The 57,671-nt window shown below is 34.1% G+C and carries 48 protein-coding genes (2 of these 48 running past the window's edge); 8 read left to right on the top strand and 40 right to left on the bottom strand.

Annotated features, from left to right (window positions below):
* Positions 1-2,681: part of a choice-of-anchor L domain-containing protein coding region (locus ACFWV9_RS05945; RefSeq protein ID WP_411894316.1), annotated on the bottom strand (this coding region is incomplete at its 3' end). The annotated region extends 183 nt beyond the left edge of the window; the window shows 2,681 of its 2,864 annotated nt.
* A gap of 223 nt (positions 2,682-2,904) precedes the next feature.
* Between ACFWV9_RS05945 and ACFWV9_RS05940 the strand changes: the two genes are divergently transcribed.
* The 3 genes from ACFWV9_RS05940 (at position 2,905) to ACFWV9_RS05930 (ending at position 4,945) form a co-directional block, all read left to right on the top strand.
* On the top strand, positions 2,905-3,807 hold the full coding sequence (locus tag ACFWV9_RS05940; RefSeq protein WP_411894315.1) for a NifU family protein: 903 nt from the start codon (positions 2,905-2,907) through the stop codon (positions 3,805-3,807).
* A 68-nt stretch (positions 3,808-3,875) separates the two neighbouring features.
* A complete protein-coding gene (locus ACFWV9_RS05935; RefSeq protein WP_138432236.1) occupies positions 3,876-4,076 on the top strand; it encodes a dodecin family protein in 201 nt (66 codons plus the stop codon).
* Between the two features lie 56 nt (positions 4,077-4,132).
* Complete coding sequence (locus ACFWV9_RS05930; protein WP_411894314.1) at positions 4,133-4,945, top strand: mechanosensitive ion channel family protein; 813 nt, start codon at positions 4,133-4,135, stop codon at positions 4,943-4,945.
* Here the strand turns inward: ACFWV9_RS05930 and tsaB are convergent.
* The 15 genes from tsaB to cyoE all read right to left on the bottom strand — a co-directional run bounded on the left by tsaB (position 4,942) and on the right by cyoE (position 18,236).
* Positions 4,942-5,610, bottom strand: a complete 669-nt coding sequence (tsaB, locus tag ACFWV9_RS05925; protein ID WP_411894313.1) for a tRNA (adenosine(37)-N6)-threonylcarbamoyltransferase complex dimerization subunit type 1 TsaB — start codon at positions 5,608-5,610, stop codon at positions 4,942-4,944. The two genes, ACFWV9_RS05930 and tsaB, sit on opposite strands and share 4 nt — an antisense overlap.
* 16 nt (positions 5,611-5,626) lie before the next feature.
* On the bottom strand, positions 5,627-6,928 hold the full coding sequence (locus ACFWV9_RS05920) for an efflux RND transporter periplasmic adaptor subunit (protein WP_411894312.1): 1,302 nt from the start codon (positions 6,926-6,928) through the stop codon (positions 5,627-5,629).
* A 2-nt stretch (positions 6,929-6,930) separates the two neighbouring features.
* Positions 6,931-8,373, bottom strand: coding sequence for a TolC family protein (locus tag ACFWV9_RS05915; RefSeq protein WP_411894311.1), 1,443 nt, complete (start codon positions 8,371-8,373; stop codon positions 6,931-6,933).
* 48 nt (positions 8,374-8,421) lie between these two features.
* Entirely contained in the window at positions 8,422-9,585 is a 1,164-nt protein-coding gene (locus ACFWV9_RS05910) for an efflux RND transporter periplasmic adaptor subunit (protein ID WP_411894310.1), read from the bottom strand.
* Between the two features lie 36 nt (positions 9,586-9,621).
* Positions 9,622-10,881, bottom strand: a complete 1,260-nt coding sequence (locus tag ACFWV9_RS05905) for an ABC transporter permease (RefSeq protein ID WP_411894309.1) — start codon at positions 10,879-10,881, stop codon at positions 9,622-9,624.
* Position 10,882: 1 nt separating this feature from the next.
* Positions 10,883-12,127: an ABC transporter permease gene (locus ACFWV9_RS05900; protein ID WP_411894308.1), complete on the bottom strand. Its 1,245-nt coding sequence runs from the start codon at positions 12,125-12,127 to the stop codon at positions 10,883-10,885.
* Entirely contained in the window at positions 12,120-12,821 is a 702-nt protein-coding gene (locus ACFWV9_RS05895; RefSeq protein ID WP_411894307.1) for an ABC transporter ATP-binding protein, read from the bottom strand. Before ACFWV9_RS05895 ends, ACFWV9_RS05900 begins: the two co-directional genes overlap by 8 nt.
* Before the next feature lie 115 nt (positions 12,822-12,936).
* Positions 12,937-13,179 carry a hypothetical protein gene (locus ACFWV9_RS05890; protein ID WP_411894306.1) on the bottom strand — a complete coding sequence of 81 codons (243 nt, stop codon included), beginning with the start codon at positions 13,177-13,179 and terminating at the stop codon, positions 12,937-12,939.
* Positions 13,180-13,182: 3 nt separating this feature from the next.
* A complete protein-coding gene (locus ACFWV9_RS05885; protein WP_411894330.1) occupies positions 13,183-13,728 on the bottom strand; it encodes a DUF420 domain-containing protein in 546 nt (181 codons plus the stop codon).
* 2 nt (positions 13,729-13,730) lie between these two features.
* Positions 13,731-14,477, bottom strand: a complete 747-nt coding sequence (locus ACFWV9_RS05880; protein WP_411894305.1) for an SCO family protein — start codon at positions 14,475-14,477, stop codon at positions 13,731-13,733.
* Positions 14,470-15,174: a hypothetical protein gene (locus ACFWV9_RS05875; protein ID WP_411894304.1), complete on the bottom strand. Its 705-nt coding sequence runs from the start codon at positions 15,172-15,174 to the stop codon at positions 14,470-14,472. The genes ACFWV9_RS05880 and ACFWV9_RS05875 overlap by 8 nt, the downstream gene beginning before the upstream one ends.
* Positions 15,175-15,242: 68 nt before the next feature.
* The gene (locus ACFWV9_RS05870) at positions 15,243-15,689 is read right to left on the bottom strand and encodes a cytochrome C oxidase subunit IV family protein (RefSeq protein ID WP_411894303.1); all 447 of its coding nucleotides are present in this window, start codon (positions 15,687-15,689) and stop codon (positions 15,243-15,245) included.
* Positions 15,690-15,713: 24 nt separating this feature from the next.
* Positions 15,714-16,715 (bottom strand): cytochrome c oxidase subunit 3, encoded by a 1,002-nt coding sequence (locus tag ACFWV9_RS05865; protein WP_411894302.1) that lies wholly within the window; start codon positions 16,713-16,715, stop codon positions 15,714-15,716.
* Between the two features lie 36 nt (positions 16,716-16,751).
* Positions 16,752-17,342, bottom strand: a complete 591-nt coding sequence (locus ACFWV9_RS05860) for a heme-copper oxidase subunit III (RefSeq protein WP_411894301.1) — start codon at positions 17,340-17,342, stop codon at positions 16,752-16,754.
* A complete protein-coding gene (gene cyoE / locus ACFWV9_RS05855; RefSeq protein ID WP_411894300.1) occupies positions 17,343-18,236 on the bottom strand; it encodes a heme o synthase in 894 nt (297 codons plus the stop codon).
* 147 nt (positions 18,237-18,383) lie between these two features.
* On the opposite strand from cyoE, the gene ACFWV9_RS05850 reads away from it, so the two are divergent.
* Positions 18,384-19,268, top strand: coding sequence for an MBL fold metallo-hydrolase (locus ACFWV9_RS05850; RefSeq protein ID WP_411894299.1), 885 nt, complete (start codon positions 18,384-18,386; stop codon positions 19,266-19,268).
* 2 nt (positions 19,269-19,270) lie between these two features.
* On the opposite strand, the gene ACFWV9_RS05845 is transcribed toward ACFWV9_RS05850, so the two are convergent.
* The 18 genes from ACFWV9_RS05845 to ACFWV9_RS05760 form a co-directional block, all read right to left on the bottom strand.
* Positions 19,271-21,376 carry a gliding motility protein RemB gene (locus tag ACFWV9_RS05845; protein ID WP_411894298.1) on the bottom strand — a complete coding sequence of 702 codons (2,106 nt, stop codon included), beginning with the start codon at positions 21,374-21,376 and terminating at the stop codon, positions 19,271-19,273.
* Positions 21,377-21,482: 106 nt separating this feature from the next.
* Complete coding sequence (locus ACFWV9_RS05840) at positions 21,483-22,280, bottom strand: energy transducer TonB (RefSeq protein WP_411894297.1); 798 nt, start codon at positions 22,278-22,280, stop codon at positions 21,483-21,485.
* Positions 22,281-22,397: 117 nt separating this feature from the next.
* Entirely contained in the window at positions 22,398-23,126 is a 729-nt protein-coding gene (locus ACFWV9_RS05835) for an energy transducer TonB (protein ID WP_411894296.1), read from the bottom strand.
* 63 nt (positions 23,127-23,189) lie between these two features.
* Positions 23,190-23,528 carry a VanZ family protein gene (locus ACFWV9_RS05830; protein ID WP_411894295.1) on the bottom strand — a complete coding sequence of 113 codons (339 nt, stop codon included), beginning with the start codon at positions 23,526-23,528 and terminating at the stop codon, positions 23,190-23,192.
* A 16-nt stretch (positions 23,529-23,544) separates the two neighbouring features.
* A complete protein-coding gene (gcvH, locus tag ACFWV9_RS05825) occupies positions 23,545-23,925 on the bottom strand; it encodes a glycine cleavage system protein GcvH (protein ID WP_411894294.1) in 381 nt (126 codons plus the stop codon).
* Positions 23,926-23,987: 62 nt separating this feature from the next.
* Positions 23,988-31,241 carry a cell surface protein SprA gene (gene sprA / locus ACFWV9_RS05820; RefSeq protein ID WP_411894293.1) on the bottom strand — a complete coding sequence of 2,418 codons (7,254 nt, stop codon included), beginning with the start codon at positions 31,239-31,241 and terminating at the stop codon, positions 23,988-23,990.
* A 5-nt stretch (positions 31,242-31,246) separates the two neighbouring features.
* The gene (gene ruvA, locus ACFWV9_RS05815; protein ID WP_411894292.1) at positions 31,247-31,828 is read right to left on the bottom strand and encodes a Holliday junction branch migration protein RuvA; all 582 of its coding nucleotides are present in this window, start codon (positions 31,826-31,828) and stop codon (positions 31,247-31,249) included.
* A 174-nt stretch (positions 31,829-32,002) separates the two neighbouring features.
* Positions 32,003-34,279 (bottom strand): NADP-dependent malic enzyme, encoded by a 2,277-nt coding sequence (locus ACFWV9_RS05810; protein WP_411894291.1) that lies wholly within the window; start codon positions 34,277-34,279, stop codon positions 32,003-32,005.
* Between the two features lie 49 nt (positions 34,280-34,328).
* Positions 34,329-35,255 carry a tRNA epoxyqueuosine(34) reductase QueG gene (gene queG, locus ACFWV9_RS05805; RefSeq protein WP_411894290.1) on the bottom strand — a complete coding sequence of 309 codons (927 nt, stop codon included), beginning with the start codon at positions 35,253-35,255 and terminating at the stop codon, positions 34,329-34,331.
* Between the two features lie 38 nt (positions 35,256-35,293).
* On the bottom strand, positions 35,294-36,316 hold the full coding sequence (ruvB, locus tag ACFWV9_RS05800; protein WP_411894289.1) for a Holliday junction branch migration DNA helicase RuvB: 1,023 nt from the start codon (positions 36,314-36,316) through the stop codon (positions 35,294-35,296).
* Between the two features lie 69 nt (positions 36,317-36,385).
* Entirely contained in the window at positions 36,386-38,182 is a 1,797-nt protein-coding gene (locus tag ACFWV9_RS05795; RefSeq protein ID WP_411894288.1) for a cbb3-type cytochrome c oxidase subunit I, read from the bottom strand.
* Between the two features lie 34 nt (positions 38,183-38,216).
* Positions 38,217-39,278, bottom strand: a complete 1,062-nt coding sequence (locus tag ACFWV9_RS05790; RefSeq protein ID WP_411894287.1) for a cytochrome c oxidase subunit II — start codon at positions 39,276-39,278, stop codon at positions 38,217-38,219.
* A 25-nt stretch (positions 39,279-39,303) separates the two neighbouring features.
* Positions 39,304-40,680: a quinol:cytochrome C oxidoreductase gene (locus tag ACFWV9_RS05785; RefSeq protein ID WP_411894286.1), complete on the bottom strand. Its 1,377-nt coding sequence runs from the start codon at positions 40,678-40,680 to the stop codon at positions 39,304-39,306.
* Positions 40,681-40,732: 52 nt separating this feature from the next.
* Complete coding sequence (locus ACFWV9_RS05780; RefSeq protein ID WP_411894329.1) at positions 40,733-41,203, bottom strand: c-type cytochrome; 471 nt, start codon at positions 41,201-41,203, stop codon at positions 40,733-40,735.
* Between the two features lie 91 nt (positions 41,204-41,294).
* A complete protein-coding gene (locus ACFWV9_RS05775) occupies positions 41,295-41,834 on the bottom strand; it encodes a DUF3341 domain-containing protein (protein WP_411894285.1) in 540 nt (179 codons plus the stop codon).
* 8 nt (positions 41,835-41,842) lie between these two features.
* On the bottom strand, positions 41,843-43,588 hold the full coding sequence (nrfD, locus tag ACFWV9_RS05770; protein WP_411894284.1) for an NrfD/PsrC family molybdoenzyme membrane anchor subunit: 1,746 nt from the start codon (positions 43,586-43,588) through the stop codon (positions 41,843-41,845).
* Positions 43,589-43,616: 28 nt separating this feature from the next.
* On the bottom strand, positions 43,617-46,715 hold the full coding sequence (locus tag ACFWV9_RS05765; RefSeq protein ID WP_411894283.1) for a TAT-variant-translocated molybdopterin oxidoreductase: 3,099 nt from the start codon (positions 46,713-46,715) through the stop codon (positions 43,617-43,619).
* Between the two features lie 32 nt (positions 46,716-46,747).
* Positions 46,748-48,034, bottom strand: coding sequence for a c-type cytochrome (locus tag ACFWV9_RS05760; protein WP_411894282.1), 1,287 nt, complete (start codon positions 48,032-48,034; stop codon positions 46,748-46,750).
* Positions 48,035-48,244: 210 nt separating this feature from the next.
* Here ACFWV9_RS05760 and ACFWV9_RS05755 point away from each other — a divergent pair, with 210 nt between their 5' ends.
* The gene (locus ACFWV9_RS05755; RefSeq protein WP_411894281.1) at positions 48,245-48,625 is read left to right on the top strand and encodes an SPOR domain-containing protein; all 381 of its coding nucleotides are present in this window, start codon (positions 48,245-48,247) and stop codon (positions 48,623-48,625) included.
* Between the two features lie 53 nt (positions 48,626-48,678).
* On the opposite strand, the gene infB is transcribed toward ACFWV9_RS05755, so the two are convergent.
* The 3 genes from infB to rimP form a co-directional block, all read right to left on the bottom strand.
* On the bottom strand, positions 48,679-51,360 hold the full coding sequence (gene infB, locus ACFWV9_RS05750; RefSeq protein ID WP_411894280.1) for a translation initiation factor IF-2: 2,682 nt from the start codon (positions 51,358-51,360) through the stop codon (positions 48,679-48,681).
* Between the two features lie 71 nt (positions 51,361-51,431).
* A complete protein-coding gene (gene nusA / locus ACFWV9_RS05745; RefSeq protein ID WP_411894279.1) occupies positions 51,432-52,664 on the bottom strand; it encodes a transcription termination factor NusA in 1,233 nt (410 codons plus the stop codon).
* An 11-nt stretch (positions 52,665-52,675) separates the two neighbouring features.
* Positions 52,676-53,140, bottom strand: coding sequence for a ribosome assembly cofactor RimP (gene rimP / locus ACFWV9_RS05740; protein WP_411894278.1), 465 nt, complete (start codon positions 53,138-53,140; stop codon positions 52,676-52,678).
* Positions 53,141-53,289: 149 nt separating this feature from the next.
* Between rimP and ACFWV9_RS05735 the strand changes: the two genes are divergently transcribed.
* The gene (locus tag ACFWV9_RS05735) at positions 53,290-54,114 is read left to right on the top strand and encodes a universal stress protein (RefSeq protein WP_411894277.1); all 825 of its coding nucleotides are present in this window, start codon (positions 53,290-53,292) and stop codon (positions 54,112-54,114) included.
* A 223-nt stretch (positions 54,115-54,337) separates the two neighbouring features.
* Entirely contained in the window at positions 54,338-55,732 is a 1,395-nt protein-coding gene (locus tag ACFWV9_RS05730; RefSeq protein ID WP_411894276.1) for a hypothetical protein, read from the top strand.
* A gap of 32 nt (positions 55,733-55,764) precedes the next feature.
* Here ACFWV9_RS05730 and ACFWV9_RS05725 read toward each other — a convergent pair whose 3' ends face one another.
* Positions 55,765-56,007 carry a hypothetical protein gene (locus ACFWV9_RS05725; RefSeq protein ID WP_411894275.1) on the bottom strand — a complete coding sequence of 81 codons (243 nt, stop codon included), beginning with the start codon at positions 56,005-56,007 and terminating at the stop codon, positions 55,765-55,767.
* A gap of 19 nt (positions 56,008-56,026) precedes the next feature.
* Positions 56,027-56,653, bottom strand: a complete 627-nt coding sequence (locus ACFWV9_RS05720) for a recombinase family protein (protein ID WP_411894274.1) — start codon at positions 56,651-56,653, stop codon at positions 56,027-56,029.
* A 97-nt stretch (positions 56,654-56,750) separates the two neighbouring features.
* Between ACFWV9_RS05720 and ACFWV9_RS05715 the strand changes: the two genes are divergently transcribed.
* Positions 56,751-57,386, top strand: a complete 636-nt coding sequence (locus ACFWV9_RS05715; protein WP_411894273.1) for an SHOCT domain-containing protein — start codon at positions 56,751-56,753, stop codon at positions 57,384-57,386.
* A gap of 159 nt (positions 57,387-57,545) precedes the next feature.
* On the opposite strand, the gene ACFWV9_RS05710 is transcribed toward ACFWV9_RS05715, so the two are convergent.
* On the bottom strand, positions 57,546-57,671 hold the 3' end of the coding sequence (locus ACFWV9_RS05710) for a hypothetical protein (protein ID WP_411894272.1). Its footprint extends 1,371 nt past the window's final position; only the last 126 of its 1,497 coding nucleotides appear in the window; its start codon lies off the right edge, out of view — the gene reads right to left on this strand; its stop codon occupies positions 57,546-57,548.

Below are 57,671 nucleotides of genomic sequence, written 5' to 3'. Positions count from 1 at the left end.
CCCGAAACGGCGTCCGCCAGGTCGAAGTGGTAGCTCACCGCATAGCCCGCGTTGTTGCCCGTGATCTCATCGTTTTTTATCTCCAGGTCGATCTCCGTAAGGCCGTCGGGCGTGCCGTCGTCGCAGACCTCAAGTGCCGTAGGCGCCACAACCACCGGCAAGGGGTTGGCCGTAAACTCAACCGTACTGATGTCAGGGCATATGCCGTTTGTCGTATACGCTATACTATAGGTCTCTCCCGGTGTTCCTCCGGTTACCGCTCCCGTGACCGGTTCGATTACCGCGCCGTCCGTCGGCAAGATATCAAATGCAAAGGTTCCTCCCATATCGCCGGTAATGCTCGCGATACCTCCATCGCAGGTCGGTGTTACCGAAAAACTAGGGTCGTCCCTCGGGTTTACGATAAGATTGAAAACCGGATTTGCAGATGCGCTGTAGCACGTTGCATCACTTATGGTCTCTACTCTGACCCATATCCCCTGAGGGCTAGAGGTGTTGGGATAAGGACTTGACAATGCATTGACACCGCCGTCTGCATCCACAAAGCTCAAATGGTAAGTCACATCGTAGTCCAAAGGGTCCTGGGCGCCCAAGATGTCAAAGGTCTGGGACTCCAGGTTGAAAAGCTCAGTCCCATCGTTCAATCCGTCGTCACAGACCTCCATGTCTGCTACCGGATTGATACTTGGTAAATCTGAAGTCGACAAAACAAAATTCAAATCTACAGCATCAAAACAAGTCTGGGTAAGATCTGCTAAACGAACATAAATAGTTTGTGGATTCGAAGTATTCGTATAATTGGTTGGTAATGGATTGACATTATCTATTGCATCTTGCTCTGATAAATGATATGATACAATAAATTCTGTTGGATCGAGCGTTCCTAAAACATTAGCATCATTTTGAGATAAATCAAACTCTGCTGTACCAGATGCACTACATTCAAATAAATCTACCGGAGAACTTGCGTTTGTTGGGTTTGGAATAAATTCTACAAAAACAGAGTCAAAAGATTGACATGTGCCTGAAAAAATGACATCCACAGAATATGTTCCGGTTTCTGATACAGAAATGATAGAACCGCTTTCTCCAGGAATCTCATTGCCTTCAAAATACCAAGTATGTGTGGCCGTTGGCACACCTGTATCTAACTCTACTGATGAGCCATCACAACGTGCTGTACCAGCAGCAATCGTAATATCTTCTCCAAGGTCTCCTCCTAGATCAAAACTTCCGGCTTTTAAAAAAACACCAGAATCCAATTGGGTATCTGATGCGTCCGCAATAACAAGTTTAATTGTATATGTTTCTCCTGGATTCACCGCAGATTGTGCTGTAAATACAGTAGTTCTACCATCAAAAGATATTGGTGGTCCATTTTGAGGTGTATACCCTCCAAAATATTGCTCATTAATTGCTGGACAAGATGAATTTGCAAGATGAATATTAGTAACTAAAATTGGCGTATTGGTACCTGGTAACACCGCAAGATTTGTAGTATTACCCATAGAGTCTGTTAATAAGAAGGCAAAAGCATCTGAAAAGTTACATTCAAAACTGCCCATATTATATTCCTCCGATGCCATTAAAAATTCAAAACTGATATTATCGGCCAATGGCACAAAATCGAATTGAATAAACGTGGCATTATTTGAAGTAATACCTACGGCATTATTTAAATCCATATCACCTTCCCATGAGGGAGTTCCCTCACTTAATGCATTATTATTTGGGCCACGAGCACGAGAAGCATCTCCAGAAGTTAACAAAACACCATCCTCAAAAGGAAAATTAATACCATCGCTAAAAAAATACCCTATCCCATTTGGTTCAATTGGACCAAAATTAATTCCTGTTGACCACGATATATTTGAAACCGAAGCACAAGGGCTATTTACAAGAACATCTTCAATTAATTCTTCTGGAGTAAATAAATCTTGATCTACAACAACATTTGGACCAAGAACAAAAACAGTAATCGTTTCTGTACCTGTACAGCCTTGTGGATTTTCATCTGTAGCGGTAAATGTTACTGTATAAGTACCTGCTATTGGAAATAGATGAGAAACATCTGTACCAGTTGCTGTTGTGCCATCGCCAAAGTCCCAGTTGTAAGTAGCATTTGAACCGTCTACCGAAAAAGTTGCACTACCCGAAAAATCAACAGTTTCTCCTGGTAAAATACTAATAACTCCTGTTGCATTTGGCTCTGGCGTAGTAGTGTCGATAGAAGCAACAATATCTTGACATGCAGTTGCACATAAAATATCAGCTTCCCAGCCATCTAATGTACCATCATTTAGAGCTGAAACAAACTCCAATGTTAAACAACCTGAGGTGTTAGTGTTTGAAGCGCTTACTGTGAATGCCCCAATAGGGCCTTGAAATGTCCCTAACAAGTTGGCTGCTGTATCATCACCATCATAAACATTCAAATAATCAGGATTAAGACCTAATTGAGTAGAAAAAGATAGAAAATCCAGTATAATAAATTCCCCTGTGTTCTGAGGACAAATTGTTGTCACTAAATTTTCATTATTGCTATAATTGGCAAACTCTCCACCAGAATCAAAAAACTTATCTGGGGCACATCTATTGAAGGTACCATTTTGCATAACTACATCTTGGGTATAACCAAAAAATGCAGACACAAGGGTAAGAACAATAATTAACTTCCTCATTGATTATCTTTTAGTCCTTTTTCAATTATGTAGTTATTAATTGACAAGGGGAGCAACAAAAAGACCTTTCAAATTTCAACAAATCTCTCTTTTTCATTAGATTTTTTCATTGGACACGAAATTTAATCAAATTAAATGAATTGACTTAAGAAAATAGTCACAAAACATAATGTTTGGGATTAACTTATAACCCGTTTATTTCATACTTTTGCAAATAAAAAAGATGCCAAAAACAAATATATCAATACATAACACTTCAAATGATACTATTTTGAAGTTTGAGGCTGATAGGTTTTTAACAAATCACAACAGCTTTGAGTTTAATAATATTGATGAAGCCAAGAATTCACCACTTGCTCAACAGTTGTTTTATTTACCCTTTGTTAAGAAGGTATATATTGCATCAAACTTTGTAGCAATTGAACGCTATAATATTGTTGAGTGGAAGGACGTACAGGATGAAGTAGCACAACAACTTGAAGATTATTTATCTAACGACGGAATTATAGTTACTGAAGATGCAATTAAACCTAAGGCAGCAGTTACAGTATATGCTGAGAGTACTCCAAACCCGAGTGTTTTAAAGTTTGTTTGCAATAAAGTATTGGTCCCAAACCTTTATGAGTTTTCTTCAATAGAAGATGCTAAACCTTCTCCTTTTGCTACGGCTCTATTTCAATTTCCATTTGTAAAAAATGTGTTTTTTGATAAAAACTATGTATCAATAACAAAATTTGACATAGTTGAATGGGAAGAAATCACAGTGCAAATAAGAGAATTTATTAAGACCTATGTTGAAGATGGCAAAACTATTTTAAATGATGATGCTCCTCAACAACTTAATAAAACTGAAGAAGCGATTGAACAGAAGTTTGAAGCATTAGATGACACCTCAAAGAATATCGTAAATATTTTAGAAGAGTATGTTAAGCCTGCCGTAGCAAGTGATGGTGGCAATATTGAATTTAAATCTTATGATGAAAACACAAAGAAAGTTCAAGTCTTGTTACAAGGTGCTTGCAGTGGTTGCCCTTCTTCAACTTTCACATTAAAAAATGGTATAGAAAATATGCTAAAAGAAATGTTGAATGATAGTGAAATTACTGTTGATGCGATTAATAATTAAAATGGTGACTTATTAGAGCAAATGGTGTCTTAAGTTAAGTAAGAATTAATAACTAAAATCATATCATTATGGCAGTTTTAAAAGTAATTGAAGTATTATCTAACTCAGATAAAAGTTGGGAAGATGCAACAAAAAAAGCAGTTAAGGAAGCATCTAAAACAGTAAAGAACATTCGTTCAGTTTACGTACAAGATCAAAGTGCAATTGTTAAAGGAGATGATGTCACTGAATTTAGAGTGAACCTAAAATTGACCTTTGAAGTAAAATAATTGAATTCGAGGCTCGGTGAAAACCGAGTCTTTTTTAATAAAAACATTTTATAAACATGGACACACAAAAATGGATTGATAAAGGCTACGAATTAATTATGGACTTTGGCCCAAAGGTTATTGGAGCTATAATTATATGGATCATTGGTAGTTGGATCATTAAATTAATTCTAAAAGCCCTAAAAAAGGCTATGAACAAAGCCAATTATGATGAGAGTTTAAAAAAGTTCTTACTCAATTTAACTAATTGGATTCTTAAAATAATATTAATCATTGTTGTTTTAGGAACAATGGGTGTCGAGACCACCTCGTTTGCAGCTATACTTGCTGCTGCTGGTTTAGCAATCGGACTTGCACTACAAGGCTCACTTGGTAATTTTGCTGGTGGTGTCTTAATAATGATTTTTAAACCATTTAAAATCGGAGATTTAATTGAAGCCCAAGGTGAAATAGGCGTTGTTAAAGAAATAGAAATTTTTACAACTAAATTAACAGGCTTATCTAATAGAGAAATTATCATTCCTAATGGTGCCTTATCTAATGGTAACATTATTAATTACACTTCAGAAGGAACTCGTCGAGTAGATCTAGTTTTTGGAGTTGGTTATGACTCAGATATTAAGAAAACAAAAGATGTTTTTAATGAAGTTTTATTATCTAACTCAAAAATATTAAAAGATCCAGCACCTACTGTTGCTGTTTCTGAACTAGCAGATAGTTCAATTAACTTTGTTGTTAGACCCTGGTGTAAGGTAGACGACTACTGGGATGTCTATTTTGGAGTAACTGAAGATGTTAAGAATGCATTGGATAAAGCGGGTATTGAAATACCTTATCCACACCAAGTTGAAATCCGTAAACAAGCTTAGGCTTTTTTTATAGCAACGAAATCCTTTAAGTAATAAGGTTCAAAATAAGCGACATCTTCGGTGTCGCTTTTTTTATGCTTTAACTCCGCCAAAGATGACATCTCATTAGCTGAAGGTAATTTATTTTCAACAAATACAGCATTAGGATGCTTAATTATGGATTTGGTTTTTTCAACACCACTTCCAATAAAATATACAAGTCCCTGTTTTAAATAATTGTCAAAACTAGTTTCTTCTAATATTTCAGCTTTTATATCTCTTACTTGCTTTAAGTTATTATCATAAACCGAAGAATAAACCTCTAAACGACGTGCATCTAGCATGGGTACAATATAACCTTTATCAATCTTTACCTGGTTAGCTAAACTCTCTAGAGTATCTATTGCAATTAATGGCTTATTTAAGGCGTAACACAGACCTTTTGCAGAAGACACTCCAATGCGCAATCCAGTGTAAGAGCCAGGACCTTTACTTACGGCAACAGCATTAATTTTTGATGGCTTTATTTCTGCTCTTTTAAATACTTCATCAATAAATAAGTGTAACGTCTCCGCATGAGAATAGCCTAGACTATTGTCCTCTTTTAAAACTAAAGTCTCTCCATCTTTAGATAGAGAGACTGAACAATTAGTGGTTGCTGTTTCTATATTAAGCAATAATGCCATTAAAAATATATCTCAATTATTCTGAATTGCCCTCAGATGATTCTACTGTCTTATTTTTTTCTTGAATTAGGTCACCAGGTTTTAATGTTTTAGAAACCATGTTATATGGTCCTGTAATAATTTTGTCTTCTTCCTCTAAACCAGAAACAATTTCAATGGACGAATCATCCTGTATTCCTGTCTCAACTACTCTTAGTTTTGCTTTACCATTGTCATTTATAAAAACACATTCAAACTTTTGTTCTTCAACTGGTGTGTCATTGTCTTCTGCATTGTTTTTTGAATAAGGCTTTCTAGTTGAACTCGTATCTGTTTTTATAACTATCGCACTAATTGGAACCGAAATTGCGTCTTTTTTTGTATTGGTTATAATATCAACAGTTGCCGTCATACCAGGCCTGAAAGGTGAATAACTTTCAGGTTTACCTTCAGTGAGGTCTTTATAAGATTCTTCTAAAATTCTCACCTTTACCTTAAAGTTTGTTACTTGATCTGCTGCTAAATTACCTGCCGCAGAATTGGCAATCTCTGTAACAATACCTTTAAACTCTTTCTTTAAATAGGCATCTACCTCAACAATTGTGGAGTCACCAATATTTACTTTAACAATATCATTTTCATTAACATCAACCTCGACTTCCATATTTTGTAAATTGGCTACTCTAAGAATTTCAGTACCAGCCATTTGTTGGGTACCAACAACACGCTCACCCTCTTCAACACTTAACAAAGAAATTGTTCCGCTCATAGGTGCATAAATCGTAGTTCTATTTAAGTTATCCGTGGCCTCGTTAACACTTGCTGCAGCACTTTGTACACTATAGTATGCAGAACTCTTACCAGCAACAGCAGTTTCATAGCTTGCGATAGAACTGTCCCAATCAGCTTTAGAAATAACCCCTTTATTGAAAAGTGCTTTATTCCTGTCATAATTTGCCTTTGCTTGTTTTAATGTTGCCTCAGCTTGCTCAAGATTTGCTCTAATATTTTGATAAGTAGCCTGCGATCTATTTACAGCAGATTGAATTAAATCTGGATTAACTCTCACTAAAAGATCACCTTTTTTAACTTCCTGACCTTCTTTAAATGGTAATTCTAAAATCTCACCAGACACTTCAGATGAAATCTTAACTTCCACCTCTGGCTGTATTTTTCCTGTAGCAGATACAGTCTCTACAATATCTTTTAATGTAACTTCTTTTACAGTAACTTCTTTAAAGTTTCCTTTTTTCCCAAACCATCCCATTTTAGATCCTGCAATTAGCAGAACCAGCATTAGAACAACAATTCCTATAATAATTTTTACTGTTTTACTCATAATCAAAACTTTAATTCAGTTGCTGGAATCCCAAAATATAATTCGAGAACTTTCAATTTAAATATGTAATCGTATTTGGCTCTATTTAATTCTATCCTAGAATTGTCATATCTCAACTTAGACTGACTGAAATCGAATGCATTTGTTAAACCTACATCATAACGTTCCTTAGCATAAGAATAGGCAAGTTCCTGGGATTCTAATGCTAATTGAGCCGCCTCATATGATTTTAGTGAACCTTTCGCATCTACATAAGCCTGATAAACTGTTGACTCTAAATCTAGTTCAGCTTGTTCCAATTGAAATCTCGCACGTTCTAAACTCACTCTACTTCTCTGAACATTGCTTTTTATATTAAAACCATTCAATATAGGGATATTTAATTGTAACCCATAACCTACACCGTCATTAAGATATAATTGATCAATAAGAGGGTCTGCTGGTACCTCTACAAGTGTAGCGTTTGGAAAATCTGCCACTACGGCTTGACCAGTAGCCTCTACTGTTCCTATTTGAGATGTAATAGTAGGGTTATTTGGATCTATCTCTTGCGAAAAATTTGGTGTATTGGCATATCTAGTATTATAACCAAAAAATGCACTTAAGGTAGGATAATTAGATCCTTTAGAAATCTTTAGATCCATTTCTGCAAGTTCTACATTTTGCTCAGCAATTTTTATTTCTGACCTATTCTCTTTTGCAGAGGCTATAATTGATGAAATATCTCTTGAGGCGACTCCATCATCTACAATATTGTAACCCTCATCTTCAATATCAAAGTTTTCGTAATCCTTAATTAATAATAATTGGGCAAGACCAATTAACGATATTTGAACATTATTTTGAGCATTTATAATTGCTTGTTGCTCACTTGCATCAGTTGCATTTATTTCGAGCAAATCACCACGAGGTAAGGAACCAGCTTCTACCAATTCTTCAGTTCTTTCAATTTGTTCTTTTGTAACTTGATTCTGTGAAATTAAAACCTCCAAATTTGCCTTGTTAAGGATTACCTGTAGATATCCATTGGCAACGAATAAAGAAATATCATCCTTCATTTTATCTAAACGATATTGACTCGATAATTTAGATATATCTGCTCTTTGTAATTGCCTAAAGTTTCTTAGGCCATTAAATAATGTGTAGTTCATATTAATACTACCTGAAGCAGATAAAAACGTAGTGGTACGCGCATTATTGGTAACTGGATCAAAACTTAAACCAGTATTTTCAGAAACACCAGAACCCGCACTAATTCCTGGAACAAAATTACCTTTTGCGGTTAGTTTTTCTATATCAGCAAGTTCTATATCTAATTCGCTTTGTTTTACAGAAATATTATTCTCCAAAGCATATTCTACACACTCTTTGAGTGTCCATTTTTTATTTTGTGCTTGTACAATTAATCCAAAAAGAAAAATTGCAAGAATGATTGATTTTTTCATGATGTCTATATGTCTAGATAAATCTTGTTGTGTTACAAAAAAAATGAATTAATTACGTCCTTGGAATTTAGGTGGTCCTTGAAGCTGATTCCAAACCTTTATTTCGTCTGTCTCAGATATACCCTCTTTAACCTCTACAAAAATACCATTGCTCAAACCTAACTCTACATCGCGTTTTTCAAATTTCTGATTACCTACTTCTATTTCAACAAAAGGTTTTTTTGTTTTCGTATCATACTGAACCAAGGCTTCCTTAATTGCTAAAACATCTTCTGTTTTATCAAGTATAATGGATGCATTTGCGCTTAAGCCAGCTCTTATAAATGTAGAATCTATTGCTTTTAAAGACCCTTTAATTTCAAATTGAATTGCACCATTTTCTTCTACTCCTTTTGGTGCAATATAATCTAAAACTGCATCAAATTTTTCGTTTTCAATTGCTCCAACGGTTATCTCTAAAGGTAAGCCCTCCTTAATTTTACCTACTTCACTTTCATCTACTTTTCCTTCAAAAATCATCTTTTTTACATCTGCTAAAGATGCAATTGAAGTACCTTCATTAAAATTATTTGCTTCAATAACTTGATTTCCAACTTTAACTGGCACATCTAATACCATCCCAGAAACAGTTGCTCTAACTTGTGTCTGGGCAATATTACCCAAACCAGAAGTTGTTCCCGTTTTTATTATATCGTAATTTTGGCGTGCTTGTTGCACATTTATTCTCGCCTGTTCTACACTTTGTTTTGCCTGCAAATAACTATTATTTACCTGATCGAACTCATTGGCTGCAATGACACCTTTATCAAATAATTCCTTTTGACGATTATAAATTGCTTTTTGGGTTTTAAAATTAATCTCAGCCGTTTCTAACGATGTTCTGTTAGATGCAATATTATTCTTTGCACTTGTTAAAGAAGAAACATTTGGTATTACTCTAATTTTTGCAATTAAATCTCCTTGATTCACATATTCTCCTGCTTCAATATATACTTCTTCAATCACACCAGAAATATTTGGCTTAATTAAAACTTCTTCTTTAGGTACTATACTACCTGTAGCAACTGTTTTAACGACAATAGTTTCTTTTGAAGCTTTTTCTGTAGTATATGTTACGGGATCTTCCTGGTTTTTGGACCATAAGTAATATAAGGCACCACTAAAAGTTATTACGATTAATATTAAAACAATTACAGTTGTTGTTCTTTTCATTTTTGATTTATTCTTTTTTCAATCAGGTTTAACAATTTATTCTATTCTTAAAGCATCTACAGGCTTCATTTTAGTTGCTCGAATTGCAGGAATTAATCCTGCTAATAAACCAGAAGCAACTAATATTATTAACGCTGTGAATACAACTTGCATACTGACACTTGGGTTTGCAAAATTTTCAACTGGTCCAGCATTGTCCAATATGGTATTCATTACCCAGATGACTAATGCCGCAAATGAAATACCTGTCATTCCAGATATAATTGTTAGAATTAAGCTTTCTTGTAAAATTTGTCCTTGTATTGTCAATGGAGTTGCTCCTAAAGCTCTTCTAACACCAATTTCATTTGTACGTTCTTTAACTACAATAAGCATAATATTATTGATCCCTATTATGCCAGACATAAGAACTAGTGCTCCCACAAAATAACCCACAAAGGCCAAAATATTGAAAAGGCCATTTATCCTACCAAACTCTTCCGATAAATCAAAGTGACCAATTGCTCTTACGTCTTCTGGATGTATGGTATGTCTATTTCTCAACAGTGCAAAAATCCGTTCCTTAACATCGGTTATACCAATTTTATCATTAGCTGTAATTGCCATCCAGCCAACTATATCGCCATAATTAAAGGCTTGATTAAATGTTGTAAAAGGTATAAAAATGGTATTTGCTTCTTCTTCTGAATCGCCTTGGCTATTAGTTATTTTAAATGTGCCAACGACCATAAAATTAACACCGTTAATTTTAATATAAGTCCCTATAACATCTTCATTTTTATCGTATAAACCAGCAACAACGTCAGGGCCAATAACGCATATCTTACGTTTATCGTTAATGTCTGAGTAATTCAAAAACCTTCCTTGTAAAATATCCATGGGCTTTTGCTTAATAAACTCTGGATAATCCCCATAAATCTGAAATGCTCCTGTCTCAGTTCCTCGTATAACATTATTTGCACCTTGATATCCACCTAGCTGGTTTCTTGGAGATACATATTTTAATTCTGGCACCTCTGCTTTAATAGCTGCAACATCATCAATTTTATAATTAAATCGTCTGGATTTAGGTAAACCTTTGTAGGCTATTGAAGTACCTTGAGTCCACATAAACATAGAATTAGTAGCAAAATTTCCAAAATCTGCAGTAACGCCATTTCTTAAACCATTAGTCAGAGCGAGTAACAATACAAGTATCATTATTCCCCAAAAAACACCAAATGCCGTAAGTAAGGTTCTTACCTTATTAGCATTTAGCGCTTCTAATATTTCTATCCAACGATCTTTATTAAACATTTTATTCGTCTCTTAACGCTACAATTGGTTTTATTTTGGCAGCTCGATAGGCGGGTATAAATCCTGCTAAAGCACCAGCTGCAACTAAAATAAAAACAGTTGTTATAGCGGTTTGAAAATCTACTTGAGGAAATTTGATAAATGGACTATCAACATAAGGCCCAGCTATTTCTAACAATCCCAATCCTAATATTAGACCAAATAACCCAGCAAACATAGTTACAAAAATTGCCTCTTGAAGAATCATGGCAATTATTGAAATTGGTATTGCGCCTAAGGCTTTTCTGATACCAATCTCCTTTGTTCTCTCCTTAACAATTATAATCATAATATTGCCTACACCAACAACACCAGCTATAATTGTACCTATTCCAATAAACCAAAAAACAGCCTTAATAGTATCTATTAATGAATATATTTTCTTAGCCTCTTCTAGTGTATTATAAACTCTAATTGCCGCAGTATCTTCTGGTGCCACAATGTGTTTTTGTTTTAAATCATTTTCAATTGCAAATGTTAGATTCTTAGAAAGCTCAACAGCTTCTTTGAAGTTTTCAGACATTTTTACTGTAAATGCCATATCCCTAATATTATCGCCTCCATTAAAGGCATTTTGTACAGTTGTTAAAGGCAAAAAAACATTACTTTCTTCTCTTTCACCACCTGGGTCAGTATAAACACCAACCACCTTAAAATTAATTCCCCAAATCGCAACATCCTTATCTATTGGATCTTTACCTTTAAACAAATCTGTCTTTACCTTATTTCCAATAATAGCAACTTTCTTACCTTCATTAATATCAGATAGATTAAGAAATCTGCCTTGTACTAAAGAAGCATTTTCTATGAACTGTTCGTCTGGCATCACACCTCTTACTCTATAGTTACCAGATTCATTTTTGTAAGTGATTTGTCCTCCCCATATACTATAACTAGCCGAACGGTATTCTAAGTTGTCATCGTAGGTAGTTCCAACAGTAGCAAAATCGTCGTCTTTTAATTGAATGTATCTACCTGGATTTAATCCTTTATAGCCTTTTGTAGTTCGTCTAGTTCTAACGCTTATTTTGTTGGTAGCATCTTGTTGAAATTCTGAAGTAACACCGTTTTCAATACCTGAGCTAAATCCCAATAGAATCACCAAAATAAAAATACCTGAGGCTACAGAAAGTCCTGTTAAGAAGGTTCTTAACTTATTCTTTCTTAAAGTTTCAAATATTTCTTGCCAACGTTCTATATTAAACATATTGATTGGCTCTAACTTGTTCTACTATACTATCCTTTATAATAACACCATCCTTTAGATTAACGATGCGCTTTGTCATGTGAGCAATATCATCTTCATGTGTAACAATAAGTACTGTTTTCCCCTCATCATTGATTTCTTGTATTAATTCTAATACACCATAAGAAGTCGTAGAGTCCAATGCTCCAGTTGGTTCGTCAGCTAATAATACTTTTGGTTCACTCGCTAATGCTCTTGCGATAGCTACTCTTTGTTTTTGACCTCCCGAAAGCTCACTAGGCAAATGATGTGACCATTCTTTTAAACCCACTTTTTCTAAGTAATGCTCAGCCTTTTCAATGCGCTCCTTGCGTGGAATTCCCTTATAATAAAGTGGCAAAGCAACATTATCGGTTGCAGATTTATAATTGATTAAATTAAAGGATTGAAAAATGAAACCTAAAAATTCATTCCGGTAGCGTGCCGCAGTTTTTTCATTGAGATTCTTGATAGGAACACCATCTAAAATATATTCTCCTTCATCTGCCTCATCAAGCATTCCTAAAATATTAAGTAAGGTGGATTTACCTGAACCCGAAGAGCCCATTATGGATACTAATTCTCCTTCTTTAACATTAAAATTAATTCCTTTAAGTACATGAAGCGAATTGCTTCCCATGTGGTAAGACTTATGTAAATCCTTAATTTGAATCATAATTGAGACTTAAATCTTGTGCAATATTATGAAAATCAGCTAGGTTTTTATGCCAACGAACTGTTAAGACTCCCCTCGGTTTTCGTATTACTAAGACTCTTAAATAGGATATTTGTTACAATGCCTCTGAAGTATTTTTTGTTTTTGAGGATTTATTGAATTTTTTATATAAAATAAACCCAAATACCGCAACTAAAATGTAGGGTATTGCCATTAAAAAGATGATACCATCATTAATACCCTCTGCAGCTGCCTGATCATCTCCACTCTCTAATACTGCCCTACACATTGCACATTGAGACCAAGTTTGAACAGTCCAAAAAACTGTAAAAAATATAAATGCTAATTTACGTTTCATCTTTTATGAATAATATGGAGATATCATAATGTAAACTATAACACCAGTTACTGCAACATAAAGCCACAACGGAAAAGTGATCTTCGCAATTTTTTTATGCTTTTCAATATTGTTTGTAATTGCTCTAACATAAGTAATTAGCACAAATGGTATTACGATAATAGATAACAATATGTGACTAACCAAAACAAAAAAGTAGATGTATCTTATAAATCCTTCACCACCAAATTTTGTTGAATCACTAGTCATATGATACGCAACATACATTACTAAAAATGCCACAGAGCACCATATGGCTGTTGTCATTAGATTTTGGTGAAGCACTATGTTTTTATTTTTTATAGCTATAAATGCAATTATTAATAATACTGCTGTCAGGCCATTAATAGTCGCATAGATTGGTGGTAAAAAAGTTAACGGTTCAACATCAAAGCCTAGTTCTCTTAAATTTACTCCAAACAATACAGCAACTGCCACTGGAATCACAATTGACAGTACAACGATCCATTTGTTATACTTTTTTTCTTTATCAATATCTACCTCGTTCATTCTCATTCTTTCAATAGTTTTGCTATATCTTCTTTTAAAATTGTTATCTCTTGCGAAATACCATCTTCATCTACACCTTGAGTTTCTGGTATTAACCCATTATAAAATATCAACGGATTGCCGAAATTATCTTGTCTTGACCTTATAAATCCTTCTTTATCTATTAGAGCAAAGTTACCTGAATGTTCAAAGCCACCTTCTACTGTTTCATCCCTAGCTGTGTACAAGTTAAATCCTTCATTGGCCAATTTATAAATTGCTTCCTCATCACCAGTCATTAAATGCCAATTAGGATTTGTTATACCATAGCGCTCTGCATAAGCTTTTAGTACTGCTGGGGTATCTATATCAGGTGTAATTGAAAATGAAGCGACTCCAAAATTTTCGAAACTATCAAATTCATTCTGAATCTCTACCAAATTTCTATTCATTATAGGGCAGATCGTTGGACATGTAGTAAAGAAAAATTCTACCACATAAACTTTTCCTAAATAGTCATTATTTGAAATAAGCTTTCCGTCTTGATTAGTAAAATTAAATTCTGGTACTTTTTTAGGTTTACCGTTTATTTCCAAATAAGATAAATCGCTTTTACTAGATTCATTACTAGAAACATTCTTACTTCGACTTTCTTCTCTGGTGATGTCATTGTTATTGATACGATCTATAATTTTTGGTACGAATATTATACCAAATACCAATATTATAAATGCTATACCTACGTATGAATAATTAGTTTTCTTACTCATCTGTTTTCTTTAAATCATTAGCACGTCTTGAATCAGAATCTTGAAACTTCCCTTTTCGTTTTTGTCTATATTCGGTAAATAGAATGCGCATATCTTCGCTCATTTTATTTTTTATTTCTGCGACTTGAATGCAATTGTAGGCGTAAAGCTGACTAACAGGTTTATTTGCTTCAATTTCATTCTTTTTTCTGTCATCTAATCGACCTCTTTGATTACGATCTTTATCAATAATAAAAACTTCATCCGAAGATAAGTTTTGATCTAAATTCTCAGTGGTTTTTAAGCTTCTATAAATTTCTAGTATTCTTGACTCTGGTAAGTAGACGTAATGCCAAAACTTAAGGTCCTCATATTTAGCAATTTCCTTATTCAGTTTATTGTATTCCTCTTCTGTTCCTTGTTCTCCAATAACTACAATTTGAAATTTTTTAAAGCCCTTAAATTTGTCATATACCAATTCCTTTAAGTTAGATCCTGCTATAGCCTTTTCGATAGGATTATTGCCAAAAAAGGCCAAAACGGTAATGTGATCTTGAAGCTTAATATCTTCAGAAATTGATATATCTGTTACATTATTATGAACAATCTCTAAGGGATTGTAATTGTGTGTTGAAGGATATAACAACATCAAAAACGCAACCGGTAAAAAAAATAAAATAGTTAATACTGCGTAACGTTTTATCCTCTCTTTTTTCATAATGCAAAAATAAAAAAGGTGGTTAAATAAAACCACCTTTTTAATATCATTTAACGTAATGCTACTCCTTAAAAATCGCGTTTTATAAGGGCATCATCGGTGTTGTAAACTTCAAATACATATCCACCTTCTTGAAGTAAGATGAAAATTAAGTAACAGATAAGAAATACAGCAGTCCATACTACCATTTTTCTTAGACTACCTTTCTCATCTCTCATGTGCATAAAGTCCCATGTAATATAGTATGCCTTAACGATAGTTAAAATAATAAATATTAAATTCAGAGGCTTCATATAGATAAAAGGCGATAAAATAATATTCCCCAAAGTAGCAAAGAAACCACCTTCAAAAGGAGATAACCAAGTCTGCATAAGTGCATCTGGTTTATATATACCTAATGCCACTTCGATAGCCGTTACAATAGTTAGGAAAACTAATACTCCCCAAATCTTTTGTGTGTTAGACTTAAATTTTAAAAGTCCTCTAAATATTTCTAGTTTATGCTCGTGTGCCATGACGTTTTTATAATCTTAATAATTTTAAACTAAGTAGAAGAATGTAAATACAAATACCCATACTAAATCGACAAAGTGCCAATAAAGACCTACTTTCTCGACCATCTCATAACTTCCTCTTCTCTCATAAGTTCCTAAAATCACATTAAAGAAAATGATGATATTAATTACTACGCCGGAGAAAACGTGGAATCCGTGAAAACCTGTTATAAAGAAAAAGAAATCAGCAAAAAGTGAGGTTCCATATTCATTGACTATAAGATTAGCTCCTTTCACAACCAATTGTCCGTTATTCTTAATCTGTTTTAAAGATTCTTCTCTAGACAAAACGGTTTTTTCGCCTTCTTCATTAATTATTTGATTTCTTACTAAAATATTTTCATTAGCGGCTAAACCACTATAAATTTCACTTACCGTATATGGTGGTAAAGACTCCTCAGTAACAAACCATAGACCATTTTTACGCTCGTGTTCTGCTCTTGCGCTTCCTTCAACTATAGCAAAATCATCTATAGAAATACGCTTAAATTTTTCATTACCATCTTCAGTTACGTACTCCCCAAACTGTAATATATTACCTCCTTTTGTTTGTACAGCACCATAATCTCCAGATATAAATGTTGCCCATTCCCAAGCTTGCGAACCAACGAAAATAGCACCACCGATTATAGTTAAGAACATATAGAAGGTAACTTTAGCCTTGTTCATATGATGACCTGCATCCACAGCTAATACCATTGTAACAGAAGACATAATAAGGATGAATGTCATAAACGCTACATAGATCATTGGTAATTCTTGACCATGTAAAAATGGAACGTGAGTAAATACCTCATCGGCAATTGGCCACTCTTTTATAAACTTGAATCTTGAAAAACCATATGCGGCCAAGAAACCCGAGAAAGTCAATGCATCTGATACGATGAAAAACCACATCATCAACTTACCATAACTTGCTCCTAATGGTTTATTACCACCTCCCCAAGTTTTTCCTTCTGTACCAGTATTCGCTACTGTAGAATCCATAGAAATTATTTAAATTTTAAGATTGGACAAAAATAATCAAATTATGTATCTAAAAAAATATAAAAACAAAAACAGAGCAAGCCAAAGTATATCTACAAAATGCCAGAAATTTGCAGCTAGTTCAAAACCTAACATATTATTGGAATTGTACTTCTGTTTAAAATGATTATAAATAACAATAATCAGTGCAATTAAGCCTGCAACTACGTGTGCAATATGCACCACAGCAATTATATAAATAAAAGAAATAGTAACATTACTTGTAGGCCCAGTAAAATTATAACCAGCTTCAATAATTTGGCTAAATCCAATAAATTGATTGTAGATAAAAGCAATTCCTAATCCAATGGTTAACAATAGACCTATTGTAACCATTTTCATATTGTTTTGCTTTAAAGCACGTTTTGCTAAAATAATTGTGAAACTACTTATCAAAATCACTAAAACACTTATTATAAAAGCATCTGGTAATTGAAAATCATTAAGCCAGTCTTCTCGTTTACGACTAACAATAAATGCACTTATTAGACCAGCAAATGTCATTATAAGAGAACCTATCCCAAACCATAACATCATTTTTTTAGATCTTTCCCTTTTCTCTTGCTGTGTTCCTTCTGTTAAATCCATCTAACTCAAAAATTTATCTGCTACATATATAATTTGCAACATAGTAATATAAAATACACTCGAAAGCATAAGTTGCTTTGCTGCTTTAACTGTTCGCTCCTTAAACAATCTAAATGCATAAAAAATCATTACAAAGCCTAAAAGTAATACTATAATAGCTCCTACTATTGAAAGCTTAAGATCGCCTGTAAAACCGAATACAGGTAAAATTGATACTAATGTGGTCCAAATACTATACATTATAATTTGCACTGCAGTACCTTTATCTGGTTTTCCTGTTGGTAGCATAAAAAAGCCACCTTTTTTGTAATCTTCATGCAAAAACCAACCGATTGACCAGAAATGTGGAAACTGCCAAAAAAACTGAATAGCAAACAAAGTACCTGGTTCAATCCCAAAGGCATTTCTTGCAGCAACCCAACCAAGCATGAATGGAATGGCTCCTGGTAATGCACCAACAAAAACCGATAAAGCAGTTTTTGTTTTTAAAGGCGTATATACACTTGTATATAAAAAAATAGAGATAGCGCCCCACATTGCTGTTTTTGGATTTATTACATATAATGTGATTAACCCTAATATTGTGAATGACGTTGCAATAATAAATGCAGTATTAACAGACATTCTACCAGCTGGTATAGGTCTGTTTTTAGTACGATCCATTAAGGCATCTAAATCTCTTTCGATAATTTGATTGTAAGCATTAGAAGCACCTACCATGAAGTATCCACCAATTGCCAATAACAAAAGAGTAATTAAATTAATTGATTCAGCACCAAGAAGGTAACCTGCTAATGAAGAAAAAACCACGCTAAGGGATAATCCCATTTTAGTGATTTCTTTGAAATCTGTAAATACAGAAACATTTGATACCGAAGATTTTGCGCTACTCACAACAATTTTTTAGCTTAATTCTTAGCGAGTGCAAAGATAACTTGAAAATTAATTATGACCAACGTAACTCTTTAGTTTTAATAATACTTTTAAGCTAAAAGTAAGAATCCTTACATTTACTAGACAAAATCAATTCAATCCACCATTATGAAACCTAATAAAATAATCTTATTACTCTTTGCTTCACTAATTAACCTCAATGCTAATGCACAAAGGTTTGATAAGGTTGAAATTAAGGCCGCACAGTTAACTGAAAAAGTATATATGCTTCAAGGCGCTGGAGGAAATATAGGCCTTTCTGTAGGTGATCAAGAAATATTCATTATTGACGATCAATTTGCTCCACTATCCCAAAAGATTTTAGATGCCATTAAAAAAATCAGTAATAAGCCTTTAACTTTTTTGGTTAACACACATTTTCACGGAGACCATACCGGTGGAAATGAAAATATGGCAAAAGCTGGCGCAACCATAATTGCACATGAGAATGTAAAAAAACGATTAAAAGGTATACAAAGAGATGGCACCTTTAAAAGCAAGGAGACTATTCCTGTAATAACTTTTAATGATAAACTGAACATTACAATTAATGATGAGGATGTGGCTGTATTTCATGTTTCTAATGCGCATACGGATGGTGATTCCATTTTATACTTTACTGAAAGCAATGTGCTTCATACTGGTGACACTTACTTCAATGGTCGTTATCCATATATTGATTTAAACTCTGGCGGTAGCATCAATGGATATATCGAGGCTGTTAAACGCGCCATGATTTTAATTAACGAAGACACAAAAATAATTCCTGGCCACGGGCAAGTATCTAATTTGACCGAATACAAAAGTTTTTTAAACATGCTTGAAACACTCCGAGGTAATATTCAAAATGCCATTGATTCTGGAAAAAGTGAAGAGGATATTCAATCGGATTCATCTCTAACAAAGGACTATGATGATTTAGATTATGGAACTGGTTTTATAAACAGTGAGCGTATTAGATTGACTATTTATAAAAGTTTAACCGGAAAATGATTTTAGAAATCGTTATACCAATTGAATAAATCGGTTCTTATCCCAATACTAAACCATAGTGTATTAGAATCCGTAGTTGATGCTGTAATTGCTTCAGGATTAAAGTCCCTGTAAATAATATTGGTAAACACCTTTAAATTGGTTTCTGGATTTAACAGGTAACCAGCTTGTATCTCGGTCATAAAACTATTCGTTTTGTTCCCTTGGCCAATTTTAATTCCTGTATCAGCAACACGATTATCTTCATCTGCATAAATATCACCTCCATAGTTAAAACTATCTTCAGTAGTATTAAAATCATAACCTCGTTGACCCATTATAAACTTAGCATCAGCAAACCATCTTTTATAATTATAACGACCAATTAAGACCAATTCCTTAAAGTTAGAACCCCAAAGATGAGCCATTGGTTGGTTAAAGTGTGCATAATTTAAAATGATGGAGTTATGTGAATATGTATAAGGTCTAACTTGGTTATATTCTGCTTGAAGTAATAGATTATCAATTTTAAATGCATTAAAATACTTTGCACCTAATTGAAAGCCAAATTTATTCTTCCAGCTTTTTTCACCAGCTTTTACATCACTTAGAGAAAACTCATCTAAAATAAATTGGCCATAAATATTTACTTTATTATTCCATTTATACTTTCCACTTAATCCTAAAATGGCATTACCTGCATCTTGCCCAGTTTGAAATTCTATTGCTCTGAAGAAAATAACAGGATTCAAATAATTAATATCAAATCCTCTGTCATTAGTATCAGCCCACATAACGGATTCAAACAATCCTATGTTAAGTCTCTTGGAAACATTCCAACTTAAATAATGGTTTGCCATATACTTCGTAAAGAATGCACCATCTACTGTCACTTCAGGACGGACATCTTTTAACCACATCCATGTGCTGGTATACTTAATTTTCCAGAAACTAGCATTAAGCTTTAAAAAAGGATATGGACTTGATACATCACTTTGAAACAAAGATCTATAACCATCACCTATAAAATTTTTACCGTGCCCAAACTGGATATTCAAAAAATCTGCAGGAGTATATGATAAATAAGCCTCTGCTACAGGATAATCGTATGAGTCCGTTTTAAATCGCTTAGCAATACCTCGACCAGGAATAATTGCCGGATCTGGCCCAAACGCTTTTAAGCTCTCAGCATACCTATTAAAATAATCCGCAAATCGTCCTTGACTCTCATAAATTGATGAAGTAATATTAAATCGTTTACCCAAACCGGCTTGAATAAATATACCTCTGGTATTATTCCAAGTAGAACTAAAATCAGCTTCTGTATCTTTTCCAACCTGTAAGTCTAGTATTGGATCTACTGTAAACCAATAATCCCTGCCTTGAACTTGCACTAAGTGCTCATTATAAAGTTTCCTACCAAGCCAAGAATCAGTTGCTTTTACCAAACTCTCTTTTTCTGCTTTTATATCATAATATTTGGAAACATCTGCATATATAAATGGTTTTGCAGCAGTATGGCTATTGGTACCAATAGCATTCATTTCGTCATCAAATCTCGCGTAATATGAGTGAGTAAACGGTACATTAAGCTGACTTATATACTCTAGTTTTTCAAAAGCTTTTACCTCATCATTAATTTTATCAAACTCATTTGACAAGGTTGCATTTAAACTATCCTTTGAAGTTAAGCTATTGCTATCATCAACTATACTCTCCATTACTGGCTCTTGCAACGGAATAGAAATTTCGATACTATACTGAACAAATGTTGGATTACCATTGTATGTAGCGGGTTTTATCTCAGGCAGCAAATTAAAAACACGCCTTGCTTCTTTCTTTAATTCCTCATAAATGGCATCTAAATAAATAACTCTAAACTCACCTTTTCTATTCACTTCAAACAATACTTGAACATCACCTTTGTATGATTCCTCTTCTACAATTTCTGGCACCTCAAAATTCTCGTAAATGAATTTATTTAAAGTGAAATTGAAACAAGGTTTTAATTGGTTTATCGCAACTGAATCACAGTCTTTAAACACAGGAGGTTTTTCATAAGTTGATAGGTTTTGACCATCACAAAACAAGGAAATAAAAATTGCAACAAAAGGCAAAATTCGCTTCATATAGAAAGATTAGTTAATTGTACGAAAGATACTTAATTTTTGGTATCGTCTAAAACAAAAAACCGTTATTGAAACAATAACGGTTAACATCTGTTAATATTTTTAATTAATCTCGCGCGTCGTACATAATCGGTAGCGTATATCTTACTCCTACAGGAATATTGCGCTGCATTCCAGGTTCCATCTTTGGTATTTTGTTAATGACTCTTTCAGCTTCTTTTTCTAATACACTATGTGTACCTCTTACCTTAATATCAATTATATTACCTTCTTTATCAATTGTAAATTGCGTGTAGATTCTTTGTCTACCAGAAATTCCAAATTGAGACCCTACATCTAAATTAAACTTTCTATTAATAAGTTTAGAAATTTTGTTTGACATACATTTTTTGCGTTCATCATTTGTATCATACTTTTCACAACCTGGATAAACCGGTACCTTTTCTATATTAACCCATTCTACTAATAGCTCTCCTTTTTCTATATCATTATCAATCTCAGGTATCGCAGTAATTGATAACGGTTCTGTAGCGGGCTCAGTAGTATCGGGTGTATTTATAATCTTTTCAATTTTTGGAGTGTCATCTTCTACTAATCTATAAACATCCTTTAATGTCTTACTCGGCAGTGGTTTTGTATCCTTTGGTTCAATCACTTCAACTTCAAAAGGTTTAACATAATCAATTGAAACAATTTTGTCAGTTGGTTTTTCTTTTGAAAGAATAAGTACCTTATTCTGAAATTGCATTTCGAAAAGTGCATAAGTACCTAGCAAGCAAAGTATCAACCCTATTTGGAAATAAAGGGTTGTGTTTTTTTGTAAATTTGCATCATGCTTTCGTGGCTTCTTTGTTTCAACAATGCTCTGACCAGCATTATTGAAACCTCGTTTAGAGTTTTTCATAATATGTTTATTTAAAATGTTAATATTTTGAAAAAGTCACAATAAGCATACCAAAAGGAAAATCCCGTTCAATTAATTTTGAACGGGATTTTTATAATATAAATATGTATTTTAAATCTAGTCTTGTACTTGAAATACAATTGGCAAAGAATAAGGTACAATTACCGATTTTCCTCTTTGCCTGCCTGGTTTCATTTTAGGCAATAAACTAATAACACGCTTAGCTTCTTTTTCTAAACCAGGGTGAGGACCACGAGCACCTACACCAACTATATTTCCTGATTTGTCAATTTTAAATGACACGAATATACGTTTTCTACCAGCTGGTAAACCCAAATCACTAGCTAACTCAGTATTAAACTTTTTATTTACAAACTTTGCAACCTTCTCAGACATACACTTCTTTTTAGCAGCGTTGCCTTTCTTATTTTCGCAACCAGGGAAAACAGGTACATTTTCGATTACCGAGAACGGAACCTCTATATCTTCTTCTACTTCTTCTACTTCAATTTCCTCAACCTCTACAATCTCTGCTTCCATTTCAGTTTCTGTAGATTCAATAACGGTTTCTTCTACCTCTTCTTCATCTTCAACAACCTCAATAACTTCTGGAGCAGCCGGTGGAGGTGGAGGTGGAGGTGGAGGTGTAACAATCTGTTCTGTGATTGGCACTTCCTCTTCTAACTCGTCATCTAGATTTAATGTATCTAAAGCGATATCACTTTTATCATAAGTCTTATAATTAATAGACATGTAAGTGATTGCTAGCATTAACGCAAGACCAACTGCAAAATAAATTGAACTATTACGACTTACATCGGACTTTGGATTCTTCTTAGGTTCCATAATACTGGGTTTTATAACATCGCTAATTTAATTAATAAAAAGTAAAAAAAGCAAGGCTTTCAATTATTTTAACTTTAACAGTGTGAATCTTATCGCAATTAATGTGCCAATGAATGCACCTAAAGCATTTGCAAGCATATCCAAAACATCAAAAGATCTATTTGGATTTAACACTAATTGTAACACCTCCAAAAGTGTGCCAAGTGCAACAGTTGCAATTAACACTTTATTATAAGTAGCTTTGCTTTGAAGTGGTTTGACATAAGTAATCCAGATTATTGCTAATATAAAATATGCAACAAAGTGTAATATTTTATCATCAAAAGTGGATCCTAAATCTGGTATATCCGGAATATTAATAAGACTTAATACAATCAGTGCAATTGTATATGAAATGGCCACTACTAGAAGAAGGTTTTTAACCACTAATCAACTCCTTATAATCATCTGCCGATAACAAACTTTCAATTTGAGAATCATCACTGATTTTCAGTTTAATCATCCAACCATCACCATAAGGATCAGTGTTTACCTTTTCAGGTTCATCTTCTAATCCTTCATTGAATTCAATTATTTCACCAGAAAGTGGCAAGAATAAATCAGATACAGTTTTTACAGCTTCAACAGTACCAAAAACCTCTTCGGCATCTAATGATTCATCAAGGGTATCAACCTCAACATATACTATATCTCCCAATTCTCCTTGTGCAAAATCTGTAATTCCTACAGTTGCTACATCACCTTCTATTTTAATCCACTCGTGATCTTTAGTGTATTTTAATTCTGATGGTATATTCATCTTTTAATGTTGTAATAAATTAGTTGAAACAAAAATAATTTTTTAATTGCTTCAATTCAAAATTAATTGCCAAAATTATAACGTAGGGTAATACCGGATCTTAAAGAAGTCTGAGGGAAGGAAGTTGAAATAGCAAAATCAGAGAATGTATAGTCAAAATAGAAAATACCTGTTAAGTTTTTGCTGAATGCATAATCTGCGGTGAACTTAGCTCCCCAAATTGTTTGACCCGCAGTAACTTGGTTATTTTCTAAATCTAGATATCTAATAATAGTTTTGTTATCTCTTACCGATATATCAGCTCGCATATTCAAATCACTTTTTATAATTTGCTTAGCACCCGCAAGTTTAGATCTAATTCTTAAATCTTTAATTCTATAACCTAATCCAAGGGTATATTCTTCACCTTGTATTTCCGTTAATAAGTTATTATCGAAACTTAAAGATAGTAACCTATCTGTTTTAACCTCGGCCAAAACTTTTATAGAGTTTTTCATTTCAAATTCCAATCTTATCAATGGGCTAAATTGTTCCTCGAGGTTAATGTTACTATATAATGTGCCATTTTTGAAGTTACCAGATTGATCTAACACACTATCTGGTTGTTGATCATAAGGTTGGCCTTGATTAAACTCATCTGGATCTAAATCTAAATTAGTCCTAAACTGGTTTATGGTGTACCTGGATCTGTAACCGTGTTGTACTGAAAATCTCCTAAATGTCTTTTTGAACCATGGTATTTTCATTAATCCAGTATACTTCAATGTCCAATTTGGTATAGGTACATCTCTAAAAGCACTTGTGCTAATACTTTCTGGATCTGATCCTTGATATGCCGCTAAAAATGCTGGTAAAAGAACACGTTGACTATTTTTACCAAAACCTAGTGGATATCCTTCAGCATCAGTTGCAAAAGTATTTGTACCGTAGAATTCCCTTGCAAGTCTATTAGCTATTACCAACCTGTTTGCTCTAAAATCATCAAATGTATTAGATTGAAATTCGTCACTCGTACTAAAGGCAGTTCTTATTAAGGCTGTAGATATATTAAAGTTTCCGAATGAATTGGTTATTAAATCTTCATACTGATCACTTAAACCGTCACCATCAAGATCAATTGCCCTAAAGGTTTCATTAATATTCTCAGCATAAGTTCTATTACCTATTAAATCAATTTTTAGATCTCTCATTGGTTCTAGATTCATTGAATAATCTAGAGTCTTATTTGTAACCTCAGTATACTGTTGGTTAAATTCTGGGAATATTGTTAACCAACCATTTTCCGCAACAACGCCTCTAATATCCCTTTGACTACCAAATGTATAATCCCATGTTGGTCTTAAAGTACCTATAAAACCAGGTGTAGGTAGATAGCCTGGTAAGAACGTTCCATTATTCTCTGAATATCCAAATTGAATCCGTTTTACCATTGTAACAATATCTATTAAGGTATTGTAAGCTTTTTGACCAGTACTTCCTTTCTTAACAGTATTCTTGGCATTATTATCTAATGACTCATTAGGTGTTGGGGATGTTCGTCTCTTAACAGTAGTATTTCTTCTATTACGTTGGTTGCCCTTTCTTTCCAAACCTATTGTTTTATAAAAGGTTTCCATATTAAGGGTTGTGTTGAGATTATGTGTATTTGAATTTTGAATGGAATGACCCAAATTATAGGTTTGTCCATCTAATACCAGTCCTTCATTTAAATCAGATCCTTTCTGCCACTGAAATGCACCACTATAAGCATAAGTTGCTCTTAAAAAACTTAGTGCCGGTATTTTGTAAAGCGGAATTTCGTAATTAACCTGAAGCTGTTGGGTTTGTAAATTAGGATCTCCGAAATCAAAGAATCCATCCCATACATCAAGCTCAGGATCTTGCCTTCCATTAATTCTGTCATCAATAAAATAATTCCGAACAATATTGGTATTGGCCGCTGTAAAGTTGAGACTTAGTGCATCCGTAAGATTGTAATTTATAGCATACTGAAAATCGAAAGTATAATTACGTCTAAATAATTCCTCTATGCCAATGTTATCGCCACCAAGCTCAACTTCCCTAAATTTTTGTTTGCTGAATTGTCTGTTTACATCCGTATTTACAGAAATGCTACTCGGTAATAAATTGACATTAAAATCTTTTAAAATTTTCCAGTATTTACCTGTAAAAAGAGAATCACTATTCTTAAATGGTTCTATTCTCGCTGGTTCAAAAGTATAATTATAATTTACACCTGCTCTAATATTTTGATCCAATGAATTTTCTATTTCAAAATCCCGATGTTCTACTTTATTATATGAGTAATTGAATGTTAAATTTTCAACATCATAAAAATGCTTTTTAGCATCACCCATTTTCTGTTTTCTAACTCCAATAAAATTAATACTCTTTCGTTTAGTATAATTTTCATTCACTTTAAGAATTGAATCTTTATCACTAGTGTTATTCAACTGCGTATCTAATTCAATATCTCTATAGTATTCATCAAATTGCGGTGTTATAATCTCTTCGCTCTGTGCATAGTTAAAGGGTAACTGAATTCCCCATTCTTTTGGCAATAGTTGTCCTAATTGCACATTAGTAACTACATCGTATTGTTTTACATCTTCTCTACTTCTCTCATTTGGATTTTGCTCAATACCACCAAATCCTATTGTACTTCTTCTACCTGTTGCACTTATGTCAGCAAAATCGGCAATATTAGAATCCATACTTACTACAGCTGCCCAACCGCCTTCATTTTCGAGATCTGACATTCTTAATTCATTAAACCAAACTTCACCGCAAGCATTTGCTCCGGTGCTACCTGAATTTTTAAGTCCTACCATTAAAACACGTATGTCTCCAAAGTTAGGATTACCCTTAATTGCGACACGTTGTTGACCTGTTGGTAATGGTGAAAATTCATTTACCGAATTTTCATTTAATACACCATCAATTACGTCGTAGAATGTAGGGTTTTGATTGGTTAAAGATTGATCGAATATTCCTTTAGACTTAATATCTTGCAATATGGATAATGGCATATTAATCTCATTGACCTCTGGCCAAATTCTCTCTTTATCGGGAAGTGATGTATCGACCAGGTCCGTTGGCAATAATGGAATTTCAATTTGATAGAAATTATCCGTGAAATCATTACCCATTCTAATGAAGGCAATTAACTCGCCCTCTTGTAAAGTTTGACCTTCTTGCGCCTCAGCATGTAAAAACATGCGTAACTTTTTATATTGACGCATGTCTACATTTATATTTTTAAATACACCTCTAGAGTCCTCAGGTTCTAGCTCACACGTCTGTAAAACCAATGATTGCTCATTTTGTCTAATGATGTTGTTATTGTTATTAAGTTCTTCTCGTCTTACACCAGGTGGTATTACATAATCACCATCGTTTTCTTGTACACCCACTATGGCAACGTTAAATTCCGCATCAACACTATTGTTTGTTGCATCATTGTCAAGATCTAAGGTGTAACGTCTCCAATCACTTCTTACCAAATCTAATGAAGCAAAACGTAAAACTGTATTCTCTGTAAATTCTCTTAAGTATAATCTTGCAAATCGAACAGAACGAATATCTCTAATACCACCAATTGCATTTGTAGGTTCATTAATTGGTAATCTAAATTGATACCAAGTTACTGTTCTTTCTTGACCATTTGGAAGTGTCACTTCTCTAACCTTTGTGTCATTAATTTGAGGATTATTAATATTAAGAACTGTTGGGTTTATATCAATTTCATATTCAAAATAACTATCAATGGTATTCATTGTGTTATCTCGGTTAATATCCTCTACATCTGGCTGAGTTGTTGACCCTCTATTAGTGTCAGTAAACAAATCTGGTGTATTTCCTTCTTGTCCATTATATCTTTTATAGCGTTCTAAAATATCACCATCCGTATTTAGGTAATAGGTGTAATTATCCTTGGCAGGGTCTTCCCCAAACTGAGCACCAAATTGGATGGTTTCCTCTGTATCATCATAACCGTCATAACCAACATCTTGATTAGATCGCTCCTGACCAGTAGTGGCAAACGTGTAAATTAATGATTGATTTTGAGGAACAACACCACCAAATGTTGTAGGGTTTAATAATGAAACATCACCATCCTCAGGTAATCCGTTTTCATATTGTTTTTTACCATCTTTTAGAACATCCTCAGAAATATTACCAAGATTAACATATAATTTACCGCCTTGACCTGATGGGTTATCCAAAAATGGATCTTGCACCCAGAATTCAATATATTCTACATTGGCTTGCTCAAAATCTGTTGAAGTTATTTGTCTAGTAATACCAGCCCAACTATCATTAGGATTAATATTGTCATTTGTAGCTAAGGGATCAAAATTATAAGGTCCTCTCTCTGATGGATAATACGCTAAATCGAGAGTATTAATAACTGATGTTTGACCTTGAACTATATCAACCTCAGGGAAAATTTCATCTATAAAAACTCTTCTTGTGTATAAATTTGAAACGTCATCATCGGTGATTCCACCTGGTCGTTGGCTACTGTAAAAAATAGGATCAATTGTGTACCAATTTAAAAAAGCTCTACCAAAACCGTTTTCTAAACCAGGATCGTCATCCCCTGGAATATTTGCAGGCAATTCTTTCGGCCTACTCGAGAGAAACCAAGATAAAGGACTTAACAAATCAATTGCCCCTTGTGTTCCCTCAAAATCGTCTATATATGCCGTTGCTTCACCATTAAAATCAGCACCTTTTGGAGCTCCAGGAAGTAAGTATGCAAATTCTCCTCTTACGGATAGATTGGAAGGAACATCTGTGTCAATATTTGGTAATTTATTCGCCAGTCTTGTTAGAAATGGTACTTCAGTTGAGAAATTACCATTCATACCAAAAATGGTATTGTTAATTGGCTCTGCATTATAGTTAGCCTTTTGTGTAATCGGTCGCTCATTCAAATTCAAAAGCGTTGCTCCAAGAACAAAATTTTCATTAAACTGATGCTCTACATTTATTCCTGTAAATCGTCTTGTCTGTTGACCAAAAACCGCATTGTTTTCAACATCTACGTTGATTGGAGTGTTCGATGCTTTAAGAGCTTCGTCTAATATTTCAACTCGTCCTAATTGATAATTTACTGTATAATCAATTCCTTCAACTAGCAATCTTCCCCCTGCAGTAACTCTTACAGAACCGCGAGGTACATTGAATGCTCCAATAGGTATTCCACCTCCAGAACCACTACTTTTAAATCTACCTTTAATCTGAAACTTATTCTTCTCTGCATCGTCTAAAGCTTCCGTTTTGGTTGATTTATAGAGCAAGTCATATACATATTTTTCTTGGTTAGGGTTGGCATATTCATCTTGTTCATAATCTGTATCATTATTGTTAGGATTATTATCATCATCCAAGACATCAAAAAGATATCTACCAAAAGGTTCAGATTTAGTGAATATAATTTTACCATTTTGAGTAAGTACTGTTAGTCCAGGTACATAATCAAAGAATCCGTCTCCACGCTCTTGTGGGTCATTATTGAAATTGAGCCTATCTAAATGAAATAACCGTATTAATGGGGTTTCGCTTATCTCAGTATCATCTCCTGTAAAAGGTGTATTATTGTCAAATTGAGGAAAAGGAACCTCTATACCATTTACCTCAACAGGCCTTATATAATTTACAGGTGACGCTTCGGTGTAAAAAATGTTTAATCTAAAATCTTCTTGACTTAGTTGAAAAGCACCTGTGTCGTAAATATTTTTCATCATTAAATCCCAAATAGGAAGATCTACGACAGTTACAGCACTCTTCAGCATTTTCAAGACTAAACTTTGATTGTTAATCACTTCATTTGGACCACCAGTATCAACAGTGGTTGCATCCACACCATCATTAGCAAACTCACCAACTTGATACACTTCTCCACCAATTGTATATTGAAAAGCAACAGCTAATACCTCATCATTTAGCAGTCTTTGATTTAGCGATATATATCCTAATTCTGAATTTAAAACGTATTCTTGACCTTCTTGCAATTTTCTTGCAGCTTCTAATTTTCCGAAATCAAATCCTTCATTAGCAGGTATATTAATCCCAGTTTCTACTACCGTTATGTCTCTTACATTATCATTAAGTAATGATCCTGGTCCTCCAATATTGGTTGGGTCAAAATCATTATTCTCGTTTCTAGGAAATTCTGTAGGATTATTTACAAAGCCACCTGGTATAGGGTTTAAACCTATATTATCAACTTGAGATTCACCTAAGTCCTGAAAAGCAACAACATTTCTTACATTATCTGTTTGGTTATTTCTATTAGTAACCCAAACTTCTACTCTAGTAATTTGTAATCCTTGGTTATCGATAAAAGGATATTGTAATAAAGCTTTATCATAATTATCCCTAAAATAATGTGCCAAAAAGAAGTGTCTGTTCTCATCATAGTCTCTAGCGAAGAATTCAAACTCTTCTACAGTTCCTCCACCTTGAGCTACAACTGATCTAGATTGGGATTGTTGTTCAGAAAATACTGCCGTAACTGTAGTTTTTCCGAATTGTAATTCAGTTTTTACACCAAATAAACTCTGCGCACCAGTAATTAGTGAGCTATTTAAAGGCATATTAACATTACCAACTTCGATCTTGCGGATGATATCATCTTCCGTCGGTGTATACTCTAATTTCACAAGATTCTGAAAATCGAAAGTAGATTCTGTGTCGTAATTAGCGGTAACTTGTAACCTTGTACCAACTTTACCTAGTAAACTTAAACTAATTCTTTGGTCAAAATCGAATGTAAAATTTGTTCTATTTCTTGGAGAAAACGATGGGTTATCTTGTCTTGAAAACAAAACACCCAAATCAACTTCTACCGAACCTTGAGGAACAACATTAATAGTATTGCCACCAAAAATAGTTTCAAACAATCCGGAGTTAACATAAAACTCAGGTAATAAATTCTTTTGGTCTTCTTCTGCACCATCTTTTTGACCTGCAGCAGCATCAGCCATCTGCTTGTAATATTCCTTTAATTTTTCTTGAAGAACTAATTTTTGAAATTCTTTTGGTGTAAGGATTAATGGATAATTAGTATTGAAGTCACCTATCTTCTCAGTGTAAATATATCTATCTAAAATTGGGTCGTAAGTATACTTGGCAACTATACTATTTGGATTTGGCATATTTAACTTACCAAAAGCAAAAGTAGTCTTTGTAGAATCTTGTTCTTGCTCGGTTTCTTGTGCATTACTAATACCACCTACAAGCATTAATACTAGTAAGCATAAAAAGCGAAATGAATTGAAATGTTGATTATAGTTAGTTCTATTCAATTGTTCTACAGGTTTTTTAGAGCTTCTTTTATGATTTGCTCTACGAGGGCATCTGGTTCTGCTTTTAAAATTCTATCAATTACTTTTTCTGATTGCTTTTTGTTAAATCCTAAAACTTCTAATGCTGATAACGCTTCATCTTTATTAGTATTGTTCGGCATTAAAGAAAGTTCATCTAGGCCATATACTTTTAACACTTTATCTTTTAGGTCAATAATAACTCGTTGCGCAGTTTTTACTCCAATTCCTTTTACACTTTGAATAAGCGCAACGTCTCCACTAGCAATCCCTTCTTTTACTTGCTCTGGCGTTAAGGAAGATAGCATTGTACGAGCTGTATTTGCTCCAATACCACTTACAGATATGAGTAACTTGAATATTTCTCTTTCAGCTTTTGATGAGAAGCCATAAAGTGAATGAGAGTCCTCTCTGACTTGGAGATAAGTATATAGTTTTAAATTTTCGCGATTTGGAATTTGAGAAAACGTATGAAGTGATATATTTATAAAATACCCTACACCATTGCAATCAATAACAACGTCAGTAGGATTTTTTTCTACAAGTTTTCCCTCTAAGTGTGTAATCATAAATCCTTTTATATACTTAGATTAACCCAAAAGAAATACGATTATTCATCTATCTGATAATTTTGCTAATTAGCCTGATAAAATAAAAGAAATGGATTTCAAAGGTTAATAAGCCAAATGTACTAAAATTATTTACATTACAAAGGGCATATTACAGTGATAAAAGCCTATTAATTACTGCCTTTTTTCACGTTCTTGAGCATCGATTACGGCAATCGCAGTCATATTTACAATTTCATCAACACTAGCATCTAATTGAAGTATATGAACTGGTTTATTCATACCCATCATGATAGGACCAATAGACTCTACTTTATTCAATTCTTTTAGAAGCTTATATGTGATATTTGCAGCATCTAAATTTGGAAATATTAAAGAATTCACTTTTCTACCTGCTAACTTTGAAAATGGAAATATATCTTGCAACATTTCTGAATTTAAGGCAAAATCAGTCTGAACCGCACCATCAACAATCATTTCTGGATAAGCCTTGTGTAAAAACTGTACTGCTTCATTTACTTTTTCAGCCCTTGGATTATCAGATGAACCGAAATTTGAATAAGATACCATTGCCGTGACAGGTTCAATTCCAAACATTTTTGCTACACTCGAAGTCATTCTGGCAATCCGCGCCAAGTCTTTGGCATCAGGTTCAATATTAATAGATGTGTCACTCAAAAACATTGGGCCACGTTGGGTTATCATAACATTAGTTGTTGCAATTCTAGAAACTCCATCTGCCATCCCAATTAGCTCTAACATTGGTTTTACAACATTTGGATAACTGCGCGAATAACCGGTAATCACACCATCTGCATCTCCTTCATTAACCATCATAGCAGCATAATAATTACGCTCTCTCATTTTTTGCTCTGCTGCATAAAGTGTAACTCCTTGGCGTTGGCGTTTTTCCCAATATGCCTTCGCATAGCGGTTTTTGCGTTCAAGTTCTTCATCTGATTTTGGGTCTAGGATTAGTACATCTACGTCAAAATCTATTTCTTGCATTAGATTAATAATTGTATCTCTTCGCCCTAATAATATTGGTTGTGCTACACCTTCTTCATATACAATTTGTGCGGCCTTGAGTACATCTAACTGATCAGCCTCTGCAAAAACAATTCGTTTTGGATTGGTTCTTGCCCTACCTAATAGCATTCTGACTAATTTGTTATCTGACCCTAATCGCTCTAATAAGGAATTCTTATATCTATCCCAATCTTCAATTGGTTCCTTGGCCACACCACTATCCATAGCGGCTTTTGCCACAGCTGGAGGGACTTCAGCTATTAACCTTGGGTCAAATGGTTTTGGTATTATATAATCTTTTCCAAAAGTTAATCGCGTTTCATTATATGCAAGATTCACTTGTTCTGGTACTGGTTCTTTAGCTAATCTAGACAAGGCTAATACCGCTGCTTTTTTCATAGCCTCATTAATCTTAGTTGCTCTTACATCTAAAGCACCTCTAAATATAAATGGAAAACCAAGCACGTTATTAACTTGATTAGGATGGTCACTTCGACCAGTAGCCATAATAATATCTTCTCGAGTCCCTATTGCTGTATTGTAATTGATTTCTGGGTTTGGATTGGCCATTGCAAAAACTATAGGATCTTTTGCCATTGTTTTTAGCATCTGTGGAGAAACAATATCTGCCATTGATAAGCCAATAAATACATCAGCATCTTTCATTGCCTCATCAAGAGAATCAATTTTTCTGTCTGTTGCAAATTCTGCTTTCTGAGATGTTAAATTAGGTCTGTCATCTCTAATCACACCTTTACTATCGAGCATTACAATATTTGCCCTTTTTGCTCCGAAAGCCCTATAAAGCCTCGTACATGAAATAGCAGCTGCTCCTGCACCACTTACAACTATTTTTACATCTTCAATTTTTTTCTTTGCCAGTTCCAGTGCATTTAATAATGCAGCAGCAGATATGATCGCAGTTCCATGCTGATCATCATGCATAACAGGAATATCGAGCTCTTCTTTAAGACGACGTTCAATTTCAAAAGCTTCTGGAGCCTTAATATCTTCAAGATTAATTCCGCCAAACGTAGGTGCAATATTCTTTACGGTTTCAATGAACTCATCAACATTCTCAGTACCTACTTCAATATCAAAAACATCTATATCTGCAAATATTTTGAAGAGTAGACCTTTACCTTCCATAACAGGTTTAGATGCTTCAGGGCCAATATTTCCTAGACCTAAAACTGCTGTTCCATTTGAAATAACAGCCACCAAATTTCCTTTGGCAGTGTATTTATATACATTTTCAACATCTTTATCAATCTCTAAACATGGCTCTGCAACACCTGGCGAATATGCTAGAGACAAGTCTCTCTGTGAGGCATATTTTTTAGTAGGAATTACTTTTATCTTACCTGGTGTAGGTTTAGCGTGGTAAACTAATGCTTCAATTCGCTTGCTCTGTTTGCTCATATCTCAAAAAGAATTAAGCACCAAAGATACACAATGAATTAGTTAAAAATTAATCTTTAAGGAATTGGATGTTTCGTTGTAATCCAGAATATTTCGTGCGTTTTACAGCTGATTTTTTGAAAACCTTTTTAAAAGTATCTTCTGTGATCTCGACCCAATCTTTTTTTGTCATTAACAAGAGATCAGGGTGTGGATTAAATAATGGTTCAGTATGTGGTTTTGAAAATCTATTCCAAGGGCAAACATCCTGACACACATCACAGCCAAACATCCAATCATCAAATTTTCCTTTAAACTCTGATGGTATATTTTCCTTTAGTTCAATAGTAAAATAAGAGATACATTTACTACCATCTACCACATAAGGCTCTTTTATCGCTTCAGTAGGGCAAGCATCTATACAAGCAGTACATGTACCACAATGATCTGTAACTGGTGTATCATAATCTAATTCTATATCCACAATCAATTCAGCAATAAAATAGTACGAACCGATTTGTTGGGTCAAAAGGTTAGAATGTTTGCCTATCCAACCCAAACCAGATTTCGCAGCCCAAGCTTTATCTAATACTGGTGCTGAGTCTACAAATGCACGTCCGTGTACTTCACCAATTTCGTCTTGAATATAATATAAAAGCGACTTCAATTTGTTTTTAATTACAAAATGATAGTCTGTACCATAAGCATATTTTGAAATCTTATAAGATTCCTTATTCTGTAATTCTGAAGGGCAGTAATTTAATAGTAAAGACACCACACTCTTCGAGCCATCTACTAATAATGTTGGATCTAATCGCTTATCGAAATGGTTCTCCATATAACGCATTTCACCATGCATATTTTTGTTTAGCCAAGCTTCGAGTCTTGGTGCTTCATCTTCTAAGAATTCTGCTTTACTAATACCACAAGATAAAAAACCGAGGCGTTTGGCTTCGGTTTTAATTAATTCTGAATATTTGAATTTGTTATTATTCACTTTTATAGATTCTGATTTTATTTCAGAATAAATCAGACCTAAAACAATCCTCCTTGAGAAGGTCCTTTGATTTTACCTAAATGTTTATAAGCTTGTTCAGTAACTTCTCTACCTCTTGGTGTCCTCATTATAAATCCTTGTTGAATTAAAAAAGGCTCATAAACTTCTTCAATGGTTTCAGAACTTTCACTAACTGCCGTCGCTAAAGTAGTAATACCCACTGGACCTCCTTTAAACTTATCGATTATGGTGGTTAGGATTTTATTGTCCATTTCATCTAGACCATGTGCATCAACATTCAAAGCTTGTAAAGCAAATTTGGCAATTTTGATATCTATATTTCCGTTGCCTTTAATTTGTGCAAAATCTCTAACACGTCTTAATAACGCATTAGCAATACGTGGGGTTCCTCTACTTCTACCTGCTATTTCAATTGCCGCTTCCATAGAAATTGGAACATTTAAAATTGAAGCACTTCGTTGAACAATTGTAGTTAAAAGTTCTGTTTTATAATATTGAAGTCTACTACTAATTCCAAAACGCGCACGCATTGGTGCCGTCAATAATCCTGAGCGTGTTGTTGCCCCTACGAGAGTAAATGGATTTAAATTTATTTGAACAGTTCTGGCATTAGGACCAGACTCAATCATAATATCTATCTTATAGTCTTCCATTGCTGAGTATAAATACTCTTCTACAATAGGACTCAAACGATGGATTTCGTCAATGAATAAAACATCGCGATCTTCTAAATTTGTAAGTAAGCCTGCTAGGTCTCCCGGCTTGTCTAAAACAGGACCAGATGTAACCTTGATACCAACATCCAATTCATTAGCCAAAATATACGCTAATGTTGTTTTACCTAATCCTGGAGGACCATGAAATAAAGTATGGTCTAAAGCTTCTTCTCTTAAGTTTGCGGCTTGCACAAATACCAACAAGTTTTCCAATACCTGATCTTGACCTGTAAAATCATCAAAAGTTAAAGGCCGCAATTTTTTTTCTACGTCAAGTTCCTCTGGACTAAAACCTTCGTTTGTTGGATCTAAATTATCATTCATACTAAACAAATATAACGAAAAAGCCTTTCTGATTTAGAAAGGCTTTTTAATATTATAATAAGAATTACTCTAATGATGGAGTTCTTCTTCTCCTTCTTTCATCGGAACATTTTGCGGTACAAAATCTTCATCATGTCCTGGCTTACTGTAGTCATAAGACCAACGGTATACATGTGGTATTTTTCCTGGCCAGTTACCATGCATATGTTTAACTGGTGCAGTCCATTCTAATGTATTAGATTTCCATGGGTTCTGCTCAGCTTTCTTACCATAAAAGATACTACTAATGAAATTATATAAAAACACTAATTGTACAACACCAGCAACAAGGGCAAACATTGTTATAACAAGCTGTGCGTTCGTCGTATCATCAAATAATGGGAAATTTGAATTTGTATAATAACGTCTAGGTAAACCTGCCATTCCTATAAAATGCATTGGGAAAAACACACCATAGGCACAGATTGCAGTAACCCAGAAATGTAGATAGCCTAAATTTTTATTCATCATTCGTCCAAACATTTTAGGGAACCAATGATAGATACCAGCAAATACACCATATAATGCTGAAATACCCATAACTAAATGAAAGTGTGCAACAACAAAATATGTGTCATGAACATTTATATCTAAGGCACTATCTCCTAAAATAATACCTGTTAGACCACCTGTAATGAAGGTTGACACAAGTCCAATTGAGAACAGCATTGCTGGATTCATTTGGAGATTACCCTTCCAGAGTGTCGTTATATAATTAAATGCTTTAACTGCAGATGGGATTGCAATAAGTAAAGTTGTAAACGTAAATACTGACCCTAAGAAAGGATTCATACCAGATATAAACATATGGTGACCCCAAACAATAGTCGATAAAAATGCAATTGCTAAAATAGATGCGACCATTGCACGATAACCAAAGATTGGTTTACGTGAGTTAGTTGCAATAATTTCAGAAGTTATACCTAAAGCTGGCAATAATACAATGTATACCTCAGGGTGACCTAAGAACCAAAATAGATGTTCAAATAATACTGGCGATCCACCTTGGTAGTGTAAAACTTCTCCTTGAATAAATATATCAGATAAGAAGAATGATGTCCCAAAGCTTCTGTCCATTATTAAAAGTAATGCAGCCGATAATAATACTGGGAATGAAATAACACCAATAACTGCTGTAACAAAAAATGCCCAGATAGTTAATGGTAATCTAGTCATTGACATTCCTTTTGTACGTAAGTTAATTACAGTAACAATGTAATTCAATGATCCTAATAAAGATGATGCAATAAAAATTGCCATTGAGACTAACCACAAGGTCATACCCATACCAGAACCTCCTTGAGCCAAAGGTAAAGCTGACAATGGTGGATAAATAGTCCATCCTGCCGCTGCTGGACCTGCTTCAACAAAAAAGGACAATATCATAATTACACATGACACAAAGAATAACCAGTACGAAATCATATTAAGGAATCCTGAAGCCATATCCCGTGCACCAATTTGCAATGGAATTAGAAGGTTACTAAACGTACCACTAAGTCCTGCAGTTAGTACAAAGAATACCATAATTGTACCATGAATAGTCACTAATGCAAGATAAATATCCGCATCCATAACACCTCCTGGTGCCCATTTTCCTAGTAATGATTCAAATATTACGTTAGGCTGTTCTGGCCATGCAATTTGCATACGTATCATCAAAGACATTAAAATCCCAATAATACCCATTATGATTACACCAGTTATTAGATACTGCTTGGCAATCATTTTATGATCCTGACTAAATATATATTTAGTCACAAATGTTTCTTTGTGATGATGTACGTCGTGGTCGTCGTGAGTGTGTGTATCTACTGTTGCTGACATAATCTTCTATTCTTTTTCTTTATAATTTTTTCTACTAATTTAATAATGAATTTTCAAAAGTCTTCTGCTCTTTTATCCAAGCATCAAATTCTTCTTGTGTCTCCACAACAATCTTCATTTGCATATTGTAATGTGATTTACCACAAATTTTATTACATAATAAAAGATAATCAAATTCGTAAAGTAAATCTTGACCTGCCTCCTCGATTTCAGCCTGTCTCTCAATTCTTAATTCATTTATGTTTTTTATCTTATCCTGTATGTCTGGATTTTGACGCATCTCTGCAGTAGTAACATTTGGAGTAAACGCAAACTGAGTAACCATTCCTGGTACACAATTCATTTGTGCTCTAAAGTGAGGCATATAGGCTGAGTGTAATACGTCTTGAGAACGCATTTTAAATAAAACTGGCTTTCCAACTGGAAGATGTAATTCTGTTACAATAACATCATCCTGGGCATTAGGGTCAGATTCATCAACGCCTAATATATTGGCATTATCAATATCTATTAACCTTACATTAGCCTTGCCTAGTACATTATCATCTCCACCATAACGTGCTTTCCAGTTAAACTGTTGCGCATATAATTCGACCACCATAGGATCTTTTTCTTCATCTATGGTCATGATATCATTCCAAGTGAATAAACCATAAATTATCAGTCCTGCTAAAACAATTACTGGAATACCTGTCCAAACAGCTTCCAACGTATTATTGTCAGCGTAGAATAATGCTTTCTTACCTTTTTCGCCTTTATATTTATACGCAAAATAGTGCAACAAAAATTGCGTTACAATCTGAACTATGAAAATAACAACCATAGATATAATCATAAGATTATCAATGCCAGGTCCATGCTCAGATGCAGAGTTAGAAACTAAAGGTAAGTCTCCAAGATACATAAAGCTCAATATTGTAATAGCATAGATGAACACTAAGAAGCCCATCATTAGATAGCCATTTATTCTATTGTCTTTATCATCTGCAATTTGTGTATTTGAATCTCCTATTTGAGCTAAATCGAAAATCTTTACCATCTGCCATAAGGCAACGGCTACAAAGAGTACAATTAATATTGTTAATAAAGCAGTCATTATCTTTTCTGTTCTTTTTTAATAATTAATAATGGAAATGTTCACTTTCTTTAATAAATGGATTTCCTTTTGCCAATAGTGGCGCTTTACCTAAAGCTGTAAAAACAATCAATAGAAATAAGCCACCAAATAAAAGTATTGAACTAATTTCAGGGATTCCTATAAACCATCTATCACCAACTGTCGCAGGCATGATCATATTAAATACATCAATATAGTGTCCACATAGAATTACGATACCAGCCATTATAACAAACCAATTAATTCGTTTGTAGTCACTATTCATTAATAATAATAGTGGGAATATAAAATTCATTGCTAACATACCGAAGAATGGCAATTTATAATCCTCAATACGTGTTACAAAATATGTGACCTCTTCCGGAATATTAGAATACCATATTAGCATAAATTGAGAGAACCATAAATAGGTCCAGAAGATACTAATACCAAACATGAACTTTGCTAAATCATGGATATGACTATCATTTACAAATTCTAATAATCCTTTTGATTTTAGGTAAATTGATACCATTGCAATTACTGTTATTCCACTTACAAACATACTTGCAAATACATACCAACCAAATAATGTACTGAACCAGTGCGGATCAACACTCATTATCCAATCCCATGACATCATAGATTCTGTATAAATATAGAATACTAAGAACGCAGCTGAAATACGGAAGTTCTTTTTGAAATTCTTGTTATCGTCAGCTTTATCTTGGGCTAAAGAAAATTTTCTAGAAAAATGTCTGTATAAGGCATAACCTGAAATAAAGATAACTCCTCTGATTATAAAGGATGTTAAATTCAGATAACTCGACTTTCCTTGTATCAATTTATCATGTTCTACAACATCAGGATCCATCCAAACAAACAAATTATAGTGACCTAAAGTACCTGAAGCTACTGCGATTAATAATACAATAACCGCTCCTGGTAAAACATAGGCTGTAATACCTTCCATCACCCTAAATAATACTGGTGACCAACCTGCTTGAGCTGCGTATTGAATAGCATAAAATGCAAGAACACCCAGTGCAATCATAAAGAAAAAGAAAGCTGCTACGTAAAGTGCTGCCCAAGGCCTATTGTGTATTTGATGAAGTACATGTTCCTCATGGCTCATCTCGTGTCCACCACCATGAGCTTCCTCTCCATGTCCTTCTTCTACATGCGATGCTGACTCTACATGAGTATCAGTATGAGCTTCGTCAGCATGTGAACTGGACTCATCATGTGATGTAACTGCATGAGAATCTTCCGTACCATGATCTCCATGATGTGCCTCATTTGCTAGAAACTCCGAAATATTATCTTCATTTACTTTATGAGAATCCATGAAGCCGTAACCAACGCCTAACAGTCCTAAAACTATTAAAACGATAGCGCTCATTTTTAATCGATTTGAAATTTTATATTCCATTTATATAACCTTTATCTAAATCTTATTTTTCTAAATCTGCCTTAAGTTTCTCAACATATGCTGTTACTTGCCATCTTTCTTCTTCATTCAATTGATTGGCATAAGATCCCATAGTATTTTTACCATAATAAATAACGTGGTATATACTACCAGTAGTAATAGCCCTTCCGGCATCATCATAACTAGGTACACCTAAAATCTTTTCACGTTGCATCAGTTTTCCTTGACCGTTGCCTTTAGTCCCATGACATATACCACAATACACATCATATAGTTCTTTACCTCTTGTAAAATCTAATTGGGTAGAATCTAATGGACTTGTTAAACTGGCCTTAGCAAATTCATAACCTTCATTAGTATCTTCAATTTCATAAGGCATAAAATCACCTCGTGGTATGGTTCCCTCAGCAGGCAATTGCGCTTCAACACCATTAGCAAATGCGTCAGATTCTTGATAAGCTTCATAACCAACTGGCTCATACATATTTGGCATGTATTGATAGTTGGGCCTAGAATTTTTTTGGCAAGATGTAAATCCAACCAACAAAACTGCGACTACGATATATTTTGTGGCTATCCTCATATTAATGTGCATCTTCTTCTTTATCAACTATATTTATTTCTACAGCACCAGTATCCTTTAATAATGTTGTTAACTCACTTTCATTATTTTGAACTGCGACCTCCATTAAGAAATGATCATCTGTAGTTCTTGGATCTGGATTTTCAGCTTTTTTAAACGGCCACATTCTACTTCTTAAATAAAACGTTATTACCATTAAATGGGCTGCAAAGAATACGGTAAGTTCAAACATAATTGGAACAAAAGCTGGCATATTCTCTAAATAACTAAAACTTGGTTTACCACCTATATCTTGTGGCCAGTCAGAAATCATAATGAAGTTCATCATTACAATCGCTACAATTAAACCTACACAGCCATACATAAACGATGTTATAGCAATGCGTGTTGGAGCTAATCCCATTGCCTTGTCTAGTCCATGGACCGGAAAAGGTGTGTATATTTCTTCAATGTGATGCTTTTCTGCCTTTACCTTTTTTACGGCTGACATTAATACATCATCATCTGTATAAATAGCATGAATTACTTTTGAAGCTTCCATAGACTATATTAGTTATTTAATAAATTTTTAGCTTGACCAGCCCAATCATCACGTTCTGCCCTTCCTGGGAAAGAACCAGTAATTGAATCTAACAAGTCATATTCTGATTTCGTCATCTTACTTACTTGTAAGAAGGTATAAATACCTATACTATTAAGCACTTCTTCCATCTTAGGACCAACACCACTAATTTTCTTCAAATCATCAGCTGTTTGGGTAGAAGAATCAAATGACCCTATAGCTCCTAATAAGTTATCTACCTTTTCAGAATTATCACTACTAGTATCATCAGATTTGGTTTCTACCACACTAGATACTATACTACTCGAGGTTGAAGTTCTTTCATCTGTGCCAGTACCAACTAAACTCTCACCACTTTCTCTTAGACGTTTATAGCGTTCACCTGATGATTTCAATATTGTTTTTACCTCAGCTTGTGCAATAACAGGGAATGTTCTCGCGTACAATAAAAATAATACAAAGAAGAATCCAATAGTACCGATAAATATTCCTATATCTACAAATGTTGGAGAGAACATTGTCCAAGAAGATGGTAGGTAATCTCTGTGCAATGATGTTACAATAATTACGAAACGCTCAAACCACATACCAACGTTTACAACAATGGAGATAAAGAACGAAAACATTATACTTGTTCTCAATTTCTTAAACCACATAAACTGTGGTGAAAATACATTACAACTCATCATTAATAAATAGGCCCACCAGTAAGGTCCAGTAGCTCTGTTTAAAAACGCATATTGTTCATACTCTACACCAGAATACCAAGCTATAAATAACTCAGTTATATATGCAACGCCAACTATAGAACCTGTAATCATTATAACAATGTTCATCAATTCGATATGTTGTACCGTAATATAATCTTCAAGATTACACACTTTTCTCATGATGATAAGAAGTGTATTTACCATTGCAAATCCTGAGAAAATCGCACCTGCAACAAAGTAAGGTGGAAAAATCGTTGTATGCCAACCAGGAATTACTGATGTGGCGAAATCAAACGATACAATTGTATGTACAGAAAGTACTAATGGAGTTGCTAAACCAGCAAGGACCAATGATACTTCTTCAAAACGTTGCCAATCTTTTGCTCTACCAGACCAACCGAAACTAAGTAATGAATATATTTTCTTTTGAAATGGCCTTACCGCTCTATCTCTTATCATTGCAAAATCAGGCAATAATCCTGTCCACCAAAAAACTAATGAAACTGATAAATACGTAGAAATTGCAAATACGTCCCATAATAATGGTGAGTTAAAGTTTACCCATAACGAACCAAACTGGTTTGGGATAGGTAATACCCAATATGCTAACCATGGACGACCCATATGAATAATCGGGAATAAACCAGCCTGAATTACTGAGAAAATGGTCATAGCTTCTGCAGAACGGTTAATTGCCATTCTCCATTTTTGACGGAACAGTAATAATACTGCAGAAATCAATGTTCCCGCGTGACCAATACCTACCCACCAAACGAAGTTAGTGATATCCCAAGCCCAGTTAACAGTCTTATTAAGACCCCAAACTCCAATACCTGTGGAGATGGTATAAATAATACATCCTATTCCCCAAAGAAATGCGACCAAGGAGATGCTGAAAACAATCCACCATGCTTTGTTGGCTTTGCCTTCAACTGGACGTGCTACATCAACAGTAACATCGTGATACGATTTTTCTCCAGTTACTAAAGGTCTTCTAATAGGTGCTTCGTAATGAGACGCCATAATTATATAATTGATTCTTTAATTTAATTTATGCTTTAGCTGTATTTCTTACTTTAGTTTGATAAACCACATTTGGTTTTGTACCAACACTCTCTAGTAAGTGATACGCTCTATTATCTTCTTTTAATGCGGCTATTTTGCTGTCTTTATCATTTATATCACCAAACACCATAGCACCGTTTCCACAAGCTGCAGAACAAGCTGTTTGGAATTCACCATCCTCAACCTCACGTCCATCACGTTTAGCATCTAAAATAGTTTTCTGTGTTTTCTGGATACAGAACGAACATTTCTCCATAACTCCTCTTGAACGAACTGTAACATCTGGGTTTAATACCATACGCCCTAAATCGTCATTCATGAAGTAGTCGAACTCATCATTCTCATTATATAAAAACCAGTTGAAACGACGTACTTTATAAGGACAATTGTTAGCACAATATCTTGTCCCCACACAACGGTTATATGCCATATGATTTTGTCCTTGACGCCCATGAACTGTTGCAGCAACAGGACATACTGTTTCACATGGTGCGTGATTACAATGCTGACACATTACTGGCTGGAATGCAACTTGTGGATTCGCCGAACCACTTTCCATTTCTCTTAATGCCTTTTTTTGTCCAGTAAACCATCCTTCAGCACTTTCTTTCTTTTCATTATCACCGTCAAAGGTTTCTTCAGAAGAATAATAACGGTCAATACGCAACCAGTGCATATCACGACTTTTTCTTACTTCATCTTTTCCTACTACTGGTACGTTATTTTCGGCATGACATGCAATTACACATGCTCCACATCCTGTACACGCGTTTAAGTCAATAGATAAATTGAAGTGATGACCTATAGAGCGATCAAATTCATCCCATAAATCTACATCAGGAGATGTTACAGGAGTTTCAATATGATTTAAAGACACCTCCGGAACTTTGTTCCAAACGTTTTTATCCTTTGTATTAAATATTTCTAAAGTTGTTTCTTTAATAATGTCTCCACGACCCATTAAAGTATTATGCAACTGAACGCATGCAAACTCATGCATACCTGACGCTTTGCTAATACTTACTTCTTGTACTGAACTAAAGTTTTGATAAAGTGGATAAGCATTAACACCTGTTTGCATTTCTTCTTTTAATCCAGCTGATCTACCATATCCAAGGGATAATCCCACAGAACCTTTGGCTTGACCTGGTTGAATTATAACCGGTACGTTAGAAATTGATACTCCATTTACAGTAATATCTACATAGCTACCATTAAGACCTCCATTAGCTACATTTTCATTAACTAAGCCCATAGCATCAGCATCTGATTTAGATACTGTTAAGTAGTTATCCCAAGATGTTCTTGTGATTGGATCAGGAAATTCCTGTAACCAAGGATTATTTGCCTGCTGACCATCACCCATACCAACTTTAGTATATAATGACAGCTCCATTGCACTACCTTTAGCTGACGATGCTAAAGCCATAGCAGCATTTGTACTTGGTGATTCTAATATTTCATCAGAATCCGCCTCTGACGAATCATCGCTTGAAGCTTCAACAACAAAATAACCATCTTGTACTGCCTTATTAAAGGATTCACCACCTAAAATATCAGCTGTCCAAACTTCCTTAATGTAATCTCTATACGTTGAAGCATTTCCATTCCATGCTAATAACACTTCCTGAAATTGCTTAGTATCAAATAAAGGACGTATTGTAGGTTGCATCATTGAATAATGACCAGATTTAAACTCTACATCTCCCCAAGATTCCAAGAAATGTGGTGTAGCAGCAATATATTGACAATTGCTTGACGTTTCATCTTGCTTCATAGAAAACGCAATTGAAACATCTGTTTTTTCTATTCCCTCCGCAAAATCTGATGCATTTGGTAGAGTGTACATAGGATTAACACCATATGTAATTATTGCTCCTACCTTACCTGCTTTCATATCAGTAACTAATTGCATTACTGCTTCATCATTACCTTGTCTAGTCTTTATTGTTGTTTTTGGATCAAAAGTCTTACTGTTTAAGAATTCATTTAATTCTAGAACTACAGTCTGTGCATTTACATCTTGAATACCTGTAACAACAACGCCATTACTTCCGGAAGCACTTAACTCTTTAGCCGCTGCTTTAACAGCACTATCAATAGCCTCAGGTAAATTTGCCCCACCAGCCGAATTACCAGTTACGTAACTATATAATTTAGCTAATGCCAATCGTTGCTCGCTTGGTTTTAATGGCACTCTTTTATCAGCATTTGCTCCGGTAAGTGACATATTAGATTCAAACTGAATATGACGAGACATTTTCCCATGATCAGGAATACGCCCTTTAGCATAACTAGACTCAAATCCTCCACCTTGCCAATCTCCCAAGAAATCAGCACCAACAGAAACAATAGTTTTTGCTTTAGAGAAATCATAATTTGCCATTCCTCTAGAACCATATTTTGCTTGGTAAGCATCTAAGGTTGCTGATTCTGATACAGCATCATAAACTACATGACGTACATTACCAAATTTTTCAGAAAACTCTCCCACAAGTTTATGAGTAGAAGGACTAGCTAATGTTTGTGTTAAGAATACAATTTCTTTGCCATCTGCCAGATTATTAAGCTTCGAAGAAGTTTCAGATATGAATGTTCCCCAAGAAATTTCAGTATCACCTTTCATAGGTGCCTTAACTCTTAAACTATCATATAATCCTAAAATTGATGCATTAACTCTTGCATTTGCCATTCCATTGGTTGCTGCATCAGTATTATTCTCAATTTTAATTGGGCGACCTTCTCTTGTCTTTACCAAAATACTTCCAAAATCAAATCCGTTTGCTATTGAAGTAGCATAGTAATTTGCAACACCAGGTATAATTTCCGTTGGTTGAACTACATAAGGTATTGATTTAATTACAGGTCCTTCACATGCCGCTAACGATGCCGCTGCAGTACTAAACCCTACGTATTTTAAGAAATCACGACGCGATGTAGACGAAGACTCTAATGATTCTTTATCTCCTAAAAATTTGTCTGTTGGAATCTCTTCCACAAATTCATTTTGTTGTAGCGTCTCAACAATAGAGCTATTTTCGTTTAGCTCTTCAACACTTTTCCAGTATTTCTTGTTTGATGACATATAATTCTAAATTACTTCTTAATTTCTTTCTTTTAATAGTGACATTTACCACATTCTAAACCTCCCATTTGCGCTGCAGTTAATTGCTCAACACCATATTTCTTTGAAAGTTGCTCGTGTATCTTAGTGTAATATCCGTTATCCTTAACCTTCACATTTGTTTCTCTGTGACAATTAATACACCATCCCATTGTTAATGGTGAGTGTTGGTACATAATTTCCATTTCCTCAACAGGTCCATGACATGTTTGACACTCAATACCAGCTACTGAGACATGCTGTGAGTGATTGAAATAAGCGAAGTCAGGCAGGTTATGAATACGAATCCATTTAACAGGCTGTGTTTCGCCAGTGTAAGCTACACCATCCCATCCTACTGCTTCATATAATTTCTGAATTTCAGCATTGTAATCAACACCAAATTCTTTAATTCCTTCTTGCTGAGTCTCGGCCGCTACCTCACCAATCGCTTTATGACAATTCATGCAAATATTTAACGAAGGTATTCCTGAGTGCTTACTTACTCTTGCAGATGAATGACAATACTTACAATCGATACCATTATCTCCAGCATGTATTCTGTGTGAGTAATGAATTGGTTGCACAGGCTCGTAACCTTGATCTATACCAACTTGCATAAAGTAACCATAAACAAAATATCCACTTGCCAATAAGAAGAAGATAGCAGTTACTAATACCAAGAATTGATTTTGAATAAATGCTTGCCAAATTGGTGTACGTTTTTCTTCAATAACAGTATCTATACCTTTTGCTTCAGCAAAACGGTTTAATGTGCGTTTCACTAAAATAAGTGCTAGTGCCAATAAGGCAAATAAAACTGCTAATGCGCCTAAAATAAGATCGTTTGATATACCTGGCTCTTGTACCACTGATTCAGTTCCAGCATCAACTGCCACGGGAGCTGGAGGTGGGGCCGCTGTATAAGCTAAGATATCTGTAATATCTTGATCACTTAATTGTGGAAATGCATTCATCGCCACTTGATTCCACTCATTATAAATCTTGTTAGCATAAGCATCACCAGACTTAATTAAAGCCGAACTATTGCGTATCCATTGGTTGATCCATTCTCTGTCCAAACCCTCTTCTTCAATCAATCGTTGCTCAACATTTGCTAAGGCAGGACCGGTCATTGGTTTGTTCAATTTATGACAAGCAGCACAATTGGCATTAAATAAAGATTTTCCTTTAGCTGGATCCCCTTCTTGGGCGCTTAATGAAGTTGAAACCGTAAGTAATATTATTAAACCAAGATTAAGGATCTTTGAGGTTAAATTACGGTAGATAACGTATTTCATATTTTAAGTTGAATTATCTTCTAAACTTTGGTATGGTTTTTTCTATAAATATGATAAAAATCATGTTTTAAAAAACTCTCGCAAAAGTAAGATATAAAGTCGATTTTAGAAATCTTAGATAACTGTTAATACATAATTTATAACTATTCTAAATAAGATTTTAAAACCAAATTCGTTCAATATTATACCTTTGCAATTAAATAAATAATTATGAGATTAAAAATCAATACAATAAGCACATTCTTCATTTTAGTTTTTGTTTCATTTGTTACCAATGCACAACAAGGTGAAGTTACAATAGATCAAGATGAGGATATCAAAAAATTGTTAGAATATAAAAAGGATATTAAAACCAACATGACCTATAAAATCCAGGTCTTTCAAAGTGTAGATCCCGATAGAGCCCAAAAGGAAAAATCTAACTTTCTAAATTCATATGGAGATTGGCCTGTAGACATACACTGGAATACACCAAATTATAAGGTATGGGTTGGCAATTTCTCAACGAGATTAGAAGCCGATAGGGCTTTGGTTAAGATTAAAAAGAAATATATGAATGCCATTATTTTTCAGCCTAAATCTGAAAAATAAGAAATAAAAAAGGCAATCGAATCGATTGCCTTTTTTGTTAAATTTATTAAGTATTATTTAAGTTTCTTTTTAACCTCAACTTCTTGAAATGCTTCAATAATATCTCCTTCTTTGATATCATTATAGTTTTTCACTTGCATACCACAATCATACCCTTTGGATACTTCTTTGGCATCATCTTTAAATCGTTTTAATGAAGCTAATTCTCCAGTAAATACGACGACACCATCTCTTATTAAGCGAATGCCCGAGTTTCTATAGATTTTACCATTTGTAACCATACAACCAGCAATAGTTCCAATTTTAGAAATCTTGAATGTTTCTCTTATTTCTGCAGTACCAGTAACCTCTTCTTTAACTTCTGGAGACAACATACCTTCCATGGCATCTTTAAGATCATTGATTGCATCATAAATAATAGAATATGTTCTGATATCAATCTCTTCCTTATCTGCAATCATCCGAGCATTACCTACTGGTCTTACATTAAATCCTACAATAACGGCATCTGATGCAGAAGCTAAAAGAACATCACTTTCAGTTATTGCACCTACTCCTTTATGTATAATATTTACTTGAATTTCTTCAGTTGATAATTTTTGGAATGAATCAGTTAATGCTTCTACAGAACCATCAACATCACCTTTAAGAATGATATTTAGCTCCTGGAAATCTCCTAGTGCAATACGTCTACCAATCTCATCTAAGGTAATATGGCGTTGTGTTCTTACGGATTGTTCGCGCTGTAATTGTGTACGCTTAGTTGCTATTTGTTTCGCTTCTCGCTCATCTTCAAATACATTAAACTTATCACCCGCCTGTGGTGCGCCATCTAATCCTAAAATTGATACTGGTGTTGAAGGACCTGCTTCCTTTACTTCATTACCACGTTCATCATGCATTGCCTTTACCTTACCACTGTTTTTACCAGCTAAAACGTAATCACCAACTTTTAATGTACCAGCTTGCACAAGAATTGTAGATACATAACCTCTACCTTTATCCAAATAAGCCTCTACAACTGTACCATTGGCTGGCTTATTAGGGTTTGCTTGTAACTCTAACAATTCAGCTTCTAATAACACCTTTTCTAGAAGTTCTTTGATCCCTGTACCTACTTTTGCTGAGATATCATGAGATTGTATTTTACCTCCCCAATCTTCAACAAGTAAATTCATATTTGCTAATCCTTCTTTAACCTTTTCTGGATTAGCGTCTGGCTTATCAATTTTATTTATAGCAAAAACAATCGGAACACCTGCAGCCTGAGCGTGGGAGATGGCTTCTTTTGTTTGTGGCATAATGGCATCATCTGCAGCTACCACAATAATTGCTATATCTGTTACTTGAGCGCCACGAGCACGCATAGCAGTAAACGCTTCGTGACCTGGTGTATCTAAGAATGCAATTTTTTGACCATTTGCTAACTCAACTCCATAAGCTCCTATATGCTGTGTAATTCCACCTGACTCTCCTGCAATCACATTCTCTTCACGAATGTAATCTAGTAAAGAGGTCTTACCATGATCAACGTGACCCATTACTGTAACAATAGGTGCACGTGGTTCTAAATCTTCAGGATTATCTTGAATTTCTTCAATCGCCTCTTCTATATCAGCTGTTACAAACTCAACCTCGTAACCAAACTCCTCAGCAACAATAGATAGTGTTTCAGCATCAAGCCTTTGGTTCATAGTCACCATCATACCAAGTGACATACATGCCGAAATTACTTCAGTAACGCCAACATCCATCATTGTTGCCACCTCACTTACGGTTACAAATTCAGTAACCTTAAGAATTTTACTTTCTGCAGCTTCTGCTTGTAATTCTTTTTCTGATTGTTCTCTATGTTGTTCCCTTTTCTCTCTTCTATATTTTGCACCTTTTCCTTTATTAGATTTTCCTTGAAGTTTTTCTAAGGTTTCTCTAATTTGTTTTTGTACATCTTCTTCACTAGGTTCTTCTTTAACCACTTTTGGCCTAGAACTTCCTCTTCCTTTCTGCCCACGTCTATTATCAAAGTTCGGTTTTCCACCATCTGCACCACCTTTGCTGATTCTACGTCTTTTACGCTTACTACTACTTTCTTTAGGTGCTGGTTTCTTTTCTTCTTTTTTCTTTTTAGGCTTATTAAATTGAGATAAATCAATTTTTTTTCCTGTAGAGGTAGGGCCAGATAATTTTTTATATTGTGTCTTTAATTTTTCTTCTGTCTGCTCTTCTGTAACCTTTTCTGCTTCCTCTTTCTTTACAGGTTTCTTTTCTTCAGTTTTTTCTGCTTTGACAGTTTTAGTTTTAGCAGGCTCTTCTTTCTTCTTAGGTTTTTCAGCAACAGGTTTTGCTTCAACTTTAGGTTTTTCTGATTCCTTTTTATCAGCTGGTTTATCTAGATCTATTTTACCAACTTTTTTAGGACCGCTTAAATCTACTTTAGCCTTAACCACAGGTTCTTTTACAGTCTCTTCATGCTTCTGCTTCTCTTCAATCTCACGTTCACGTTGTTCACGAAGTTTTTCCTTTTCCTTAAGTTTTGCTTCACTTACTTCTTGGGCTTTTTCGCGTTTAGTTGCATCCGTCTGGAATTCATCTGACAGCGTATCATAAACCTCTTGTGAAATTTTTGTATTAGGGCTTTTCTCTATCTCAATACCCTTAGATTCTAAATAATCAACAGCACGATCTAGCGAGATGTTTAATTCCCTTAATACTTTATTTATTCTTATTTGAGCCATAAATTGCCTGTAATATAACTTAAAATTGTTTTATAGCAATTCAACTAAAAAATGTTAGGGTTGAATTGGCATTAATCTTCAAATTCTTCTTTAAGAATTTTGATTACCTCTATAATAGTTTCTTCTTCTAAATCTGTTCGTTTAACTAAATCTTCAACATCTTGTTCTAAAATACTTTTTGCAGTATCTAATCCAGCTTTGCTAAACTCATCAATTATCCATCCATCTATCTCATCGCTAAACTCAGAAAGCTCAACATCTTCTTCTGCACCTTCTCTAAATACATCAATCTCGTACCCTGTCAATTGACCGGCTAATCTAATGTTATGACCACCTCTACCAATTGCTTTAGAAACCTCTTCTGGTTTAAGAAGAACTTCTGCTCGCATAGTTTCTTCATCTAGCTTCAATGACGTCACTCTTGCTGGGCTCAATGCTCTTGTAACAAACAACTGAATATTATTTGTATAATTAATAACATCGATATTTTCATTCCCTAATTCTCGTACAATACCATGGATTCTAGATCCTTTCATACCAACACATGCTCCAACTGGATCAATTCTGTCATCATAAGAATCAACAGCTACTTTGGCTTTTTCGCCTGGTATACGAACTACTTTTTTCACTGTAATTAAACCATCGAAAACCTCAGGAATTTCTTGCTCAAATAATTTTTCCAAGAAAACAGGAGATGTTCTAGACATTATTATTGCCGGTTTGCTTCCTTTTAACTCCACACTTTCAATAATCCCTCTTACATTCTCTCCCTTTCTGAAAAAGTCAGAAGGTATTTGCCTATCCTTTGGTAGTATAATTTCATTACCATCATCATCTAATAAAATAATTGCTCTGTGACGGATATGATGAACTTCAGCAGTGTAAATTTCACCTTCTAGCTCCTTAAATTGCTTATAGATATTTGTATTGTCGTGTTCGTGAATCTTAGATATTAAGTTTTGTCTTAATGCCAAAATTGAGCGTCTACCCAAATCCACAAGTTTCACTTCTTCTGCAACATCTTCACCAACTTCAAAATCTGGTTCTATTTTCTGAGCCTCAGACAAAGCAATCTCTTGATTTGGTTCTTCTACGTCACCATCTGCAACTACTATTCGGTTTCTCCAGATTTCTAAATCGCCTTTATCAGGATTAATAATTATATCAAAGTTGTCATCATCACCATACTTTTTCTTTAAAGCATTACGTAAGACATCTTCTAGAATCGCCATAAGCGTCACTCTATCAATTAACTTATCATCCTTAAATTCTGAAAATGATTCTATTAACGCTACATTTTCCATAATTGAACTGATTAAAATTTTATTTTAACTTTTGCTTCTTTAATATTATCAAAAGCAATATTTGCTTCTTTTGTTACTGTTACTTTCCCTTTACCTACTGGCTTAGGTTCTCTTGTTTTCCATTTTAGTAAAACACTTTGATTATCCACTTTGGTCAATTCTCCAATAACTTCATCACCATCTAATGTTCTTACCTCTAAATTTCTACCAACATGCTTTTTATATTGTCGTGGCAGTACTAATAGTGAAGTTGCACCAGCAGATGTTACTTCTAATGAAAAATCTTGTTCTTCTCTGTCTAAGTTATGCTCAATTGCTCTGCTAACAAAAATGCAATCTTCTACAAGAACACCATTGTCGCCATCTAGAACAACTCTAATTGTGTTATCAGATAGTATTTCAAAATCAATTAGAAATAAATCTTTGCGCTCATTAAGTGCATTATCTAATAAATTTCTTACAGTTTCCTTAAACATTTCTTGATATAAAAAGAGAGGACTTTTCGTCCTCTCGCTTATTCATTTCTTTAACAACAGTGCAAATATACAATATTTATGGATTTTTCAAAGGTTATGTAAGTGGAATTATTTTCTTAAATTTATGAGGCTAACATAAATAAAGAACAATGAATAGAATACTAGTCCCAACAGATTTTTCTGAACAAGCCGACAATGCATTAAAGGTTGCTGCCATGCTCGCTAAATCTCATGATGCCGAAATTTACTTACTTCACATGATGGAGATACCAATGCAGCAATTAGACCCTATAAACGCTCAAAGTGATGTTCCTGAGGTTTTATTTTTCATGAAATTGGCACATAAAAAATTTAATGACCTATTGTCAAGTGATTTTTTAGAGGGGATAACAGTTCATGAAACGGTGAAAGCTGATTTAACATTCAATGAAATAAAAGAGGCCTGTAAAGAATTTAATATTGACATAATTATTATGGGCTCTCATGGTGCTACAGGAATCAAAGAAATGTTTGTTGGTTCTAATGCTGAAAAAGTGGTAAGAACATCTGAAGTACCAGTCCTTGTTATTAAAAATGAACACAAATCCTTTAAAATATCTGATTTTGTATTCGCTTCAGATTTTAAAAATGATAATAAAGAAACTTACCTGCAAGCTATAACTTTTGCTGAATCTATTAGTGCTAAAATACATTTGTTACTGGTTAATACAGCAAGTAATTTTTTAACAACAATAGAAGCGAATAACAGAATTAACGATTTTATTTCTGGGCAGACCTTTAAGAATTATACTTTAAATGTTTACAATGATGTAAGTGTAGAACAGGGTATATTGAATTTCTCTCGAGAAATTAATGCAGATTTAATTGGCATAAGTACCCATGGTAGGCAAGGTATCGCACATTTCTTTAATGGTAGTATAAGTGAAGACTTAGTAAATCATGCCAAAAGACCAGTGATTACTTTTAAGATATAAAACAAACATGTTGATAAAACAAAAAATCCTAATCTAGTCGATTAGGATTTTTTGTTGGCCTACTAGGGCTCGAACCTTAAGACCTCAACAAATCGTAACGCATCCCTAAAAGCCTTATATTTAAAGGGTTTATTGTTTTATCAATTTTTATAACACCTCAAATTAATTTGATAAACCTCAATTAATAGCATATTTTTACTACGTTATTTACTACGTAATTAATATGAAGCAACCCAAACATCATTTCTTTTTAGAGTCAAGAGCAAATAAATCTGGTAAGCGATTAATCTATTTAAATTTTAATTACGGATTCAAAGAGTACGACTTAGTTAATAAGAAAGATGATTATTTGACCCTTAAGATATCAACGCAATGGTCAATAGAAAAAGAATACTGGTTGGATAAACCAGAGTATCGAGCAAATAAATCTTATGTAGGTAAATATGGTAAAGACCTTAATAACTTCCTTGATAAAATTGAAAGAATCGTCTATAATCAGCTTTCGATTTTCAGAAACGAGCATGATGAAAATCCACACCCTAATATTCTGAAGCGATTGGTTTTTGAAAAACTGGGACGGATGGACAAACCTTCCTCTGACTACCTAATAACTGAATACATTGAGAACACCATAGCGAAAAGAAGTAAACTCCCTCCAAACTCAAAAAAATATTGGTCACAGAGAACTATTGTCCAGTATAGTAACTTGAAGGCGCATTTAAAACGATATGAGAAAAGCACAAACACACCACTTACTTTTTCAAACCTTAGTGAGATTCAATACTGGGATATTTTCGACAATATCAATAAGCACCATAAAGAAACACAAGGAAGTTTTCTAAAACACAATACCATAGCAAAAATCTGTAAACATTTAAGAACAATTTTAAGAGATGCATCAGGCAATGATATTGAAATTGGTTTCAAATGGGATAAAGGTGAATACAAAATCAATGAAGTAACTACCAAGAACAATACTGGTCTTGATGAAGAACAACTTCTTGAGATATTCCATACTGACACAAGACATTCCAGAGAATTCGACAACGCTCGTAATTATATTTTATTCTCTTCTCTTACAGCCTTGCGCCTAGGTGACATGGAACAACTTTATAATTGTAAGGTTGAAACATTTGAAGTTAATAACGAAAGGTTTGAAGGATTTAAAACTAAAATCAGAAAAGCACAAGACAATTCGACTGAGTTGTACGCAGTAATACCCCTGTCTAAACCACTACTAAAACTGATAGAAGAAAACAATGGTGAATTTCCCAAATTCCCTAGTAGACCTGTCATCAGAAGGCAGTTGAAGAAGTTTTTAAAATCTTTAGAATTTAATAATCTAGTTGAATATAAAGAACGGTATTATTCACAAACGGATTACGAAATTGAGACCCACCATCAATGGGAAGTCTTCACCGCACACTCATGCAGATACACCTTTATTACCAATATGAGCAAACTAGGAGTTCCAGAGAATGTAGTGAAAAACATAACACATCCAACTGTTAAAGCTCGAAGTATCTTAGCTGGTTATAATCTATCAACGCTAGAAGACAACGCATATACATTAATGACCCATCTTAAGAATAAAAGGTCAAAAATTTATGACTTTTAAAAAACATGATCGTGCGATGCACGACCATGTTTTTAATTCTTTAACCACTTAATGAAGTTAATTACGACTAATACCAGCACATTTAAGATTGAGAATATTAATGAAAAAATTAAACCAATAACACTCATAGAACCAGTAAAAGTAGCTTTGGGTCTGGTCGCACTTTTGAAAGCTCTTACCCAGTGTTCAGCTTCGAGGTCATACCTTGTTCTGGTCGTAACACTATTATCATTTGGTCTCCATAAAAACTCCTGTCTTTCTCTTTGTGAAGGCATTGTAGAATGATTTATAAGTTTAAGCAGCAGATAACACCAGCGTTCTTACCTTTTGCACAGTACCACTGCTCTTACCTGTAAGTTTCATGATATTCCGTACCGATTGATTCTGTTTTACATACTTTACAATATCTGAGTGGTCGGACAATAGTTGTTTTTTGGTCTTAATGGTACCTTTGGTTCTACCAAGTTTACCACCTTCTCTAATATATTTAGCCCTACCACTATCCAGCCTTGATTTAATCAATCTTAACTCCGCTTGTGCAAATGTGGATGCAATGCTTAGCATGGTCTGGACCATGCCGTTGATTTCGCCATTATCAAGAAGCGTATGGAGCTTGTAATTATCGATTATGATATTAATGCGGTGCTTATTACAATCCTCCAAAAAAAGAGCGAACGAACTAATTTTACGACTAATCCTAGAAGTCTCTGAAGCAATTATATGCTTAATCCCATGTTCAATAGCATAGTCTAATATTTCACGGTTCACTTCGTCATTTTTGGTGCCAGATTTGTAATAACTAAACTCCTTCTCTATTTGGTAGATACCACCATAGTTTGAGTATAATTCTTCACTCTGGCGATTTATGTCTTGCTTACTTTCGTTGGTAGAACATCTGCTAATAATAATTGCTTTTTCCATAATACAAATATAGTTTTTTTCTATATTATTTCAAATTTTGATTGATTTTTTCTATTATTATAATTTTTATACATTTGATATAATAAATTCTAATAAAATGGAAAAACGAGAGTTTGACTATTGTATAGTAAACAATGATGAGAATAGATTATTGATTGAATATTACGATAATAAGGGTAGTCAATCAATTCAAAGAAATGATATAGGAGAAATAAGTAGCTTTTACAATGTTTACTTGAAAAGACAACCACTCCAATATGGTCTGAGAGCCTTAGGATTAGGGTTTGCAATAATTATAATTGGTTTAATAATTGCAGCTGCAGTCGGTGGCTTTGGTATTTTTATTACATGGATAGGTATTATATTGGCCATCGTAACTATTCTTAGTTTGCTAATTGAAGCCTACGTTGACCCCTTATTAGGTACAAATTACGGATTGAAAATGTGCAATTCGATTTTCGGTATAGAAAGTTATAAAATGACCGTTAAACACGAAAATGGAAATGAGGCCATTCATCTATATGTTTCTCCCGATGAAAAGGAAGAATTTCTTAAGTATATCAATTCTCTAAAAAAAGAATCTGTAATGAATAAATTGGCAGATAAAAATAATGAATCAAATAGAGATGGTAATGACATGGAAGATATAGAAAAGCTTGCTGAATTACACAAAAAAGGAATTATAACGGACAAAGAATTTGCAGCAAAGAAGAAGCAAATTTTAGGTATCTAAAGTGTCATAATAAATCAAAGAATTAAATCACTACATCAAAGTGTATCAATTATGACAAAACATAAATTTAAAATGATACAGTTTTAGTTTTGATACAGTTTTGTCAATTATTGGACAGGCATTTTCAAAATATACCCTGATTTAAATGGCATTCAAAATTTAAAATGCTCTAACAGCTCTAACTCTTTGATAATCCCCTTTAGAACTAGAATAACTCTGAACTCCATTATTATAGTATACTATCTGCCCATGAAATTTGTCAGACTCGTTTGAGGTCCAATATGC

Origin of the sequence: Winogradskyella sp. A2 (assembly GCF_046762865.1) — a bacterium.
Classification (GTDB): domain Bacteria; phylum Bacteroidota; class Bacteroidia; order Flavobacteriales; family Flavobacteriaceae; genus Winogradskyella.
Note: the sequence above shows the minus strand (reverse complement) of the source record. Positions and strands in the feature narration are given on the sequence as shown.

Coding starts and splice junctions, on each gene's coding strand:
- ACFWV9_RS05790 (WP_411894287.1), bottom strand. CDS start 39,278: ATGACTGCTTTATTAACAATATTAATTGTACTCTTTGTAGCCGTTGCC.
- ACFWV9_RS05940 (WP_411894315.1), top strand. CDS start 2,905: ATGCCAAAAACAAATATATCAATACATAACACTTCAAATGATACTATT.
- ACFWV9_RS05840 (WP_411894297.1), bottom strand. CDS start 22,280: ATGAAAAACTCTAAACGAGGTTTCAATAATGCTGGTCAGAGCATTGTT.
- ACFWV9_RS05765 (WP_411894283.1), bottom strand. CDS start 46,715: ATGTCATCAAACAAGAAATACTGGAAAAGTGTTGAAGAGCTAAACGAA.
- ACFWV9_RS05885 (WP_411894330.1), bottom strand. CDS start 13,728: ATGAACGAGGTAGATATTGATAAAGAAAAAAAGTATAACAAATGGATC.
- ACFWV9_RS05910 (WP_411894310.1), bottom strand. CDS start 9,585: ATGAAAAGAACAACAACTGTAATTGTTTTAATATTAATCGTAATAACT.
- ACFWV9_RS05880 (WP_411894305.1), bottom strand. CDS start 14,477: ATGAGTAAGAAAACTAATTATTCATACGTAGGTATAGCATTTATAATA.
- nusA (WP_411894279.1), bottom strand. CDS start 52,664: ATGGAAAATGTAGCGTTAATAGAATCATTTTCAGAATTTAAGGATGAT.
- ACFWV9_RS05755 (WP_411894281.1), top strand. CDS start 48,245: ATGAGATTAAAAATCAATACAATAAGCACATTCTTCATTTTAGTTTTT.
- ACFWV9_RS05725 (WP_411894275.1), bottom strand. CDS start 56,007: ATGCCTTCACAAAGAGAAAGACAGGAGTTTTTATGGAGACCAAATGAT.
- ACFWV9_RS05875 (WP_411894304.1), bottom strand. CDS start 15,174: ATGAAAAAAGAGAGGATAAAACGTTACGCAGTATTAACTATTTTATTT.
- ACFWV9_RS05935 (WP_138432236.1), top strand. CDS start 3,876: ATGGCAGTTTTAAAAGTAATTGAAGTATTATCTAACTCAGATAAAAGT.
- ACFWV9_RS05895 (WP_411894307.1), bottom strand. CDS start 12,821: ATGATTCAAATTAAGGATTTACATAAGTCTTACCACATGGGAAGCAAT.
- ACFWV9_RS05915 (WP_411894311.1), bottom strand. CDS start 8,373: ATGAAAAAATCAATCATTCTTGCAATTTTTCTTTTTGGATTAATTGTA.
- ACFWV9_RS05795 (WP_411894288.1), bottom strand. CDS start 38,182: ATGTCAGCAACAGTAGATACACACACTCACGACGACCACGACGTACAT.
- rimP (WP_411894278.1), bottom strand. CDS start 53,140: ATGTTTAAGGAAACTGTAAGAAATTTATTAGATAATGCACTTAATGAG.
- ACFWV9_RS05735 (WP_411894277.1), top strand. CDS start 53,290: ATGAATAGAATACTAGTCCCAACAGATTTTTCTGAACAAGCCGACAAT.
- ACFWV9_RS05720 (WP_411894274.1), bottom strand. CDS start 56,653: ATGGAAAAAGCAATTATTATTAGCAGATGTTCTACCAACGAAAGTAAG.
- ACFWV9_RS05860 (WP_411894301.1), bottom strand. CDS start 17,342: ATGGATTTAACAGAAGGAACACAGCAAGAGAAAAGGGAAAGATCTAAA.
- infB (WP_411894280.1), bottom strand. CDS start 51,360: ATGGCTCAAATAAGAATAAATAAAGTATTAAGGGAATTAAACATCTCG.
- ACFWV9_RS05845 (WP_411894298.1), bottom strand. CDS start 21,376: ATGAAGCGAATTTTGCCTTTTGTTGCAATTTTTATTTCCTTGTTTTGT.
- ACFWV9_RS05730 (WP_411894276.1), top strand. CDS start 54,338: ATGAAGCAACCCAAACATCATTTCTTTTTAGAGTCAAGAGCAAATAAA.
- ACFWV9_RS05905 (WP_411894309.1), bottom strand. CDS start 10,881: ATGTTTAATAAAGATCGTTGGATAGAAATATTAGAAGCGCTAAATGCT.
- ACFWV9_RS05810 (WP_411894291.1), bottom strand. CDS start 34,279: ATGAGCAAACAGAGCAAGCGAATTGAAGCATTAGTTTACCACGCTAAA.
- ACFWV9_RS05930 (WP_411894314.1), top strand. CDS start 4,133: ATGGACACACAAAAATGGATTGATAAAGGCTACGAATTAATTATGGAC.
- ACFWV9_RS05785 (WP_411894286.1), bottom strand. CDS start 40,680: ATGAGCGCTATCGTTTTAATAGTTTTAGGACTGTTAGGCGTTGGTTAC.
- ACFWV9_RS05780 (WP_411894329.1), bottom strand. CDS start 41,203: ATGCCAAATATGTATGAGCCAGTTGGTTATGAAGCTTATCAAGAATCT.
- ACFWV9_RS05900 (WP_411894308.1), bottom strand. CDS start 12,127: ATGTTTAATATAGAACGTTGGCAAGAAATATTTGAAACTTTAAGAAAG.
- gcvH (WP_411894294.1), bottom strand. CDS start 23,925: ATGAATATACCATCAGAATTAAAATACACTAAAGATCACGAGTGGATT.
- ACFWV9_RS05865 (WP_411894302.1), bottom strand. CDS start 16,715: ATGGATTCTACAGTAGCGAATACTGGTACAGAAGGAAAAACTTGGGGA.
- ACFWV9_RS05775 (WP_411894285.1), bottom strand. CDS start 41,834: ATGGAAGCTTCAAAAGTAATTCATGCTATTTATACAGATGATGATGTA.
- ACFWV9_RS05920 (WP_411894312.1), bottom strand. CDS start 6,928: ATGAGTAAAACAGTAAAAATTATTATAGGAATTGTTGTTCTAATGCTG.
- ACFWV9_RS05850 (WP_411894299.1), top strand. CDS start 18,384: ATGAAACCTAATAAAATAATCTTATTACTCTTTGCTTCACTAATTAAC.
- ruvA (WP_411894292.1), bottom strand. CDS start 31,828: ATGATTACACACTTAGAGGGAAAACTTGTAGAAAAAAATCCTACTGAC.
- ACFWV9_RS05760 (WP_411894282.1), bottom strand. CDS start 48,034: ATGAAATACGTTATCTACCGTAATTTAACCTCAAAGATCCTTAATCTT.
- ACFWV9_RS05870 (WP_411894303.1), bottom strand. CDS start 15,689: ATGGCACACGAGCATAAACTAGAAATATTTAGAGGACTTTTAAAATTT.
- ACFWV9_RS05835 (WP_411894296.1), bottom strand. CDS start 23,126: ATGGAACCTAAGAAGAATCCAAAGTCCGATGTAAGTCGTAATAGTTCA.
- ACFWV9_RS05890 (WP_411894306.1), bottom strand. CDS start 13,179: ATGAAACGTAAATTAGCATTTATATTTTTTACAGTTTTTTGGACTGTT.
- ACFWV9_RS05715 (WP_411894273.1), top strand. CDS start 56,751: ATGGAAAAACGAGAGTTTGACTATTGTATAGTAAACAATGATGAGAAT.
- tsaB (WP_411894313.1), bottom strand. CDS start 5,610: ATGGCATTATTGCTTAATATAGAAACAGCAACCACTAATTGTTCAGTC.
- ruvB (WP_411894289.1), bottom strand. CDS start 36,316: ATGAATGATAATTTAGATCCAACAAACGAAGGTTTTAGTCCAGAGGAA.
- nrfD (WP_411894284.1), bottom strand. CDS start 43,588: ATGGCGTCTCATTACGAAGCACCTATTAGAAGACCTTTAGTAACTGGA.